We start from the raw sequence: 56,876 nt of genomic DNA, 5'->3' as shown, positions 1-56,876 counted from the left end.
CCGTCCGGCAGCTCGACGGTCGTGCGACGCACCGGGCCGAGGAAGCTCGAGGTGAGCACGACCGCAGCAGACCCGACCGTGGGCTCCGTCGCGTCGGTGAACACGACGTCCTCAGGCCGGACGAGCGCGACGACGGCACCATCCCCCGGCTGCTCGCCGATCACCGGGAGCACCTGCCCGAGCACCTCGACCCCACCGGGCACGAGCACACCCGGGATCCGGTTGCTCAGGCCGATGAACTCCGCGACGAACGGCGACGACGGCCGCGAGTAGAGCTCCTCCGGCGTCCCGATCTGCTCGATGACGCCGGCACGCATGACGGCGACCCGGTCGGCGACGGCGAGCGCCTCCTCCTGGTCGTGCGTGACGAAGAGGGTCGTGATCTGCAGCTCCGACTGGATCCGACGGATCTCGTCACGCAACTGGACGCGCACCTTGGCGTCGAGGGCGCTGAGCGGCTCGTCGAGGAGGAGGACCCGAGGACGCGTGACCAACGCCCGGGCGAGAGCGACGCGCTGCTGCTGCCCGCCCGACAGCTGGTGGGCGTAGCGGGCGGCGAGGTGGCCGAGGCCGACGAGGTCGAGACTCTCGGCGGCACGCGTCCGTCGCTCGGCCGCCGGCACCTTCCGCATGCGCAGGCCGAACTCGACGTTCTCGATCACCGTGAGGTGTGGGAACAGCGAGTACGACTGGAACACCATGCCGAGGTCGCGCTTGTTCGTCGGCACGGACACGACGTCGACCCCGTCGATGAGCACGCTCCCCGAGGTGATGTCCTCGAGCCCCGCCAGGCTGCGGAGCGCGGTCGTCTTCCCGCACCCCGACGGCCCCAGCAGCGCGACGAACTCACCGGGCGCGAGGTCGAGGCTCACGCCGTCGAGGGCACGGGCACCCGAGCCGTAGTCCTTCACGACGCGATCGAACCGCACCGCCGCGCCGGCCGGGCGTCCGTCTCCGGGCGTCGCTGCCGGTGCCGACTGGTCGATGGTGGTCATGGTGTCTCCCTGATGCGGCGGATCGATCCGACGCGGCCGATGATGAACAGCAGGACGAAGGCGAAGGCGAGCGCCAGCAGGGCGAAGGCCACCGCGACGAAGGGATCGCTCTTCGACACCTGCACGAGCGAGGTCTGCAGCGTGTTGCGTCCGAGGAGCGAGGCGATCGTGTACTCACCGAGGACGACGGCGACCGAGATGACCGACGCCGTCAGCACGCCGCGACGCAGGTTGGGCAGCAGGACGCGGACGAGGACGGTCCCCCAGCCGGCGCCGAGCGTGCGCGCGGCCTCGGCGAGGGTGCCGACGTCGACCGACTGCAGGTTCGCGGCGATCGCCCGGTAGGCGTACGGCAGCACCGTGATCCCGTACGCGAACGCGAGCGTCCACGGCGCACTGCCGAGCAGCCTGGCCACGACCGAGTAGACCGGCGCGAGTCCGACGACGAGCACGATGGCCGGCACGGTGATCGGGATGATGCAGACGAACTCGAGGACCCGCTGCAGCTTCGGGAAGCGGAGCTTGACGAGGATCATCGTCGGCAGCAGGAGCACCACGACGATCAGCACGGTCACCGCGGCGAGCACGACGGAGTTGCCGATGCCCTGGAAGAGCACCCGGTACTTCCGCGAGTTCTCCGGGTCGAGGATCGCAGCCCAGTGGCCGAGGTCGTGGCCGCCGTCGATCCCGGCGCGCAGGGTGAACTCGACCATCGACAGGATCGGGACGGCGAACACCACCGCGACGACGACGAGGATGACCCGGCTCGTGAGCTTCGACGGCGTGGCCGAGTCGCGGACGGCGCTCATCGCTGCCACCGTTCCGTCCGCGCCTGGAGGGCGGAGTAGGCCGTCATCATGACGACCATCACGACGATCATCCCGATCGCGAGCGAACCGGCGAGGTTCTCCCGGCCGAGGACGGTCTCGCTGATGAGGGCACCGCGGATCTGGAGTGGCACGATCTGCGCCCCCTGGCTGATGAGCGCGGCGGCGGTCGCATAGCTCGAGAACGCGTTCGCGAACAACAGCAGGAGCGACCCGAGGAAGGAGGGGGCGAGGATCGGCATCGCGATCCGGGTCCAGTAGGTGAAGCGGGTGCCGCCGAGGGTCGCGTTCGCCTCGGACCAGGTCCGCTTCAACCCCTCCATCGCCGGCATGAAGGTGATGACCATGAGCGGCACCTGGAAGTACAGGTACGGCAGGAGGAGGCCCGGGACCTGGTAGAGCCACACGCCGTCGGCGAAGAGGTCGACCCCGAGGCGGTCCTTGAGGAACACGGTGACGAGGCCCTGGATGCCGATGGTCGCGATGAAGGCGAAGGCGAGCATGACGCCACCGAACTGGGCGAGGACGCTCGAAGCCGCATCGACGAAGGTGCGGATGAGTCCGTCGGGCCGGACCGCGAGGAGCGCGTAGCAGACGAGGGCTCCGACGACGGCTCCGGCGACCGCAGTGACGGCGGAGACCCAGAAGGAGCTGGCGAAGGCCCCGAGGACCGCCGGTTCGGCGAGCGCCGTGAGGTTGTCGAGCGTGAACGCGCCGTCGCCGTCGAAGAAGCCGGTGGCGAGGGCGAGGAACGTCGGGACCGCGAGGAAGAGCAGGGCGTACAGCGCGAACGGCGTCAGGCCGAGGAGCGTCCAGCGCGGACGGCGGCGGGGGCGCGCCGCAGCGGGTTCGGCCGAAGCGTCCGATGCGTCGGTCGGCGGGAGCGAGACGGCGGGGCCGGCGTGTGCCGACCCCGCCTCACTCCGCCGGGTGGCGGAGGTGGTCATCAGGAGATCGCTGCCGCCCACTTCTCGGCGAGCAGCGAGGTGGCCTGCTCGGTCTGCTCGGGCGTGAACTGCACGAGGTCCGCGGGCATCTCGCCCACGGCGTCGAGCGCCTTCTGGTCGACGGTGTCGGCCTCGACCATCGCGGCGAGGGTCGACGGGTACGCGCCGGCGGCGAGGTACAGGTTCTGCGCCTCGGGGCTGAAGATGAACTCCTGCCAGAGTCGCGCGGCCGCGGGGTGCGGGGCGTCCACGTTGATGGCCTGGTTGTAGTAGCTGCCGACGGCCGAACCCGGGAGGACGGTGGTCTTCCAGTTGCGCTGGCCCTCGTTCTCGGTCGCGGCGGCGAGGTTGTTGTAGCTCCAGTCGATCACGACGGGGGTCTCACCCGAGGCGATCGTCGCCGGGGTCGGGTCGAGGGGCAGGAAGTTGCCCGCCTGGTTGAGCTTCTGGAAGAAGTCGACACCGGGCTGGATGTCGTCGGCCGAACCACCGGACTGCAGGGCGGCGAGGTAGACGCCGGCTGCGGCGGCACCGGCCTGGGTCGGGTCGCCGTTCAGCGCGACCTTGCCCGCGAACTCAGAGCCGAGGAGGTCGTCGAGCGACTTCGGTGCCGGGACGGCGTCCGCGTCATAGCCGATGGAGACGAGGCCGGTGTAGTCGTAGACCCACAGGCCGGTCTTCTCCTTCGAGCCCTCCGGGATGTCGTCCCAGTTGGCGACCTGGTACGGCGCGAACTGCTTGAGGTTGTCGAGGGCGACGGCGGAGCCGAGGTCGAAGACGTCGGGAGCGGTGTCCTGGCCCTGCTGGTTCTTCGCGGCCGTGATCTCCTCGGCGCTCGAGACGTCGGGGTCGGCCGAGTTGACCGTGATGTCGTACTTGTCCTCGAACGCGGAGATGATCTTCCCGTAGTTCGCCCAGGTGTCGGGGAGGGCGATGACGTTCAGCTGGCCCTCGGCCTTCGCCGCCTCGACGAGCGCGTCCATCCCGCCGAAGTCCTCGGCGGAGGTCGCCGTCTTGGCGTCGACGTCGGAGCCGGCTCCGGTGTCCGCTCCGGCGGAGCATGCGGTGAGCGCGGTCGCTGCGAGCGCGACGATGGCGAGGGCGGTCATACGCCTGGTGTTCACGGTTCCTCCAGTGACGTCGGCGGCCGCCCGTGCTGTCGGGCCGTCGGATACCGCGTCCGTCGTCTGGAGGACAAGCTAGGGTCGCGACGTAGCGCGATCGGGGCCTGCCGGTGTCGCGCAGGTGAACAGTGCCCTTCGACAAGCTCAGGGACCGGGCGGGGGGGCTCCGGGGCCGCGTCAGCCGCGGAGGGCCACTGGGCCGGGGCTCCTGGCGAGGCGCTCCTCGAGACCGGACCGGACCTCCGGCCACTCCTCGGCGATCACGGAGAACAGCGCGGTGGTCCGCCACGTGCCGTCGGCCCGCTGCTTGTCGCGGCGGATGAGCCCCTCGAATGTGGCCCCGAGGCGCAGGATCGCCGTGCGCGAGCGCTCGTTGCGCTCGTCGGCCTGGATCTTGACCCGGCCGAAGCCCGCGTCGAACGCGAGCCCGAGGAGCAGCAGCTTCGTCTCGGCGTTGACAGCGGTGCCCCAGACGCGCGGGTCGTACGCCGTCCAACCGAGGTGGGCGGCCTCCCCCGGCTCGTCGAAGTCGCCGAGCGTGGACGTGCCGACGAGGAGCCCGTCGTGCTCGCCGCCGACGAGACGGATGACGTAGGTGTTGCGCACGCCGGTCGTGAAGTAGCCGTCCGCGAAGGCGTCGAACTCGGCCTGCGTCGTCGGCAACCCCGCAGGCCCGCCGCCGTAGCCGCCGGCGAAGACCTCCGGGTGCGCGATCGCCGTGAACAGCTCCGGATAGTGCGCGCGTTCAAGCGGTTCGAGGCGGATGGTCCGGCCGTCGATGGGGCGGGGCTCAGGGCGTCGTGCGGTCACCGTTCCACCGTATCCGGTGACGGGCGTCGCGCGCGGACCGGTCTCGCGGTCAGGCGAGGATGAGGCAGGTGGGCGAACCGGCGTCGAGCGTCCCGAGGAGCGTCGTCGGGACCCCCGTGCGCTCGTCGAGCCGGAAGCTCGCAATGGAGTTCGACAGCTGGTTCGCGACGTGCAGGAAGCGACCCGACTCCCGGTGGTGGCGCGGCATCGTCCCACCGCACTCGACGTCGGCCACGGCCTCGACCCGCGAACCGTCGCCGGTGACCCGCAGGGTGGCGATGCGGTCGCTCCCGCGGACGCCGACGTGCAGCTGCTCCCGCGAGGCGGCGAGGCTGATCTCGGCACCCGTGTCGCCCTCGGACACGCCCTCCGAGGTGGCGACGGTCGCCGCGAGGATGTGCCAGTGCCCGTCGGTGCCGTCGACACCGAGCGTGAAGACCTCGACCGAGTACTCGGTGATGACGTGGAGGTGCCCGCTCGGGTGGACGACGAGGTGTCGCGGACCCGTGCCGCGCGGGAACACGACGGTGTGGTCGAGCACCAACCGCGGCCCACGGAGCTGCCAGATGCGGACCGTGTCGTGGCCGAGGTCGGTGGTCGCGATGCGGCCGTCCGGGAGGAGCGCCGAGGCGTGCGCGCGCGACGGTCGGGACGGCAGAGCCTCGCCGACAGCGGCCTCCAGCGCGAGCAGCGTGAGCGCGTCCTCGCCAGCGTCCGCGGACTCCGCAGCGAGCGCGGTGGGCGACGCCCAGGGGTCGACGGACGCCTCGCCGAGACGCGGGTCGCCGGCGAACGCCGCGTTCTCCGCGAGCGGGACGGTCACGACCCGACCGTCGCCGTAGCAACTCGCGACGAGGACGTCGGCACCGGGGACCGTCGCGACGTGGCACACCGAGTCGCCGGCTTCGATGGGCTTGCCGAACGGCGCGAGCCCGAACTCGCCGGAGCGCTTGAACGCTTCGACGGCCCCGGTCGACTCGCTCGCGGCGTAGACGATCGGCAGCGTCGGGTGCAGGGTGATGAAGGACGGCGACTGCGCCTCCGACGACTGCACGAGGCGGAGGGTGCCCGCCTCGTCCTGGCGCAGCAGGCTGATGCCGGCACCGGTGCCGTCGGCCTCCGAGGTGTAGGAACCGAGCAGGAGGTAGGGGTTGTCGTCGCTCACCCCCACAGTCTCCCACCTGCGCCGTCTGACATCGGCGCCCGCTCAGGAGGCGCGGCGGGCACGGACGCCTGCCGCGTACTCCTTCGGGGTCATGCCGATCGCCTCACGCACGATCCGGATGAGCGTCGCACGGGTGATCCCGAGCGCGTTCGCGAGGGTGACGAGCGAGAGGTCGGGATCGTCGTCGAGCGTCGCCAGGGCGCGCCGGACCCGTGGGTCGAGCGCTCCGGTGTCGCGCTGGGCACGCACCGCCGGGCGAGGCCTGACCTCACCGCTCGTGAGCTCCTCGACCGGTGGCAGCCCGGGCAGGGACGGCTGACTGGATTCGTCCACCATGGCGCGTTCGACGCTCGTCGTTCGCTGCTCGGGTCAGTCGACGAGGTCGTGACGCACGACGATCGCGTCGCGGCCGGGACCCACACCGATCGCGGAGATGCGCGAACCGCTCATCGCCTCGAGCGCCAGCACGTAGTCCTGGGCGTTCTTCGGGAGGTCCTCGAAGCGGCGGACACCGGTGATGTCCTCCTGCCAGCCGGGGAACTCCTCGTAGATCGGGACGGCGTGGTGGAAGTCGGTCTGCGAGACCGGCACCTCGTCGACCCGGACGCCGTCGACCTCGTAGGCGACGCACACCGGGATGGTGGCGAGGTCGTCGAGGATGTCGAGCTTCGTCAGGACGAAGTCGGTGACGCCGTTGATGCGCGCCGCGTACCGGGCGATCGGGGCGTCGTACCAGCCGACGCGACGCGGGCGGCCGGTCGTCGTGCCGAACTCGAAGCCCTTCGAGCGGAGGTAGTCGCCGGACTCGTCGAACAGCTCGGTCGGGAACGGGCCGGCGCCGACGCGGGTCGTGTAGGCCTTGACGATGCCGATGACGCGGTCGAGGCGGTTCGGGGCGACACCGGAGCCGGTGGCCGCACCACCCGAGGTCGCGTTGGAGGAGGTGACGAAGGGGTAGGTGCCGTGGTCGACGTCGAGCATCGTGGCCTGCCCACCCTCGAAGAGGACGATCTTGCCGTCGTCGAGCGCCTCGTTCAGGACGAGCGCGGTGTCGGCCACCATCGGGCGGAGTCGCTCGGCGTAGGCGAGGAGGTCGGCCACGATCTCGTCGACCGTGATGGCGCGGCGGTTGAAGACCTTGACCAGCAGGTGGTTCTTCTGGTCGAGGGCGCCCTCGACCTTCTGGCGCAGGATGTTCTCGTCGAAGAGGTCCTGGATGCGGATGCCGACGCGGTTGATCTTGTCGGCGTAGGCCGGGCCGATGCCACGGCCGGTGGTGCCGATCTGACGCTTGCCGAGGAAGCGCTCCGTCACCTTGTCGATGGTGCGGTGGTACTGGGTGATGACGTGCGCGTTGGCGCTCACGAGGAGGCGCGAGACGTCGATGCCGCGGGCCTGGAGCGCCTCGAGCTCGTGGAACAGCACCTCGATGTCGATGACGACACCGTTGGAGATGACGGGGACGACGCCGCTCGTCAGGATGCCGGACGGCAGGAGGTGGAGCGCGTACTTCTCGTCACCGATGACGACCGTGTGCCCCGCGTTGTTGCCGCCGTTGAACTTCACGACGTAGTCGATGCGGTCACCGAGCAGGTCGGTGGCCTTCCCCTTGCCTTCGTCGCCCCACTGGGCGCCGACGATCACGATTGCTGGCATCTGGATGCCGCCCCTTCCGGATTCTCGTGTGCCCGGCGGATCCGCTGGGGAACCACGCCCTGACAGGCCGGACGCCCACCCTCTGCGGGCGGGCGTCTCGTGCACGCACCCCTCCATCGTACCGGAGGAGGGTCACGGGCACCGAGTCCCGGGCTGCGCTCGATACCATGAGGGGATGTTCAGGCCTCGGGCGGCCGTCCTGCCTGCCGATCGCCCTCGACGACCGTCCTCTCGACCGACCGAACGGAACCCATGACCTCCCTGCCGCGCCTCGTCGCCTTCGACCTCGACGACACCCTCGCCCCGTCGAAGTCCGCGCTCGACCCTCGCATGGCCGAACTGTTCGTCGCGCTCCTCGAACGCACCTCGGTGTGCATCATCTCGGGCGGCCAGATCGTGCAGTTCCAGAACCAGGTGCTCGACCGGCTCGGAGCCGCGTCGCCCGAGGCCCTCGGCCGACTGCACCTCATGCCCACCTGCGGCACCCGGTACGACCGCTTCGACGGCACCGCGTGGGTCACCGTCTACAAGCACGACCTCACCGACGACCAGAAGGCCCGCGCCATGGGCGCGCTCGAGACCGAGGCCAAGCGACTCGGCCTCTGGGCCGACGAGACCTGGGGACCGATCCTCGAGGACCGCGGCTCGCAGATCACCTTCTCCGCCCTCGGGCAGGCAGCGCCGGTCGCCGAGAAGACCGCCTGGGACCCCGACGGCGCGAAGAAGGAGTCGCTGCGCGCCGCCGTGCAGGCGTTGCTCCCCGACCTCGAGGTCCGCTCCGGCGGCTCGACCTCCGTCGACATCACCATGGCGGGCGTCGACAAGGCGTTCGGCATGACGCGGCTCGCCGAGCACACGGGCATCCCGCTGGAGGAGATGGTCTTCGTCGGCGACCGTCTCGACGAGGGCGGCAACGACTACCCGGTCCTCGCGCTCGGGGTGCCGTCGGTGGCCGTGCACGGCTGGCAGGACACGGCGGCGTACCTGGAGTCGCTCGGCCTGTAGGGCGCCGGTCCCTGAGCCGCGCCCCGGTCCCTGAGCCTGTCGAAGGGCTAGTCGGAGCCGAGGATGACGATCGCGGAGGTCGGCGGTGCCGCCGCCGCGACGAGGTACTCGATCTCCTCCGACGCGGTGGGGTCGGCCTCGCGCAGGAAGGCGTCGAGACGCTCGACCTCTTCGGTCTCGCCGATCGCCTTCGCGGAGCGGCGGAGCGCGTAGAGCGAGCGCAACACCCCGCGGTTCGGCGCGTGCGACCACGGGATCGGGCCCTGACCGCGCCAGCCGGCGGCACGGAGCGAGTCCAGGCCGCGGTGGTACCCGACCCGCGCGGCCGCGTAGCCGGGGATCGGCGACTGCGGGTCGTGGACGGCGTCGGCGAGGAGCGCCCAGCCGAGCGAGGAGCGGGGGTGGGCCGCGAGGAGGTCCGCCAGCGCCTCGATCGAACCGACGGCCGCGTGGAACTCGGCATCGGTGGCGCTGTCGTCCGGCAGCAGTGTCGGAGGGGTTGCCATCAGATTCTCACCGGTCATCGTTCAACCATAGCTCCGTTCCCGGAGCCCGGCGTGGGAGGAAGCTGGCAGCCCTCGCTGAGAGCTCGCCGCATCAATCGACATCGATATTGCACACCGCTGTGCAAGATAGTACGATCGCTGTCATGACCACCACCCAAGCGCCTGCTAGCGGGTCGCGCGCCCCTCGTCGCGACGCCGCGGAGAACCGCCTCGCGCTGCTCGAAGCCGCCCGCCTGGCGCTCCGCAGCGACCCCGACGCCAGCCTCGAGACCATCGCGGCCGCCGCCGGCCTCACCCGCCGTTCGGTGTACGGACACTTCGCCACGCGCGACGAGCTCGTGAACGCCGTCGTCGTGGCTGGGGCCGAGCGCGTCGCCGCGTCGATCACGGCCGTCCGAGGCGAGGACCCGCTCACCACCATCGCGCTCATCGGCGACGTCCTCTGGGCCCAGGTGGACCACGTCCGGATCATGGCGCCGCTCGCCGTCCGCGGGCCGCTCCGCGCCGTCACGGCGGCAGCCCTCGAACCCGTTCGGACCCTCCTCCTCCGCACCGTCGAGGCCGGTGTCGCGGACGGTTCCATCCGCCCCGACATCGACGCCGGCGTCCTCGCCCGACTCGTCGAGAGCACGGCCGTCGGGGTGCTCGAAGAGGCGACCCGGTCCGGCCTCTCGACGAGCGCCGGCCGCCGCCTCGTCATGCTCGCCACCCTCGGGGCTGTCGGTCTGTCGTGGCAGGACGCCACGGCGGTCGCCGACCGCGCCGACACCGGACACGCAGACACCCACCGGCACACCGCCGGCACCGGTACGAACGAGGAGTCCTCCCATGCGCGTTGAACTCGACGGCGTCTCCAAGGGCAAGGGCGGCATCGTCCTCGAGCCGACCTCCCTCTCCTTCCGGACGGGCGAGGCGACCTTCGCCCGCGCCGAGACCGAGCAGCGGCCGACCGTCCTCGGCCTCATCGCCTCCGGCCGGATGAAGCCCGACACCGGGACCGTCCTCATCGACGGAGCGACCGACCGCAAGACGATGCGCCGCGTGATCGCCCTCATCGACGCGCCCGACGTCTCCGAACCGGCCAGCGGCGTCGCGGTCTCCGGCGTCGTCGCCGAGGAGCTCATGTTCGCCGGCCGGGCGAGCCACCCCTTCGCCGTCGCGCGGTTCCTCGAGTCGCTCGACCTCGCACACCTCGCGAAGCAGCCGATCTCGACCGTCGCGCCGACCGACCGCGTGCGGCTCCTCACCGAGCTCGCGGTCCTCCGGGAGGACGTCACCGCACTCGTCCTCGTCTCCCCCGACCGCCACGGCGGCGACCCGCTCGAGTGGTGGAACCTCGCCCGCAAGCTCGCCGCCCGCGGCTACGGCGTCCTCGTGATCGCCGGCGACGCTTCGGCGACAGCCATCAACGCCACCGCGGACGCCCCGGTGTCCGAGAACGCCACGGACGAACTCGTCCCCCTCTTCCAGCAGGACTGGTCGTGACGCACACCGTGCACCACCACCGTCCAGCCACCACCTCATCCCGCACCACCCGTCCCCAGAAGGACCTCCTGTGAAGATCTTCGCGATGATCCGCGCCGAACTGTCCCGCCTGTGGGCCACGCCCATGTCGCGGCTCGCCCTCGTCGCCCTCATGTGCGTCCCGCTGCTCTACGGCGGCCTGTACCTCTGGGCGAACCAGGACCCGTACGCCAAGCTCGACCAGGTGCCCGTGGCGCTCGTCGTCGAGGACACCGGTGCGCCGGCGACCGACGACACCACCGGCGACGCGACCGGCGAGACGGAGAACTACGGCGACGACATCGCCGACCAGCTCATCGAGGACGGCTCGTTCGCCTGGCACGAGGTCAGCGCGGCCGACGCCGCCCGGGGGGTGAACGACGGGACCTTCGACTTCAGCGTCACGATCCCCGCCGACTTCTCGACCTCGCTCACCTCCGCGTCGGGCGACGCCCCGCAGCAGGCGACGGTGCAGCTCACGACCAACGACGCCAACAGCTATCTGGCGACGACGATCGGCGAGCAGGCCGTCAAGCAGATCAAAGCGACCATCGTGCAGACGGTCAACCGTCAGGCCGCCGGCCGGTTCCTCATCGCGCTCGACACGATCAAGACGAAGCTCGTCGACGCCACCTCTGGCGCCACGCAGTTGGCCGACGGCGCACAGCAGGCCTTCGACGGCGCCGGGACCGCCCAGGCCGGCGCTGCGACCCTCGCGTCCGGCACGGCCCAGATCGCCGCGGGGACGGCCAGTCTGCCCTCGCAGACCGATCAACTGGCCTCGGGTGCCGAGCAGGTGGCGTCCGGGACGTCGACGCTCGCCGGCAAGGGTGACGAGGTCGGAGCAGCCGCCCAGCGACTCGTCGACTCGATCCCCACGGCCCGCGCCCAGATCTCACAGACGCTCGCGGAGAACGGCTTCACCCCCGAGCAGATCGCCCAGGTGCTGGCGCTCCTCGACCCGGTGGCAGCCGACGCCACGACGGCGAACGAGCGCGTCCAGACCGTCGTCTCGCAGGTCGACCAGCTCAACAGCGGCGCCCAGCAGGTCGCCGGAGGCGCCCGGACGCTGAGTGACGCGATGCCAGCGCTCGCTTCGGGGACGCAGCAGGCCGCCGACGGTGCGGCGTCGCTGCAGACCGGCCTCGCGACCCTGCAGACGGGCCTCGGCACCCTCCGTGACGGCATCGTCACCCTCCGCGACGGTCTGCAGTCCGGCGCGGACGCCATCCCAGCGACCACCGCGGACTCCCGCGAACTCCAGGCCAAGACGATCGCCGACCCGGTCAAGCTGACCAACTCCTCCGTGACGAGCGCGGGCACCTACGGAGCCGGACTCGCGCCGTTCTTCGTCAGCCTCGCCGCCTGGATCGGCATCTACGCGCTCTTCCTCATCGTCAAGCCGGTGTCGCGGCGGGCGATCACGGCGCTCCACAGCCCCATCAAGGTGACGGTAGCCGGCTGGCTCACGCCCGGCCTCCTCGGCACGATCCAGATGGTCGCGCTGTTCGGGATCCTCGCCGGCGCCCTGCACTTCGAGGTCCACAACCCGCTCGCGACCTACGGGATGATGGCGCTCGCGTCCCTCACCTTCGCGGCGATCATCCTGACGCTCAACGTGTGGTTCGGCAGCGTCGGACAGTTCCTCGGCCTCGTGCTCATGGTCGCCCAGCTCGTCACGGCCGGAGGCACGTTCCCGTGGCAGACACTCCCGGCGCCGCTGGCCGCACTGCACCACGTGCTCCCGATGTCCTACGCCGTCGACGGCATGCGCCAGTTGATGTACGGGGGACGGATGGACGCCGCCCTGCAGGACGCCGGGGTCCTGCTGGCCTGGCTGGCGATCGCACTGAGCCTCTCGGCGATCGGCGTGACGCGGATGACGCACGCCAGGACGCTCCGCGACCTCCGGCCGAGCCTCATCGGCTAGGCAGCCATCGAGCGCGCAGGAGCCCGCGCCGGAGCGTCGTCCTCGGGTCGGACGACGCTCCGGCGCGTGTGGTCGGCCTGCTGCGTGCGACGCCCATTCGGGTCGGGCATCGTTCGACGTCGGCGTCTGAGCGCCGCGTCGATCCGGGTTCGGGTCCGCCCGACAGCGTTGCACTCCCTTGAGTGATCGACCGGAGGCGCGATCATGACGCGGAACGCGCCAGATTCTCGGCACGGTCGTCGAGCCACCGGAAGGACCGCGTTCGTCCGGGGCGAAGACCCCGCCGACACATCCCGGAAACACCGGAGGCCGCCGGGAGTGGGGGGACTCCCGGCGGCCACCGGTGCGACGGAACGGGCGCGTTCCGTCTGGAGCAGCTGAGCGTCGCGGTTCGGGCCACGGCGATCAGCTGCGGGTGCAGCGCGCTGCTCAGCGGGAGAGCAGCGACGCCTCCTCGCGCTGTTCGGCGAGCATCCGACGACGCGTCGCGAAGGCGGCTCCGGCCCCCCAGATGAGGAGCGATGCGAACAACGCGCCGGCCGGAGCGATGAGCTCGCTCGAGCCGGGCTGCGTCGCACTGATCGAGCTCGACGCCTCGTCGACCCGGGCGTCGGCCTGAGCCGGCGCGGCGACGCCGACGATGAGGGCGACCGCGAGGGCGGCGGGGACGGCGAGCGCGGCGACGCCACGGACCTTGGACGGGTGGGTTCCTCGTTCGGGCGAGACTCCCAGGGCAGAGCGGTGCTTCATCTTCGATTCATCCTTCGGGTGACCGCCGATTCGCACCGCACGGATTCGGGTCCGTGCGGTGGCCCTCGGTGGCTTCGGGTGCCGGAGGGATTCGGGTTCGGCGGTGGAGTGTTGCTCCGCTAGACAGTATGCCGGGGGGTGTCGGCACTTTGGGGGACCTCGGGGGCAATTGAGGGAATCTTGAGGTGTTCCTGAGGTACGCACACGGGTGCCGTTCGAAACCACCCGCGGACGGGGGCCAACCCGATCAGGACGCGTCGAAGGAGACGTGCTGCATGACCCAGGCGTGCATCGCGACGGCTGCCGCCGCGGAGGCGTTGATCGATCTCGTCGACCCGAACTGGGTGATCTCGAGCACCGCGTCGGCAGCGGCGAGCGCCTCCGGTGAGAGCCCAGGCCCCTCCTGCCCGAAGAGCAGGAGGCACCGCTCGGGAAGGCGGAACGTCTCGATCGGGACCGACCCCGGCACGTTGTCGATCGCGATGATCGGCAGCTCGGCCGCCGACGCCCAGGCGACGAGCGCCGCGACGTCGACGTGGTGCTCGACGTGCTGGTAGCGATCGGTCACCATGGCTCCGCGCTTGTTCCACCGTCGGCGCCCGACGATGTGCACGGTGTCGGCGGCGAACGCGTTGGCGGTGCGCACGATCGACCCGATGTTCATGTCGTGCTGCCAGTTCTCGATGGCGACGTGGAACGGATGGCGGCGGTCGTCGATGTCGGCGACGATGGCCTCCATCGACCAGTAGCGGTAGCGGTCGACGACGTTCCGGGTGTCGCCCTCGCGCAGCAGCTCGGGGTCGTACCAGGGGTCGTCCGGCCACTCCCCCTGCCATGGACCGACGCCGGCCGTCGGGCTCTCGGCCTGATCGGGGCCGGCGACCGGGTCGTCCGGGTGGAGCGGGGTCTCTGGCACCAGCCAACCCTACCCGCGCCGTGCCACACTGGAGGTCCGGGCCCGACGCCGCGCCACCCCCGCGGCGCAGCGCTCGCGCAGCCCGCACGGAGCACCTGGAGGAACGCATGTCACGACGCGACGAGGTCGAATGCTGGCTCACCGACATGGACGGCGTGCTGGTCCATGAGAACCACGCCCTCCCGGGTGCCGCCGCGCTCCTGCAGCAGTGGCAGGATCAGCGGACGCCCTTCCTGGTGCTCACCAACAACTCGATCTTCACCCCGCGCGACCTGAGCGCCCGGCTGCGCGCGTCCGGGCTCGACGTGCCCGAGGAGTTCATCTGGACCTCCGCGCTCGCGACGGCCGCCTTCCTGGCCGAGCAGGAGCCGGGCGGCTCGGCGTTCGTCATCGGGGAGGCCGGGATCACCACGGCCATCCACGAGGCCGGCTTCACCATGACGGAGACGAACCCCGACTACGTGGTCGTCGGCGAGACCCGCAACTACTCGTTCGAGGCCATCACCAAGGCGATCCGCCTCATCGCCGGAGGCGCGCGCTTCATCGTGACGAACCCGGACGCGACCGGACCGAGCAAGGACGGTCCGCTTCCGGCGACCGGTGCCATCGCGGCGCTCATCACGAAGGCCACCGGCATGGAGCCTTACGTCGTCGGAAAGCCGAACCCGATGATGTTCCGATCGGCGCTCAACAAGATCGGCGCGCACTCGGAGAACACCGGAATGATCGGCGACCGCATGGACACCGACATCGTCGCGGGCATCGAGGCCGGTCTCCACACGATCCTCGTGCTCACGGGCATCAGTGACGAGGCCGAGATCAACCGCTACCCGTTCCGTCCGAACGAGATCCTGAGCGGCGTCATCGACCTCGTGACGGAGCCCGTCGAGGTCGAGATCTAGGCCGTTCGGCCACCACCAGCCCACCGTTCCGTTCCCGCCCCGCCACGCACCGAGGACTTCCATGCGCGCCGTCGTCTACGACCAGTTCACCGCCGAGCCCGAGGTCCGCGACGTGCCGGATCCGGTGCCGTCCGACGCCGGCGTCGTCGTGCGCGTGGAGACCACGGGTCTCTGCCGGAGCGATGCGCACGGCTGGCTCGGGCACGACGACGGCATCGCCCTCCCCCACGTGCCCGGCCACGAACTCGTCGGGCGCATCCATGCGGTCGGCCCCGCCGTCGAGCGGTTCCGCGTGGGCGACCGCGTCACGGTGCCCTTCGTGTGCGCGTGCGGACGCTGCGCCCAGTGCCTCGCGGGGAACGGGCAAGTCTGCCCGAACCAGACGCAGCCGGGCTTCACCCACTGGGGTTCCTACGCCGAGCTCGTCGCCCTGCACGACGCGGACGTGAACCTCATCCCGGTGCCGGAGTCCCTCGACGCCGGTGCCGCCGCCCTCCTCGGGTGCCGGTTCGCGACGGCCTTCCGCGGGCTCGTCCACCGTGCCGGGCTCCGCAGCGGGGAGCGCCTGCTCGTCGTCGGCTGCGGCGGCGTGGGGCTGAGTGCGGCCATGATCGGCGTCGCGCTCGGTGCCGAGGTCATCGCCGTCGACATCGACGCCTCGGCCCTGGCGCGCGCGGCGTCGATCGGCGTCACGCACACGATCGACTCGAGCGGTCTCGACGAGGCCGCCGTCCTCGCGCGCATCGCCGAAGCCGCACCCATGGGCGTGCAGGTGTCGGTCGAAGCCCTCGGGCGTGAGTCCACGATGCGCCTCAGCCTCCTCGCGCTGGCACCGATGGGCCGTCAGGTGCAGATCGGGCTGTTCTCGAGCGAACCGACCCTCCCGCTGCCGCGCATCATCTCGCAGGAGCTGTCACTGCACGGCAGTCACGGCATGCCGGCTTCCGACTACTCGGAACTGCTCGACCTCGTCTCGAGCGGTGCGCTGCGTCCGCAGGATCTCATCGAACACCGCATCGGTCTCGACGAGGCGCCGGCGGCACTCGTCGCCCTGGCATCCGGAGACCGCTCGACGGGTGTGACCGTCATCGACGTCGTCTGACCCGCGACGACGTCGGGTGCGTCGTCAAAGGGTGTCCGGGGCTCCGGCCGTCGACCATCCTGCGGACACGCTCGGCATAGTGGCGTCCGCAGCCGCTCCGGCCGCGTTCGCGGCACCGACGAGCGTTCCGAAGTAGAACGCGAGCAGGAGCAGCACGGCGGCCCCCAGGCCGACGACCGCCCAGAGCAGCGCCTTCGGGATGCCCTGATCCGCGTGCTCTCCGCGGTATTCGGGGAGATCGCGGTCGGGCGCGGACTGCGTGGCCTGCGGTGGCAAGGTGGCGCCGACGATACCCGCAGCCGCGGCCGGGGTCGTGAGCGCGCTCGCGCCGTCGAGTTCCGGGAACGCGACCGTCTCGCCCGGGAGCGCGGCCGGCGCCGTCTGCGGCACGTTCGCGATCGGTCCCTGCGAGGGGACGGCGGCGGCGTGTGCGCCGAAGACGGACACCGAGGCGGGGGTCACTGGTGTGGGCGCGGTGTTCGAGGCGACGTCGGGCTCGGCCTCCGAGGAGGTGTGCGCAGCGCTGTCGTCGTCTCCGGCAGCGGGGGCCCCGGTTCGTCGTGACCCGCCGGTGTCGTCGTCGGGATCCGTGCCGTCGACATCGGTGCCGTCGGCGGCGACGAGGCCCGGGACGGGGGCGAGCGGGAGATCGGGGTCGGCGATCGCGTCGGCCTGGAGCGACCAGCCACCCTCGGCGGCGAAGGCGTCGGCGAGCGACCGTGCCGAGGCCGCCTTCGCAGTGGCGGTGGTGGTGGCGTCGGGCTGATCGGACGGATCGGCAGGGGCGACCGTGGCAGAGTCCTCGGCCTGCTCGGTGTCGGCGAGCGGCGTGGCAGCCGGCTCACCGTCGGTCTCGGCGCCTTCGACCGAGGCGACCTGGACCGCATCCGTCTCCGGTCCGAGGTCGAACAGCGACTCGAGCCGCAGCTCCTCGCTGACCGGCTCGGGCTCGCCGACCGGCTCAGGGTCGATCGAGTCCGGGTCAGCGACCGGGGGATCCGCCGCGGCGGCATCCGTGGTGGGATCGGTCGCACCGTCGGCGACGGCCCCGTCCGGCACGAACGACGGAAGCGGCGTGACGCCCGCCGCAGCGAGTGGGACGGCGTCGAACTCGACGATCTCCTCGTCGAACTCGTCGTCGAGCTCCTCCGGGTCGACGGCGAACGCCGGGGTCTCGGACGCTGAGGTCCCGCTGACCGGGGTCGGTGCCGTCTCGGGAGCGGAATCGGCGGCGCGGTCGGCCGAGGTCTCCGTGACGTCGGTGTCGTCGCCCGAGCCGAGGCCGGAAGCGGCACCGGCAGCGGTTGCGGCCCCTGCGGCGGCGAGGCCACCGGCCGCCACGGCTGCGTCGAACCCACCGAGCGACAGCGTCGGGAAGAGGTCGACCGTGTCGTTCGCGGCGGGGACGATCGGTGCGGCGTCCGGCGCGGAGCCGTCGGTCTCGGTCGCGTCGTCGGTCCAGCTGGCGAACTCGTCACCGGGTCCGTCGACGAGCGGGCGACCGAGCGTGACGGCGGCGAGGCCCGGAGCGAAGGGTTGGACGTCGCCGGCGATGAACGCGGCATCGGGCACCTCGCCCTCGAGCGCGAGCTCCGACGGGGACTCCGCACTCACGGCTGACGACTCGGCGCCCTCCCACTCCACCGGCGGGACCGGGATGGGTTGGGTCGTGGGAGCCGCGTGCACGAGCGGGTCGAGGGCGTCGTTCGGCGCGAGGTCCCACACGAACGGTGCGGTGCCGAAGGGGCTGACCGTGGGCTCGGGTTGCACGCCGTCGAGGGAGATGAGCTCCGTGATGGAACGCTCGGCCTTCGGGGTCGGCGGGCCGAAGGCCGGGGGGACGTCGGCGGTGTCGGTCGCGTCGTCGTCGGCCGGCGCATCGTCACGGCCGGACTCGGCATCGGGGTCGGGTGTCGGCGCCGGAGGAACGGCTGCTGCTGCGGCTGCGGCACCCGCGAGGGCCGAGAAGCCCGGGCCGCCGAGGCTGTCGAACGGCCGCGTCTCATCGAGCGGTTCGGCGTCGACGTCGGGGACCGTCTCGGGCCACGGGACGTCGGCTGGTGAGGTCGGCTCCGCTGCACTCGCGGGCGACGCCGCTGCGACCGTGTCCCAGCGGAACGGTGCCGCGGGGGTGATCGGCTCGGAAGCGACGATGCCGTCGGATGCGGGCTCGGGGTCCGAGTCGGCGGTCGGCTCGACCGGCTCGCTTGCGGACGGGGACGTCGCCTCCTCGGTGGCGGCGACGGCGACGGACTCGGTGTCGAGCTGCTGGGGCGACTCGTCGACCGGCTCCGCCTGCGGTTCCTCGGACGGCTGCTCGTCCGGTGCCGCCGGCACGGCGCCGAACGTCTCACCGAACGGTTCCGTCAACCAGGCCAGCGGATCCGTCCGCGGTGTTGCGGACTCGGCAGGCGCCGGCTCGGCTGTCCAGACGTCGTCGGTAGCTGGCTCGTCGGCAGCCGGTTCATCGGCCGTGGCCTCGTCGGGGCGTGCGGCGACGGGCGTCGAAGCGTCGATCGTCGTGTCACGGACCTCGACGGTCTCTCCGCCGAGGACGTCGTCGCCGAACGTCTCGGAGAGGCTCCAGGAGCCCTCCGGCAGATCGTCGTCCTGCACCTCGGCGTCGGGTGTCGACGCGGAGCCGGACGGCACATCGCGGTCCGCGGCGGTGGGCGACGGCGTCACCAGCGGAGCGGCGGGCGGCAGCGGTGCGGCGGGAGTGCCACCGTCGGGCGACGAGGTGGCGGTGGTCGCGCCGATCTCCTCTGCCTCGACCGCGGCCCAGGCCGCCGGGTCGTCGGCCGCGAGAGCTCGGGCCGTGGGCAGGACGGCCGTCGAGACGTCCTCGGGGGCTGCTGGGTCGGCGTCGATGTCGTCGCTGCCGCCGAGGCTCCAGGGCTCGTCGGCGACGGGTGGCAGGACGACCGGGTTCGTCGGTGCGGGCCGGAAGGTGCCGGCGGGCGCGTGCTGGAGGACGGAGTCGGTGTCGACCGTCAGCTCGTTGCGAGCGGGCGGCACCGGCGATGCCGGGGCAGGGGTCGGCGGGACGACCGGGAGCTCGAGGGCGTTCGGGTGACGCAGACCCTCCGACCGGACGGGAGCTTCCTCGGGCATCGGGTCGGCCGGGGCTGCAGGCGTGGCGGGTGCGGCGGGCTGCGCGCTGGGTGCATCCGGCGCCGGCGGTGCGGAGGCCGGTGTCGCGTCGTCGGCCGGGTTCGGCACCTGGTTCTGCCACCAGGCGAGGAGTTCGGCCTCGCTCGCGAATTCACCGGGAGCAGTGGCCGGGGCGGCGGGGGTCGGCGCGGCGGCAGCGGTCGTCTGCTCGACGGGAGCGGGCAGCGGTTCGACCGGAGCAGGCGTCGGTTCAGCGTGCGTCTGAGCCGCCGGCGCATCCGGCACGGAGGGCACGGAGGGCGCGGACCACTGGGTCTCGGCCGGGACCGGCGCAGCCACCGACGAAGCAGCGGCCTGGGCATCGGTGTCGCCGACGACCGGCAGGACTCGCGTCCGGTCGTCGTCAGCGGGCGCCGGAGCGACGGCTGCCGAGGGGTGCTCGTCGACCGCGTCGGTGTCGGGCTGCGTCTCGATCGCCTCCGTGTCGTCGGCGTCGAGCTGCGAGAGCAGCCAGTCGGTTCCGTCCGCGGGTTCCTCCGGCAGCCCGGCCCCGCCGCGTCCGGTTCCGTCGCCGGACATCAGACGAGTCCCAGGTCTTCCAGGCCGATCGCGGCCAGGTACTGGTAGCCCGCGGCCTCGATGATCTCGCGGGCGCCGGTCGCGCGGTCGACGACGACGGCGACGGCGACCACCTCGGCTCCGACCTTCTCGAGCGCTTCGGCCGCCTTGAGCGGTGATCCACCGGTGGTCGAGGTGTCCTCGAGCACGATCACGCGCTTGCCCTGGAGGTCGGGGCCCTCGACCTGCTTGCCGCGGCCGTGGTCCTTCGGCTCCTTACGGACGACGAAGGCGTCGTAGGTGAGTCCGCGCGCGGCACCCTGGTGCAGGATCGCGGCTGCGACGGGGTCGGCACCCATGGTGAGGCCACCGACCGCGAAGACGTCGGGGACGTCGGCGATGAGGTCGATCATGACCTGCCCGATGAGGGGCGCGACGCGGTGATCGAGGCTCACCTTGCGGAGGTCGACGTAGTACGTCGCTTTCTTGCCGCTCGTCAGGGTGAAGTCACCGTGGAACACGGCTTCCGCCGAGATGTGGTCAATGAGCTGAGCTCGTGCGTCCGTCACGTCGGAGAGTCTACAAGCTGTGACCCCCATCGCCGCAGTCGCCCGGATGGGGGCGGTCCGCATCCCCGACGCGCGAGAGCCCCGGCGTGTCGGTACGACTCGCCGGGGCTCGAGGACGCCACGCCGCCACCGTCCTGCGTCGGGGCGGCTGCGTCCGGGGGTCAACGCGCCGTGCCGGAACCCGGGTCCTCGGGGCGGTCGACTGCGAGCAGTTCCGCCTCGGTCGCTCCGCCGTAGCCCTCGGTCTCCGGGTCGCCGTGCAGGCCGCCCGAGACCGCGTACTCCTCCTCCGGTGACATGACGAGCCGGTGGCGACCCCAGACCGCGAAGGCGACCAGCATGACGACATAGACGACGACGATCGCGATGATCGCCGGGAGGAACGTCGGGTTGAGCAGGAAGCCCACGAAGATGAGCGCGGCGATGACGGCCGCGATGACCGCCCCCGGGACACCCCACGGGCTCAGGTAGGGCCGCTTGGCGTTCGGGAACTTCTTCCGCAGCAGCAGGAACGCGATCATCTGCATGAGGTACGCGAGCACCGCGCCCCAGACCGCGATGTTGAGCACGATCGCACCGGCGACACCGCCCGATCCGCCGGCCGCGTCGACGATGAGCAACGCGACGAACCCGATGATCGCCCCGGCCACAAGGGCCACCCACGGCGTCTGCCGCTTGCCGGTGAGGGAGAGGAACCGCGGGTAGTACCCGGCGCGGGACAGCGAGTACATGTTGCGACCGTAGGCGAACATGATGCCCTGCAGCGAGGCGAGGAGCCCGATGAGGGCGAAGAGCGCGAGGACCGCCGCCGCACCGTCACCGACGATGGCTCGGAAGCCGTCGAGCAAGGGCTCCCCTGCCGTCCCGGTCGCCTCGGCACCGATGACGCCGGTGTTGAGGAAGAGGACGAGCAGGCCGGTCACGATGAGCGTGCCACGAGCCCAGAACCCGGCCTTCGGGATGTCGCGCACCGGGTTGTGGGACTCCTCCGCCGCGAGCGGCAGCTCCTCGATGCCGAGGAAGAACCACATCGCGAAGGGCAGGGCGAACAGGATCGGGAGGACACCGTGCGGCAGGAACTCCGTCTGGCCCGCGTCGGGGGCGATGTCGAACAGGTTGGCCCAGGCGAACTGGCCGGAGAAGATCGCCATCGCGGAGAAGACGAGCAGGATGCCGATGGAGATGATCGAGACGACGATGGCGAAGCGGAAGGAGATGCTCGCGCCGGCGGAGTTCAGCGCGATGAACGCGACGTAGAGGATCGCCCACCACACGGGCGACGGCATGGAGAACCCGAGCAGCTCGCTCGTGATGGCGTCGGCGTAGGAGGCCGAGAAGTACACGATCACGGCCGTGGTGGCGACGTACTCGATGGTCTCCGCGAGGCCGGTCACGAACCCGCCGAGCGGTCCCATCGCCGCTCTCGCGAAGGAGTAGGCCCCGCCGGTGTGCGGCATCGCCGCGGCCATCTCCCCGATCGAGAAGATCATCCCGTAGTACATCGCGACGAGGATGACGAAGGCGATGAGCATGCCGCCGAACCCGGCGAAGTCGATGCCGAAGTTCCAGCCGGAGAAGTCGCCGGAGATGACCGCGGCGACGGCGAGGCCCCAGAGGCCCCACACCCCGGCCGACCGCTTCAGGCTGCGTTTCTCGAAGTACCCCTCGCCGGCCGCGGTGTAGGTCACCCCGGAGATCTTGCGCGTGTCGTCAGCCATCGATGCGTCCTGTCGCTCGGGTTGCGCGCTCGTCGGGCTCGCACAACGTCCTCAGATTCGGTTGGCCCGACTCTAGGGCCCGCAATGGTCGCATGTACATACCTTTGTGAGGAAATCCCTCTCGCAAATGCATCGATCCGCTGGAGGCGTTGTGATGTAATGGTCGGGTTCGCGACCTTTCAGTTCTCCATCGAGGTAGAACGCCGACGACGGGTCCCCCCGATCAACGAGGAGCTGCCATGCACCCACGCTCAGGAAACCTGACGCTCGAGGAGCTCACGACGGCCGTCGCCGCGCGCGAGATCGACACCGTGATCCTCGCGTTCACCGACATGCAGGGCCGACTCGTCGGCAAGCGCGTCTCGGCCCAACTCTTCGTCGAGGACGTCGCCGAGCACGGGGCGGAGTGTTGCAACTACCTGCTCGCGGTCGACGTCGAGATGAACACGGTCGACGGCTACGCGATGTCGAGTTGGGAACGCGGCTACGGCGACATGGCGATGATCCCCGACTTCTCGACCCTCCGCCGCGCGCCCTGGCTGCCGGGCACGGCCCTCGTCACCGCCGACCTCCAGTGGCTCGACGACGCCCCGGTGGTCGCTTCACCCCGTCAGATCCTCATCGCCCAGCTCGAACGGCTCGCGGAACGCGGCCTCGTCCCGTTCGTCGGCACGGAGCTCGAGTTCCTCGTCTTCGACGACACCTTCCGGGAGGCCTGGGCGAAGGACTACACGAAGCTGACCCCCGCCACCGACTACAACATCGACTACGCGATCCTCGCCTCGACCCGCATGGAGCCGTTGCTGCGCGACATCCGCAACGCCATGGACGGCGCCGGCATGTACTGCGAGGGCGTGAAGGGCGAGTGCAACCTCGGGCAGCAGGAGATCGCGTTCCGCTACGACCACGCCCTCGTCACCTGCGACAACCACTCGATCTACAAGAACGGGGCGAAGGAGATCGCCGACGCCCACGGCAAGAGCCTCACGTTCATGGCGAAGTTCGACGAGCGCGAAGGCAACAGCTGCCACATCCACATCAGCCTCCGCGGCGAAGACGGTTCGGCCGTGTTCGCGGACCCCGACGCGCCCGACGGCATGTCGAAGCTCTTCCGGCACTTCCTGGCCGGGCAGCTCGCCGCGATGCGCGAGCTGACGATGTTCTTCGCGCCGAACATCAACTCCTACAAGCGCTACGTCGACGGCAGCTTCGCCCCGACGGCCGTCGCCTGGGGACACGACAACCGCACCTGCTCGCTCCGGGTCGTCGGCCGGGGGCTCGGCATGCGCGTCGAGAACCGGGTGCCGGGTGGCGACGTGAACCAGTATCTCGCCGTCGCCGCCCTCATCGCCGCCGGACTGCACGGCATCGAGAACGAACTGGAACTGGAGGACCCGACCGGCGGCAACGCCTACACGGGCGGTGCGCCCCGCGTCCCGACCTCGCTCCGGGAGGCGGCCGAGCTCTTCTCGCGGTCGACGATCGCCCGCGAGGCCTTCGGCGACGAGGTCGTCGACCACTACCTGAACTTCGCGAAGGTGGAACTCGCCGCCTTCGACGCCGCCGTGACGGACTGGGAGCGGGTGCGCGGCTTTGAACGCCTCTGACCCGGACGTCCCAGCGACCGACCCGCCCGTCTCGAGCGCTCCGCTCATCGGTGTCACGACCTACCTCGAACAGGCCCAGACCGGTGTGTGGGACGTCCCGGCGTCCTTCCTGCCGAAGGTGTACCTCGACGCCGTGACGGATGCGGGTGGGATCGCGGTCCTCCTCCCACCCCAGCCGGTCACCCGTGCCGTGGCCGCGTCCGTGCTGGCGCGGCTCGACGGCCTCATCGTCTCGGGTGGCGCCGACGTCGACCCCGGCCTGTACGGGCAGGCCGCCCACCCGCGCACGGGTCGACCACGGACCGACCGGGACGCCTGGGAGGAGGCGCTGCTCACGGCGGCGATCGACGCCGAGCTGCCGTTCCTCGGCATCTGTCGTGGCGCACAACTGTTGAACGTCGCGCTCGGCGGGACGCTGATCCAACACCTCCCCGACCTCGTCGGCGACGACTCCTTCCAGCCCGGCGAGGGCGTCTTCGGGCCGAAGACCGTCGCGATCGAAGCCGACTCGCGGCTGGCCGCGCTGCTCCGGCAGGACGACGACGAGCTCGACGTGCACGTCTACCACCACCAGTCGATCGACCGCGTCGCCGACGGACTCGTCGTCACCGCCCGCACCGAGGAGGGCGTCATCGAGGCGGTCGAGCTGCCGACGGTCCCCTTCGGTCTCGCCGTGCAGTGGCACCCCGAGGAGGAGACGGCCGACCGGCGTCTCTTCGCCGGGCTCGTGGACGCCGCGCGTCGACACCGCGACGCCGGGACCACCGCAGGACTCAGCACCAGCACCACACCCGGCACCGAGAGCAGGAGCACCACACCGTGAGCTACACGATCCTCAATCCGGCGAACGAGCACGTCGTCACGACGGTCGAGCACCTCGACCTCGCCGAGACGGACGCCGCCATCGCCCGCGCCGCCGTCGCCCAGCGGTCCTGGGCGGCCGTCAGCCCCGCCGACCGCGCCCAGGCGCTCCGCCGGTTCGCCGCATCGGTCGACGCCGACCGCGAGCACCTCGCGAGCCTCGAGGTCGTCAACTCCGGCCACCCCATCACCCAGGCGCGGTGGGAGGCCGGTCACGTCCGCGACGTGCTCGAGTACTACTCGGCGTCACCCGAACGGCTCTTCGGTCAGCAGATCCCCGTCGCCGGCGGCATCGACCTCACCTTCCACGAACCGCTCGGCGTCGTCGGCATCATCACCCCGTGGAACTTCCCGATGACGATCGCCGCCTGGGGGTTCGCACCGGCGCTCGCGGCGGGGAACGCGGTGGTCCTGAAGCCCGCGGAATGGACGCCACTGACGAGCATCCGCCTCGGTGAACTCGCCCTCGAGTCCGGTCTGCCCGAGGGCTTGTTCCAGGTGTTGCCGGGCCGCGGGTCGGTCGTCGGCGAGCGCTTCGTCACGAACGAGACCGTCCGGAAGGTCGTCTTCACCGGGTCGACCGCCGTCGGCAAGCGCATCATGGCCGGCGCGGCGGAGCAGGTGAAGCGCGTCACCCTCGAACTCGGCGGCAAGAGCGCCAACATCGTGTTCGCGGACGCCGACCTCGAACGCGCGGCCGCCGCCGCCCCCTGCGGCGTCTTCGAGAACGCGGGCCAAGACTGCTGCGCCCGGAGCCGGATCCTCGTCCAACGGAGCGTCTACGAGCGGTTCATGGAGCTGTTGGAGCCGGCCGTGCAGGGTGTGGTCGTCGGCGATCCGAACGACGAGGCAACCGAAATGGGACCGCTCGTCTCCGCTCCGCATCTGGCCGCCGTGCGCTCGTACGTGCCCGAGGGTGCGCCGGTCGCCTTCACCGGGAGCGCCCCTGACGGCCCGGGGTACTGGTTCGCGCCGACCGTCCTGACGCCAGGCCGCGACGACCGCACCGTCCGGGAGGAGATCTTCGGTCCCGTCGTCGCCGTCCTGCCCTTCGAGGACGAGGCCGACGCTCTCACCCTCGCGAACGACACGGAGTACGGCCTCTCCGGCTCGATCTGGACCCGCGACGTCGGTCGCGCGATACGGGCCGCTCGAGCGGTGGAGTCGGGCAACCTGTCCGTCAACTCCCACTCCTCCGTCCGCTATTCCACCCCCTTCGGCGGGTTCAAGCAGTCGGGTCTCGGGCGCGAGCTCGGTCCCGACGCCCCGCTCGCCTTCACGGAGACGAAGAACGTCTTCCTCGCCGTCGACTGAACGACCCGCACCACCCGCCCCCTGAGCACCAGCCCCGGTCCCTGAGCCTGTCGAAGGGCGGGGCAGAGAGAAAGAGCACCACATGACCATCACCCCCATCGACCTCACCCAGCGGCTCGCCGGAAAGGTCGCCGTGATCACCGGCGGCGCGAGCGGCATCGGCCTCGCCACGGCGAAGCGCTTCGCCGCGGAGGGCGCGACCGTCGTCATCGGCGACCTCGACCCGACGACCGGCCAGGCGGCGGCCGAGCTCGTCGGTGGGCTCTTCGTCCAGGTGGACGTGACCGACCAGGCGCAGGTCGACCATCTGTTCGACACGGCGGCCGAGACCTACGGCTCGGTGGACATCGCCTTCAACAACGCCGGCATCTCCCCGCCCGACGACGACTCGATCGAGACGACCGAACTCCCGGCCTGGGAGCGCGTGCAGGACGTGAACCTCAAGTCGGTCTACCTGTGCTCGCGCGCCGCCATCCGTCACATGGTGCGGCAGGGGAAGGGCTCGATCATCAACACGGCGTCGTTCGTCGCCGTCCTGGGTTCGGCCACCTCGCAGATCTCGTACACGGCGTCCAAGGGCGGAGTGCTCGCGATGAGCCGCGAGCTGGGCGTGCAGTTCGCCCGGCAGGGTATCCGCGTCAACGCCCTGTGTCCCGGTCCCGTCAACACCGCGCTGCTGCAGGAGCTCTTCGCGAAGGACCCGGTGCGCGCGCAGCGGCGACTCGTGCACATCCCGCTCGGACGATTCGCCGAGCCCGAGGAGTTGGCCGCGTCCGTCGCCTTCCTCGCGAGCGACGACTCCTCTTTCATCACCGGGTCGACGTTCCTCGTCGACGGCGGAATCTCCTCCGCCTACGTGACGCCGGAATGAGCTGACGACATGCCCGGGCGGGGGACGCGACCCCGGGGAAATAGACTGATCCGATGAGCGAGACGCGGAAGGGCGACGAGGCGACCGAGGTGCTCAGCGCCGAGCTCCTCCTGCGTCCGGGCCGCGCCGGGAACGCGTTCGAGGAGACCGTCCAGCGGCTCCTGCAGTCCATCCGTCTCGGGCTCATCGAGCCGGGCGGTCGCCTGCCGGCCGAGCGCGAACTCGCGACGATGCAGGGGGTCAGCCGAGACACCGTGCGGGATGCCATCGCCGCGCTCACCGAGGCCGGTTACCTGACCTCGCGGCGAGGACGCTACGGCGGGACGTTCGTCATGGACGAGCTGCCCGACGACGAGGCGATCACCGGGGCCCACTCCCCCGAGGCCGGCCGGGTCTCGATCTCGGCGGCGGAGATCGAGGACACGCTCACGCTCCGCAGCATCCTCGAGGTCGGTGCTGCGCGCGAGGCGGCGCAGTGCAAGCTGTCCGGCGCCGACCGCGAACGCCTGTGGCAGGCGCTCGGAGACTGCCGGGATGCGGCGCCCGCCGACTACCGCCGCCACGACTCCCGCCTCCACCTGCTCATCGCGGAGCTCGTGGGAGCGCCCAGCCTGCTGCCGCTCGTCGCCGAGTCGCGCATGCGGGTCAACGAACTCCTCAACGGCATCCCACTGCTGGCGGTGAACATCGCCCACTCCGACGAGCAGCACGAGCGCATCGTCAAGGCGATCCTGCGCGGTCACCCCGAGGAGGCGGCGCAGGCGATGGCCGAGCACGTCGCCGGCTCCGAGGCGCTCCTGCGAGGCTTCCTCGCCTGAGCGCCCGTCGCGGCGCGGACATGGAACGACCTCCCGGCGATGAGTCGCGAGGAGGTCGGATGCGCCGGTCGTGCCGGCGGGTGCGAGGTCCTAGAAGGACTTCGGGTAGGTGCGGGCCGGGATGGCACGGTAGCCGTCGCGCTTGACGACGACGACCGATCCGACGGCCGCACTCGCAGCGAGGAGGGCGATGATGCCGAGATAGATGGTCATGCTTCTATGAAACGTCCGATCGGGATGAAGGACAAGCGCACAATACTGACGCTATTCGGTAGCATTGCTACATGGACGTCCGCCGACTCGACCTGCTGCGGGAACTGGCCGAGCGCGGTTCCGTGCACGCCGTCGCCGAGGCCACACACCGCACCCCGTCCGCGGTCTCCCAACAGCTCAAGGTCCTCGAGCGCGAGGCGGGCCTGCCGCTCACCGAACGGCGTGGTCGCGGCCTCGTCCTCACCGACGCCGGCCGGGCACTCGCGGCCAGCGCCACAGACGTCGCCGTCGCGATCGAGCGGGCGACGAGCGTGTGGGACGAGTACCGCAACCGTCCGATCGGCACCGTCACGGTCGCGACCTTCCCCACCTTCGGGCAGATGGTCGTCCCCGCCGTGCTCCGCAGCCTCGAGGCGGTACCCGGCCTGCGGGTCGTCGTGAGCGACCGCGACCCCGACCTCGAGGACTTCCCCGATCTGGCGGCCGACTTCGACATCGTCATCGCGCAGGCGATCAGCGGCGAGCGCAACTGGGTCCGTCGCGGTCTCCGCATCACGCAGCTACTCTCCGAGCCGCTCGACGTCGTGCTGCCGGTCGGGCATCGCCTCAGCGGCCAGACCGTCCTGACCCCGGCGGACCTCGCGGACGAGTCCTGGATCGGCGTGCCGGTCGGCTATCCGCTCGACCGCCTGCTCCGCAGCATCGAGGCCGAATCGGGCGGCGAGCTCCGAGTGGTGCAGCGGGTGAGCGACAACCGCATCGCGGAGGCGATGGTCGCGGCGGGCCTCGGCATCGGGCTCCTCCCGCGGTACACGGCGAGCGGCCCGGAGCGCGGCATCGTCCTCCGTCCGCTCGCGGGGCTCGACGCGACCCGTCGGATCGTCGCACTGTCGCGTCCCGACCGCGCCGAACGCCTGGCGGTGCGGACCGTCCTCGACGCGATCCGTGTGGAGGCACAGTCGGTCGCCGCCTCGCACACCGCGCCGGAGCCCGAGGAACTCACCACGCCCCGCTGGGTGTGAGCTGGACCGTTCTCAGGAGTCCGTCGGTGCGCCGGTGGCGGCGACCGCGGATACCCCGCTCGAGTCCTGAGAACGGTCCCGGCGGGACGGTCAGCCCTCGGCCCGACCGACGCCGCTGCGCTCCCGGCGGTACCGATGCACGCCGCGCCAGACCGCGACGCCGACGGCGATCACGACGCCCGCGATGACCACCTTCTGAAGGATGCCCGCGTACTCCTCGACGATGTGCCACTGCTCGCCCAGGAAGAAGCCGGCGAGGACGAAGATGGTGTTCCAGATGGCGCTGCCCGCGAAGGTGAGCAGGGTGAACCGCAGGACCGGCATCCGTTCCACGCCGGCGGGGACGGAGATGAGACTCCGGAAGATCGGGAGCATCCGACCGAAGAACACCGCCTTCGAGCCGTGCTTCTGGAACCACGCCTCCACGCGGTCGACGTCCTCGACGTGCACGAGCGGCACGCGCTCGGCGAGTCGGCGCATCCGGTCGCGTCCGAGCACCGCCCCGATCGCGTAGAGGGCCAGCGCACCGATCACGGAACCGGCCGTCGTCCAGATGAGGACCTCGACGAGACCGAGCTTGCCCTGACTGGCGGCGAATCCGGCGAGCGGCAGGATGATCTCGCTCGGCAACGGCGGGAAGAGGTTCTCGAGGGCGATGGCGAGCCCGGCTCCCGGACCGCCCAACGTCTCCATGAGGTCGACCGCCCAGTCGGCGACCCCTCCGAGGGCGCTGTCCCCTCCGGTCGAGGCGGCGGACAGGCTGGACGTGGCGGCGGTGGACGTCGTCATACCCTCGACGCTACGCGACACCCGCTCGCCATCCCTGGGAACCTCCGCTCAATCCCCCACCCGTCGGTTCCACCGAACCGGCCCGTTCTCAGGACCGCTCCGGCGTGGCGAGCCTCACCCGGCGCGACACGCCGGAGGTCTCCTGAGAACGGAAACCGATAGCGTTGGGGCATGCGCATCGCCACCTGGAACGTCAACTCGATCCGTACCCGCGTCGGCCGCGTGGTCGACTGGCTCGTCCGTGAGGACGTCGACGTCCTCGCCATGCAGGAGCTCAAGTGTAAGCCCGAGCAGTTCCCCATGGAGGCCTTCACGAAGGCCGGCTACCAGGTGGAGCTCCACGGTCTCAGCCAGTGGAACGGCGTCGGCATCGCCAGCCGCCTCCCGATGGAGGACGTGCAGATCGGCTTCCCCGACATGCCGGGCTTCGGCAAGCCGCCGGCGAGCCTCGCGCTGGACGGTCCCGGATTCGACGCCGACGGCCTGCCGCTCGAAGCACGAGCCATCGGCGCGACGGTCGACGGCGTCCGCCTCTGGAGCCTGTACGTCCCGAACGGCCGCGCGGTCGGCGACCCGCACTACGACTACAAGCTCCGCTGGCTCGCCGCGCTCGAGGCCGACACCCGCTCCTGGCTCGCCGAGAACCCCGAACTGCCGCTCGCGCTCATGGGCGACTGGAACGTCGCCCCGCTCGACTCCGACGTCGGCGACCCGAGCTTCGGCCCTGGCTCGACCCACATCTCCGCGCCGGAGCGCGCCGCCCTCGCCGCCTTCGTCGACGCGGGACTGCAGGACACCGTCCGCCCGTTCGTCCCCGAGGGCTACACCTTCTGGGACTACAAGCAGCTCCGGTTCCCCCGCAACGAGGGCCTCCGCATCGACTTCATCTACGGCTCGCAGGCGTTCGCGGACCACGTCGTCGAGGCGTCGATCCACCGCAACGAGCGCAAGGGCGACAGTCCGAGCGACCACGTTCCCGTCGTCGTCGACCTCGACTTCACCCTGTCGGACGAAGAGGACGACGACTCGCCGATGATCTTCGGCTGACACCGCTCCGCACCGCCCACAACTCCTGCTGTCGGAGCACGCCAGCGCTCGACTGGGACCCCAGGCGCCGAGAACGAGCACTCAGCAGGAGTTGTGAACGTCCCCCGATCAGGACGCGGGCGAGGAGGCCTGACGACGCCGGCGGGCGAGCAGGAGCGCGAGGGCTCCGAGCGCCACCACGCCACCGCCGAGGACCGCGGGAGCGATAGACGAGACGCCCGTGTCGGGCAGCCTGGCCGCAGCACCGGCCACCGGTTCGGCCATGACGACGCCGTCGGCACCGACGGTCACCTGACGCTGCAGGCTGTTCACGCCGGTCGCCGGGTCCCAGGTGCCGAGGTTCGCCGTCTGGACGGCGTACAGCGGGTTCGCCGCGACCGAGTCGTGCGTGGCCGGCAGCGACAGCGCGGTGTCGTAACGACCGGCCGGGACGTCGGCGAGTGACGCCTGGAGCGTGACGGTCTCCCCCGCGCCCCAGGTGCGGGCGTCCGAACCGAACGGGACGCGCACCGTGCGCTCGGCGTTCGACAGGACCAGGTAGGCGGGCCGGCTGTTGTACGGAGCCGCCCACCCGTCGTTCCGGACCGTGAGCGAGAGCGTGCCGTCCACGACCGAACTCTCGGTCATCACGAAGCGGTAGCCGAGTCGCTTCGCGGTGGTGTCGAGGTTCTCCTGGCCCCAGGACTGCAGGACGTCCTGCAGGTAGTCCCAGTTGAGGTAGCTGAAGTTGTAGCGTTCCATCTCGGCCGAGGCCGTCGCCCACTCCGACCGCGGCGGGTTCACGTTGCAGGTCTCACCGCCCACCGGCACCCAGTCGCCCTCCTGTGCGAGGTAGTCCTGATCGAGCGAGATCGGGTCGGACAGGTACGTGCCCCAGTCGTCGGGCGCCGCGAGGAAGCAGTCGTTGTGGTGGCCGATGCGCGAGATGGCGCTGCCGTCGAACGCCTGCGCCTCGGTGATGGCGCCGGCGGTCCCGGACGGCACCCCGAGGATGTTCTGCTTCATGTTCATGGTCCGCACCTGGATGGAGCGGTCGTCGGGAACCGCCTCGAGGAGCGCCTCGACGACCGCGCGACGCTTCGCCCAGTCCTCGTCCGTGAGCACACCGGGGTTCGCCGGGTCGGCGGCGAAGTGGTCCGTGTAGTAGCCCTCACCCCAGAGGCCGACGAAGCCGGCCTGCACGACGGAGATGACGTCCGCGTTGTCCTGGAAGATCGGCGTGAGCTGCTCGATGTGGGTGAGCACGATGTCGAGCGGCGCGTCGCCGTAGGGCGGCGTGTAGGGCCAGTCACCGCCCGCGAGGTACGCGAAGCGCGGGATGATCGAGATGCCGGCGGCGCGAGCCGCGTCGAAGTCCGCCTGGACGAGCGCGAGCCAGGCGGGGTCGAGGGTCGGCTCGGCCACGAAGCGTTCCATGTAGAAGACGCGGACGAGTTCGGTGATGCCCTCCTCGCGGTAGGCCGCCAGGGTGGCGACGTCGAGCGGCGTGTACCCCGGTCCGCCCTCGGTCCCCTCGGGGTAGTAGTGCGTGTTGTTCGTGTGGTCGAAGCCGCGCTCGGGATTCGCGATGATCGCGTCGCTCGGCTCGTAGGCGACCGTGTCGGCCGGTGTCGGGGCAGGTGCCTGCGCCGCGGCGCTCAGCGGGGTGGCGACGACGATGCCGCACGCGGCGAGCACGGCGACGAGACGGAGACGACGGTTCACGGGAACTCCAACGGGGTCCGGTGGTGCACGGAAGAGGTTGCCCACATCCTGCTGAACCGACACCCGAGGTGCAAGGGAATGCTCGAAACCGGGTCGAAGTGATCACTATCGCTTAGCGGTTCACCTCGGAACGCCGATCAGGTCGCCGCCCCCGCTCCCGCCTAGGACTTCGGTGCGCCCCCGCGCTTCCGCTTGTTCGCATCGATGGCGGGACGCTCCGCGACCACAGGCCAGGTGCCCGTGTGCCCCTCTCGTGCGGCCGCGGCGGCCAGGATTCGAGGCTTCGCCGCGAACCATCCGACGATGAGCAGCGGGATGAGGACGATGAGCGAGGCGAGGACCCAGCGGCCCGTCTCGGAGAAGCCCATGGTCACGAGGACGAACAGGAGGAACGCGAGCGTCAGATACGACGTGAACGGTGCCCCGAACAGGCGGAACGACGGCCGCTCGACCTTGCCCTGCTTCGCCCAGCGCTGCAGCTGGATCTGGCAGAGGATGATCGTCGCCCACCCGCCGATGATGCCGATCGCCGAGATCTCGAGCACGATCTCGAACGCCTTCGACGGGACGAGCGCGTTGAGGCCGACACCCAGCAGGGTGAGTGCCGCCGTGAGCAGGATGCCGCCGAAGGGGACGCCGTTCTTGCTCATCTTGCCGGTGAAGGCGGGAGCCGAGCCGTTGACGGCCATCGAGCGGAGGATGCGGCCCGTCGAGTACAGGCCGGCGTTGAGGCTCGACAGCGCTGCCGTCAGGACCACGAAGTTCATGACCGACGCCGAGATCGCACCGGCCTGCTCCGACCCGATGTGCGAGAAGAAGGTGACGAACGGGCTCTCGCCGGCCTCGTAGGCCGTGTACGGCAGCAGGAGCGAGAGGAGCAGCACCGAGCCGACGTAGAAGATCGCGATGCGGAAGATGACCGTGTTGACGGCCTTCGGCATGATCTTCTTCGGCTCCGCCGTCTCACCGGCAGCGGTTCCGACGAGTTCGATCGCCGCGTAGGCGAAGACCACGCCGGAGATCGCGATCATCGGTGCGAACGCCCCGACGGGGAACAGGCCACCGTTGTCGCCGATGACCGAGAACCCGACCGCGCCGATGTCGGTACGTCCGCCGAAGACGATGAAGCAGACGCCGACGATGAGGAAGATCACGAGCGCCGACACCTTGATGAGCGCGAACCAGAACTCCATCTCGCCGAACAGCTTCACCGACACGAGGTTGAGCGCGAGCACGATGACGAGGGCACCGAGTGCGAAGACCCACTGCGGGAAGTCCTCGAGTTCCTTCCAACCGAACAGCTTGCCGAAGGTCTTGATGTAGAGCGCGGCCGCGGTGACGTCGACGATCGAGGTCATCGCCCAGTTGAGGAAGTACAACCACCCCGCGCCGAACGCCATCTTCTCGCCGTAGAACTCACGCGCGTAAGAGATGAACGAGCCCGAAGACGGACGGTGGAGGACGAGTTCGCCGAGGGCGCGAAGGATGAGGAAGGCGAAGAACCCGCAGAGCGCGTACACGAGGATGAGCGCCGGGCCGGAGCTGTTCAGGCGACCACCCGCGCCGAGGAAGAGTCCGGTGCCGATCGCGCCGCCGATCGCGATCATCTGGATCTGCCGCGGCTTGAGGGTCTTGTGGTACCCCTCCTCCTCGCCGGAGAAGTCCTGCACGGCGAGCATCTCGTCGCCGACGGTCTCGCGGGATGCGGCCCAGTCTCCGGAACGTTCGTGTCGTGGGGTCGTGGCTTCGGTCATGTCGTCCCATCGGGTCGGGTCCGACGGGGCTCCGCCGGACTGGACGGTGGTATATCTCAGTCGCGCCCGCCCAAGAGTAGTCGCGATCGTTCGGCTTTTCCGGCCATCGCTGTCCATGCTTCGGAGGACAGGGGAGCTCCGGACGGACCGGTTCGGGGGATCAGGCGAGCAGGGCGGCGACGACGACGAGGACCGGCACGGAGAGGATCGTCGTCAGCAGGACGGTGTCGCGGGCGAGCGTGACACCCTGCTCGTACCGGCTGGCGAAGTTGTAGACGTTCTGGGCCGCCGGGAGGGCGGCGAGGACGACCGAGGCGAACAACGGCGTGCCACTCAGCCCGAACCCGAAGTGGGCGATGAGGTAGGCGAACCCGGGCATCACGACCGATTTGATCGCGGTCGCCACGAAGATCTCCCGACGTCCGCTGCCGGCCTGCAACGGCCGCATGCCGTGCAGTGACATGCCGAACGCCATCAGGATGAGCGGCACCGCCGCGCCCCCGAGGAGTTCGAACGGGGCCATGACCGGCTCGGGCAGTCGGACGCCGAACAGGTTGAGCACGACGCCGACGATCGACGCGACGATCATCGGATTGCGGAAGGGTTGCGTCACGACACCGAGGAAGGAGACGGAGCCGCGCTGTCTGACATCGAGGATGGTGAGGGCGATCGGAGCGAAGACGAGCAGCTGCAGCAGGATGACCGGGGCGACGTAGCCGGCCTCACCGAGGACGTAGACCGCCACCGGGATGCCGATGTTGTTGGCGTTGACGTAACCCGAGCCGAGTGCGCCGATCGTCGCGACGGAGAGGTCCTTGCGCAGCCACACGGCGTTCAGCAGCACGAAGAGTGCAGCGGCCGACAGGGCACTCGCGAGGGCGACCCAGATGAAACTGCTGAACACCTCGTGCAGGTCGGCCGTGGCGAGCACGGTGAACAGCAGCGCCGGGTTGGTGACGAAGAACGCCACCCGGTTGAGCACATGCCCGGTCGTCGGGCCCCCGACCTCGAGACGCCCGGCGAGGTAGCCGACGAGGATGACGGTGCCGATGATCGCGAACCCCGTCAGCACTCCACCCATGCCGTCCAGCCTAGGTGCAGCCCGCCCACCGGCCCGGTCGAGCCGACGGTTGTGGAGCGGGCGGCCGGCGTGGAGAATCTGGGGAGGAGAGCCGGGCACCACCATCGCCCCGCGATCCGCTCCCACCAGGAGCCCGCACCAATCACCCACGAGGAGATCCGACGATGACGTCATTCGACCCGGTCGCGTCCAGCGACGCGATGCACAGCACCACCCTCCCCCACGAACGCCTCTCCATCACCCGCGGACCGCGCTCCGGGCTGACCATCAGCGTCGCCCTGCACTCCACCGCCCTGGGGCCGGCCCTCGGCGGCGCGCGACTCTGGCGCTACGGGTCCTGGCTCGACGCCGTCGACGACTCCCTCCGCCTCGCCGCGGGGATGACGATGAAGAACGCGGCCGCCGGTCTCGCACACGGGGGCGGCAAGTCCGTCATCCACCTGCCCGTCGGCACGACCCTCGACCCCGCGGAGCGCCACGACGCGATGCTCGACCTCGGCGACGCGGTCGAAGCACTCGGCGGCGCGTACCGCACCGCGGAGGACGTCGGCACGACCGCCGACGACATGGCCGTCGTCGCCGAGCGGACCGACCACGTCAGCGGGCTGCCGGCCGACCGCGGAGGTGTCGGCGAACCGAGCGAGGCGACGGCGGCCGGCGTGTACGCGGCCATCACCGCAACGCTCGAGACGGTCTTCGGCACCCCGCTCGTCGCGGGCCACCGGGCGACGGTCTCCGGACTCGGCCAGGTCGGCGGCCGACTCGCCCGGCGCCTCGCGGCCGAGGGGGCACGCCTCATCGTCACCGACGTCGACCCACGCAAGCGCGCCCTCGCCGAGGAGATCGGCGCCAGCTGGATCGAACCGGGCGACGAGCACCTCGTCGAGACGGACCTCTTCGTGCCGTGCGGCGTCGGCGGCGCCCTGAACGCCCGGGTGATCGGCCAGCTGCGGTGTCGCGCCGTGGTCGGGGCGGCGAACAACCAGCTCGCCACCCGCGCCGACGCAGTGACCCTCGAGGAGCGCGGCATCCTGTGGGCGCCGGACTTCGTCGCGAACGCCGGCGGCGTGATCTACCTCGCCATGGCGTCCGAACCGGGCGCCGATGCCGCGGCCATCGAGCAGCGGGTGTCGGCGATCGGGCGGACCGTGCAGTCGATCTACCGGGACGCCGCTGCGGAGGGCGTCACGACGCTCGTCGCCGCCGAACGCCTCGCGATGGCCCGCATCGATGCGGCGAGCGGGGTCCTCACAGCGGTCTGACGACGGCGAACGGCCCGTCCACCCGGAGCGGGTGGACGGGCCGTCGGTCGCCAGTGTCAGGCGACGTCGAGGGATCGCGTCAGAGCTTGACGACCATCTTCCCGGTGTTGGCGCCCCGCATGAGGGCGAGGAACGCGTCGAGCGTGTGGTCGAGGCCCTCGTAGACGGTCTCGTCGAAGACGACGTCGCCGTTCTGCAACCAGGCACCCATCTCACCGGAGAACGCCGGGAAGTGCTGCGTGTAGTTGCCGACGGTGAAGCCCGTGAGGGTGAGCCCCCGGGTCACGATGTTCGACAGGTTGCGCGGGCCCTCGGCACGCTCGGTGTCGTTGATCTGCGAGATGACGCCGCAGAGCGCAGCGCGTCCACCGTCGTTGAAGGCGTCGATCGCCGCTTCGAGGTGCTCGCCCCCGACGTTGTCGAAGTACACGTCGATGCCGTCGGGTGCCGCGGCCGCGAGCTGCTCGGTGACGGGGCCGTCCTTGTAGTTGAACGCGGCGTCGTAGCCGTACTTCTCCGTCAGCAGGGCGACCTTCTCGGCCGATCCGGCCGAACCGATGACGCGCTTCGCGCCCTTGAGACGGGCGATCTGGCCGACCATCGTGCCGACGGCACCTGCCGCACCGGAGACGAACACCGTGTCGCCCTCTCGGAACTTGGCGACCTCGAGCAGACCGACGTACGCGGTGAGGGCCGTCATGCCGAGGACGCCGAGGTAGGCGGACAGCGGGACGCCGGGGAGCTCGGGGACGACGCGGAACCCGCCGGCGTCCTCCTGGACGAGGTCACGCCAGCCGAACTGGTGCAGGACGACGTCGCCGACGGAGAAGCCCTCGGCGGCCGACTCGACGACCCGGCCGATGGCTCCGCCGGTCATCGTCTCTCCGAGCTGGTACGGCGCGACGTAGGAGCGCGCGTCGTTCATGCGACCGCGCATGTAGGGGTCGACCGAGAGGAAGAGGTTCTGGACCCGGAGCTGGCCGGGCGCGAGCCCCGGGAGCTCGACGGAGACGGTCCGGAAGTCGGACTCGGTCGGCCACCCGACCGGTCGCGAGACGAGCTGGATCTGGGTGCTGAGCGCGGGGGTGTTCATGTGGTGCCTTTCCTTGGTGCGGTGATTCGATGCATCGGTGGGTGGGCGCAGCACGTCGTCGGGTTGCGGACGGGGTGACGCCGGGGCGTCGGGATGGGAGGTGTCAGACGACCAGCGCGATGATGAGCGCGATGAGTCCGAGCAGCGGGGTGGTCCCCTGGACGATCGCGGCGCGTGCCTTCGTGCGGTCCGAGGTGATGAGGACGAGCGAGGCCAGGAGCATGGAGCCGGCCGAGGCGAAGACGAGGGCCGCGCCGATACCGGTCGAGTCGGTGATCAGGAAGACGATGCCGACGATCGTGCCGATGGCGAGGAACAGGTTGTAGAAGCCCTGGTTGTACGCCATCCCTCGGGTGGTCTCGGCCTCGAGCTCCGAGGTGCCGAAGGTCTTGCGGGTGGCCGGCTCGGTCCAGCGCAGCGACTCGAGCACGAAGATGTAGACGTGCAGGAGGGCGGCGATGCCGACGAGGACGAGACTGACGACGAGCATGGAACGGCCTTCCGGGAGGTCGGGGTGGAGTCACTCGGGCTGAGCGACATTCTGTACCGATGGGTCTACTATAATAGTGGAACGCTCGGTACACAACCCACCCGTCCGGAGGACCGGCCGAGCCAGGAGGAGGCACCCATGGGACGCACGCAGGAGTTCGACACCGTCGCCGTCGTCCAGGCGGCGCGGGACGTCTTCTGGGACCGCGGGTACGAGGCGACCTCGCTCGCCGACCTCGAAGCGGCCACCGGTCTGCGGCGGTCGAGCCTGTACCACGCCTTCGACAGCAAGCGCGGACTGTTCGACGCCGCCGTGCAGGACTACCTCGACACCGTCATCCGACCGCGCCTCTCGGTGCTCGCGCGGGCGACGGACGGCAGAGCCGGGCTCACCACCTACTTCTCGGGCGTGCAGACCGTCATCGCGACGCTGCCCGACGACTCCCCCCGCCGCGGTTGCCTCCTCCTCAACAGCGCGGCCGGCCTCGCGGCCCACGACGATGCACTGCGCGAGGTCGTCGACGGCTACCGGGCCGAGCTCACCACCGCGGTCTCGGACGCCCTCGCCATCGCCCGTCCCGAGGCGGACGCGGACGAACTCGCCGCGGCCGCCCGGCAGCTCACCTCGTTGTCGGTCAGCGCGCTGCTGCTCGCCCGGGTCAACCGGGAGGAGGCCGTCGCCATCCTCGACGTCGCCGTCACGCAGGTCGGCAGCTGGTAGTGGACGCATAACACCGGAACCCTCCGGATGTCACCGGCGGACGCCAATGTGACGCTCTGTTTCGGCGGCCGAGAGCGGTCCGTCACCCTCGCGTAGCATGGCGGGCACCCCACCCCTGGAGCCCGAGACCCATGACGAACGCCGCCCCAAGCCCGCTCGCCGCGAGCTCGCCGGTCACCCGCGACGCCGTCCCCGTCGGCTCGGCGGATCGTGCCTCCACGGTCGCGTTCGCCGGGGTCGGCCGCACCTTCGCGAGCGGCGTCGGCAAACGCGCCGACGCCCCACGGCCCGTGCTGCGCGATGTCACGATCACCGCCGAGGCCGGTGAGGTCGTGGCGATCCTCGGCACGAGCGGCTGCGGCAAGTCCACCCTGCTGCGGATCGCGGCCGGTCTCGACCACCCGACCGCCGGCTCCGTGCTCATCGACGGCACGCCCGTCGACGGCATCGACCCGCGCACGGCCTTCGGTTTCCAAGAGCCTCGACTCCTCCCCTGGCGCACCATCGCGGCGAACGTCGCGCTCGGTCTTCCCAAGCGGACACCCGCAGCCGAAGGACGCGCCCGCGTCGCCGAGCTGCTCGAACTCGTCGGGCTCGCGGACTTCGCCGAGCACCGCCCACGGGAGGTCTCCGGCGGCATGGCGCAACGCGCCTCACTCGCCAGGGCCCTCGCCCGCCGGCCGGGCGTCCTGCTCCTGGACGAGCCGTTCGGCGCCCTCGACGCCCTCACCCGGCTGAAGATGCAGGACCTGCTGCTCGCCATCCACCTCGCCGCGCCCACGACCATCCTGCTCGTGACCCACGACGTCGACGAGGCCCTCCAGCTCGCCGACCGGGTCATCCTCCTGGGTCGCGAGGAGGGACAGCCCGGTTCGACCATCGCGCAGACCGTGACCGTCCCCGGCGACCGCCCGCGCGACCGCGGGTCGGCAGAGCTCGCCGAACTTCGCGGCCGTCTCCTCGACGGACTCGGCATCGACCGCCACGGTCTCGCCCGCGGCGACCAACGACTGCCGTCCATCCCGCACTTCCCGTACTGAGCCACCCACCACCTCCGCCGTCATCCCGCAACGATCCACAGCAAGGACCAACGCATGACCTCACGACGCCGCTTCACCATCTCCCGCGCCGGGCGCGCGGCCCTCGTCGCCGCGACCGCCGCCGCAGCACTCCTCCTCAGCGGCTGCGTGGCGGGCGAGAACGCTCCTGCGGCCGGCGGCGACAGCACCGCCGGCACCACCGAGGGCGGCACGCTCAACATCGACTTTGCGACCTACAACCCGCTCTCCCTCATCGTCAAGGACCAGGGCTGGCTCGAGGACGCCCTCGACGACCAGGACATCACCGTCAACTGGGTCCAGTCGGCCGGCTCCAACAAGGCCAACGAGGCGCTGCGGGCCGACGCGATCGACGTCGGGTCCACAGCCGGTTCCGCCGCGCTCCTGAACCGGGCGAACGGATCGGCCATCCAGGCGATCGACGTCTTCTCGCAGCCCGAGTGGTCGGCGATCGTCGTCGGCCAGGGCTCGACGATCACGGACGTCGCCGAACTCAAGGGCAAGAAGGTCGCCGCCACGAAGGGCACCGACCCCTACTTCTTCCTCCTGCAGGCGCTGGAGGAGGCCGGCCTGTCCGCCGCAGACGTCACGATCGAGAACCTCCAGCACGCCGACGGCTGGGCGGCCCTGCAGAACGGCTCCGTCGACGCCTGGGCCGGTCTCGACCCGATCATGGCCGGCGCCGAGGAGGCGGGCGCGAAGCTCATCTACCGCAACGTCGACTTCAACAGCTACGGCATCCTGGCCGCGACCGAGTCCTTCGTCGACGAGCGTCCGGACGTCGCGCAGACCGTCGTGAACGCCTATGAACACGCTCGTGAATGGGCCGCGTCGAACCCCGATGAGACGGCACAGATCCTCGCGGACGCCGCGGGCCTCGACCTCGCCGTGGCGACGAAGGTGATCACGGAGCGCTCGAACCTCGACGTCGACCCGGCCCCGGGCAAGGCCCAGGAGCAGGTCCTGTCGATCATCGGCCCGATCTTCGTGGAGTCCGGCGACGTGTCGTCGCAGGACAAGGTCGACGACGCCCTGGCCGACCTCTTCAACCCGAGCTTCGTGGACGACGCGGACCCGTCCGCCATCGGCGCGAAGTAGTCCGGCGCCTCAACCGTCCCGAGAGGAAACCATGACCGAGTTCGCCGGTCTCGGCACCACCGCAGCCGCGAGTGCCCAGGCGACCCAGTCCGGCCGCGACGCGCGCGCCGTCCTCGGGTCCCGCAGGATCGTCGTCGTCCTCGGCGGCTTCATCGTCCCCGTCGTCATCCTCGGAGCCTGGCAGCTCGTCACCGCGCTCGGCCTCGTGCCGGCCTCGCAACTCCCGGCACCCGCCGAGGTCTGGGCGGCCGGCGTGGACCTCGCGCAGCGCGGCTGGCTGCAGCAGGACGTCGCCATCTCGGTGCAGCGGGTCCTCATCGGCTTCCTCATCGGTGCGGTCCTCGGCCTCGTCCTCGGCGCGGTCGTGGGGCTCTCGCGCCTCGGCGACATCCTGCTGTCGACGACCTTCGCGGCGATCCGCGCCGTCCCGTCGCTCGCGTGGGTCCCGCTGCTCATCCTCTGGTTGAAGATCGGTGAGGAGTCGAAGATCACGCTCATCGCGATCGGCGCGTTCTTCCCGGTGTACACGACGGTCTCCGCCGCGCTCCGCCACGTGGACAAGCACCTGGTCGAGGCCGGCCGCGCCTTCGGCCTGAACGGTGTCGCGTTGTTCCGGACGGTGCAGCTGCCAGCCGTGACGCCCTCGGTCGTCTCCGGCCTCCGACTCGCGCTCGCGCAGTCGTGGCTGTTCCTCGTGGCGGCGGAGCTCATCGCCTCGTCCATGGGACTCGGATTCCGCCTGGTGGACTCGCAGAACAACGGCCGGGTCGACCGCATCTTCTTCGTCATCATCGTGCTCGCGCTGCTCGGCGCGATCACCGATGCGCTCGTCGGTGTACTCGACCGCTGGATCAAGCGCCGCTGGGGATAGCGGTCGGCCGTGCAGTTCCCCGGCGTGAACGGCCGAATGTTGCAGCGAAGTCGCTCCTGACGCAAGAAATCCGCACCCCCTCCGCCCCTACGCTCGAAGGAATCGTCACCCACCCCGGGCGACGCCTGCGCACGCGGAAGGAGGTTCACCATGTCGAACGTCGCCACCACCCACACGAAGAGCATCGTCGGAGAGCCGGAGGTCGTCGAAGACGCCGCCGCACTCGTCGGGCACCCGGCCTGGACGGACCTCAAGGCCGCCGCGACCGCGCTGCAGGCCGTCCAGGTGAAGGACGGCTCGATCCCTGAGTCGAGCGACCACGAGTCGGCGGCAGGGCACGTCGCCACGATCGTCGCGAGTGTCCGCGCCCTCGCTCCGAACTTCCCGCACGACGCCGAGTACCTCGACGCCCTCGTCGCCGACTTCGACCGCTGGGAGCGCGACGGCTTCGGCGTCCCGGACTTCCTCGACTCGCTCGTCGCCTTCCACCCCGAGCGGCACCGCGTGGACGGCCTGGCACACCTCGTCGTGTTCCCGATGGTCACGCAGAACGGTTCGACCGACCGCCACATCGAGGCCGTGCTCGTCGAGGTCATCTGGCCCGAGTTCATCGCCGCGCTCGAGGCCGGCGACTACACGAACGCACTCTTCGTGCCGATCCGCTTCCTCGACTTCACGCCGGGGTACGACACGAACTCCGCGGTCCTCTTCCCCGAGACGGTCGCGATGCGCGCGATCCCGGCGTTCACCTGGGGCGCGATCTTCCAGGACCGCGAGGCGGCCCGGTACCGTCGGGTCGTCCGAGCCGCGGCCGAGATCACCAAGCTCGACCTCCCCGCCGACGCCGCGTCCCTCCTGGACGACCAGCAGCTGGCCGAGGAGACCTTCGTCATGTGGGACCTCATCCACGACCGCACGCACATGCGCGGTGACCTCCCGTTCGACCCGTTCATGATCAAGCAGCGGATGCCGTTCTTCCTGTACTCGCTCGAGGAGCTGCGCTGCGACCTCACGGCGTTCCGCGAGTCGGTCCGGCTGGAGCGCACGCTGACGACCCGAGCGGAGACCGAGACGCTCGACGCGGCGGACGTGGCGATCCTCGAGCACGCGAAGCTCGTCCAGTACGCGATCATCTTCGACCGCATCTTCCGGTTCGCCATCACCGGCTCGCGCGTCCGGAACTACGACGGCGTCGGCGGCCAGCTGCTGTTCGCGTGGATGCACCAGCACGGCGTGCTGCACTGGACCGACACGAGACTCACGATCGACTGGGACGAGGTCCCCGACGTGGGCGTGCGGCTCGGCGAGAGCATCGACGAGCTGTACTGGCGATCGATCGACCGTCCGAAGACCGCGCACTGGCTCGCCGCGTACGAGCTCGTCCGGACGACGCTGACGCCGCACCCCGCGTCGCAGTGGGCGCGTGGGCTGTCGGACGAGATCCTCAGCGGACCGCCGCGTGGACTCACCGACGCGGTCCTCGACGACGAGTTCCCCCTGTCGATGTTCTACGAGGCGCTCGGCAAGAAGATGGCGGACGTCATCACGTCGACCGCCGGGATCACGGGGCGATCCGCGGCCTGACCCGACCGTGCCGCGGAGGAGCCCGGAGCAGCACTCTCCTGAGTGCCGCTCCGGGCTCTTGCTCGAGGCCGGGCCGCCGCGCTCCGTCGCTCGACGGATGTCCCCGGCGGGGCGTCGCGCTAGCGTGGACGGCATGAGCGAGCCCGCCGTCGACCAGCAGGAGGACCGCCGGGTCGACCCCTACGACGCCGAGTGGCGACGTCCGGCCGCGACGCCGTCGGAACAGCGGTCCGACGTCATCCTCGCCATCGCGCTCGGCGTCGGCACCCTCCTCAGCCTCACGCTGTACACGATCGCCGGGTTCTACCCCGAGCCCGCACCGATGTGGGCGTCCGTCCTCTGGGCGATCGGCATCACCGCGCCGCTCGCGTTCCGTCGCCGCTTCCCGTGCTCCGTCTCGATCGTCGTCGCCGTCATGTTCATCGTGGGCGGCACGGTGCTCGTACCCGAGGTCCTCTTCACGAACATCACCCTGTTCCTCGCGATCTACACGGTCGGGGCGTGGGTCCCGAACCGACGTCGCGCCGCACTCGTCCGCGTGCTCATCATCGTCGCCATGTTCGTCTGGCTGCTCGTCTCCATGTTCATCCAGGCGACCGACCCCGACGCGTTGCCGAGCCTCTCCCGGGTGGGGCTCTTCTCACCCCTCGTGGCCTTCATCCTCATCCAGATCCTGACGAACATCCTCTACTTCGGAGCCGCGTACTTCTTCGGCGAGCGTGTCTACCAGTCCTCCCGGGAACGGGCCGCGCTCGAGCAGCGCACAGCCGAGCTCGAGGCGGAGCGCGCCCGGTCCGCCCGGCAGGCGGTCGCGCTCGAGCGGGTGCGGATCGCACGCGAGCTGCACGACGTGGTCGCCCACCACGTCTCGGTCATGGGGGTGCAGGCCGGTGCCGCGCGCACCGTGCTCGATGCGAACCCGGCCGCCGCGCGGGATGCACTCACGAACGTCGAGCTCGGCGCACGGAGCGCGATCGACGAGCTGCGCAAGATGCTCGGCACCCTCCGCGCGCACGGCGAACCGACCGACGAGGAGAGCAGCCCGTCGACCGTCGGCGTCGGCCAGCTGGGCCGGCTCGCCGACGAGTCGACGGCGAACGGGCTGCCGACGAGGTTCGAACTCGTGGGCACACCGGTCCCGATCCCGGCCGTCGTCTCGTTCAACCTGTACCGGATCGCGCAGGAGGCGCTCACGAACGCCCGCAAGTACGGTGGCACCACGGCGACCGCCGAACTCAGGCTCCGCTATCTGGACGACGCGGTCGAGCTCGAGGTCACGAACACGGGGACCGTCCCGACGGTGGCCCGCCGCGGTGGGCTCGGGCTCATCGGGATGCGGGAGCGCGTGGCGTCGTCAGGCGGCGTCCTCGAGGTCGGGGCACGCGCCCGCGGCGGCTTCCTCGTGCGGGCCGCCATCCCGCTCGGCCGGCCGGGCGACCAGGCGATGGAGCCCGTCGCCGCGTCCATCGCCGACGCCCGCCTCGCCTCCTCCGCCGCAGGACGACCCCAGACCGCCACCACGAAGGACCAGGCATGACCGAGCAGCCCACCCGCATCCTCCTCGTCGACGACCAGGAGCTGCTGCGTGCGGGCTTCCGCATCATCCTGGGCTCACAGCCCGGGATCGAGATCGTCGGCGAGGCGTCGGACGGCGCCGAGGCCGTCGCGCTCGCGACGACGCTCGCGCCGGACGTGATCTGCATGGACGTCCAGATGCCGGGCATGGACGGTCTCGAGGCCACCCGTCGGATCGTCGCGGATCCTGAGGTGCACGCCGCCGTCCTCATCCTCACCACCTTCGACCGCGACGACTACCTCGCCGAGGCGCTCCGGGCCGGTGCGAGCGGGTTCCTCCTGAAGAACTCCTCGCCGGAGGAACTCGTCGCAGCGGTCTCGGTGATCGCGGGCGGGGAGGCGCTCCTCTCGCCGGCGGTCACCCGCCGGGTCATCGAGGGGTTCACCCGGCAGGCCCCCGCCGTCGAAGACGCCGTGGAGGATCACACCGCCCCGGCCGGGCCGACGACCGGCGCAGACTACGACCAGCTGACGGAGCGCGAACGCGAGGTCCTGCAACTGGTCGCCCAGGGCCTGTCCAACCAGGAGATCGCGACCACGCTCTTCGTCGGCGAGGCGACCGTGAAGTCGCACGTCTCGAAGGTGTTGCAGAAGCTCGCCCTCCGCGATCGCATCCAAGCGGTCATCTACACCTACGAGCACGGGCTGGCGTCACCGCGCAGCTGAGGGTTCGCTCCGTCTCCGCGCAACCCCGTCGGTCGGTCGGATGCGAGGAGTAGCGTGACGACCATGGAATTTCGATACCTCGGCAACAGCGGACTCAAGATCTCAGAGATCATCTTCGGCAACTGGCTGACCCACGCCTCGCAGGTGGAGAACGACGTCGCCACGGCGAGCGTTCGCGCCGCCCTCGACGCCGGCATCACCACCTTCGACACGGCCGACGCCTACGCCAACACGGCGGCGGAGCAGGTGCTCGGCGACGCCCTCAAGGACGAACGACGCGCGAGCCTGGAGATCTTCACGAAGGTCTACTGGCCCACCGGCCCGAAGGGGCACAACGACGTCGGGCTGTCGCGCAAGCACATCATGGACTCGATCGACGGTTCGCTCACGCGTCTCGGCACCGACTACGTCGACCTCTACCAGGCCCACCGCTACGACAGCGAGACGCCGCTCGAGGAGACGATGCAGGCCTTCGCCGACGTCGTCCGGGCGGGCAAGGCGCTCTACATCGGTGTGAGCGAGTGGAACGCCGAGCAGCTGCGCGCCGGCCACGCCCTGTCCAAGGAGCTGGGCTTCCAGCTCATCTCGAACCAGCCGCAGTACTCGATGCTGTGGCGGGTCATCGAGGAGGAGGTCGTCCCCACCTCGCGCGAACTCGGCATCTCCCAGATCGTCTGGTCGCCGGTGGCGCAGGGCGTCCTCAGCGGCAAGTACCTGCCGGGTGCAGAGCTCCCGCAGGGCAGCCGGGCCACCGACGAGAAGGGCGGCGCCGACACCATCAAGCGCTTCCTCGACGACGAGGTGCTCACGGCCGTCCAGCAGCTGAAGCCCATCGCCGACGAGCTCGACCTCACCATGGCGCAGCTGGCGCTCGCCTGGGTGCTGCACAACGACAACATCGCCGGTGCGATCGTCGGGGCCTCGCGTCCCGAGCAGGTCACCGCGAACGCCGCCGCGGCCGGTGTGAAGCTCGACGACGCGGTCATCGCCCGCATCGACGAGGCCATCGGCTCCGTCGCCGAGACCGACCCCTCGAAGACGGTCTCCCCGGAGTCCCGCCCCGCCTGATCCAGCGCTCAGCTGGTCCACGACGCCCGGTATCCCCCACTCGACGGAGAAGGGGACCGGGCGTCGTCGCGTCAACCCGTCCTGCGGCGGATGCCGGTGGCACACTGCGCCGCGTAGCGTGATCGCCATACCGGGAGAACCCGACGCAGGACACTCGGTCCAGCACGCAGATCACAGGAGGCGGCCGATGCTCGAACTCAGCCACATCGACAAGTCGTACGGCGAGCGGAAGGTGCTCGACGACGTCAGCTTCCAGGTCGCCCCCGGCCGCATGACGGGGTTCGTCGGCGGGAACGGCGCCGGCAAGACGACGACGATGCGCATCCTGCTCGGTGTCCTCGCCGCGAACGCCGGGACCGTCACCCTCGACGGCACCCCGCTCACCCCGGAGGACCGCCGCCGGTTCGGCTACATGCCGGAGGAGCGCGGCCTGTACCCGAAGATGCGGGTCGAGGAACAGCTCGTCTACCTGGCCCGTCTCCACGGGTTCACGACCCACGCCGCCAAGCGCAACGCCGGCGAACTGCTCGAGCGCCTCGGCCTCGGCGAGCGCCGGAACGACGCCCTCGAGAGCCTGTCGCTCGGCAACCAGCAGCGGGCGCAGATCGCCGCGGCGCTCGTCCACCACCCGGACGTCCTCGTCCTCGACGAGCCGTTCTCGGGCCTCGACCCGATGGCGGTCGACGTGGTCGTCGGTGTGCTCAGCGAGTTCGCCGCAGACGGCTCCCCCGTCCTGTTCTCCAGTCACCAGCTCGACATCGTGGAGCGCCTCTGCGACGACCTCGTGATCATCGCCGGTGGCAGGATCCGCGCCTCCGGCTCGCGCGAGTCACTCCGCGAAGCCCATGCCGGCAACCGCTACGAGCTGCTCACCGCGGCCGACACCGGCTGGCTGCGCGAGCGTCCGGGGATCTCCGTCGTCGACTTCGACGGCGGCTACGCCCTCTTCGACGCCGACGACGCCCAGGCGGCGCAGGCCGTGCTCCGTGAGGCGCTGACCCAGGGCGACGTCACGAGCTTCGCCCCCCTCCGACCCACCCTCGCCCAGATCTTCAAGGAGGTCATCCAGTGACCACGGCAACCGAGTCCCCGATCCAGCCCGCCGGTCGTCGTCGCTCCGGCCCGGCCTCCCCGAGCCTCGTGCAGAGCATCGGTCTCGTCGCCGAGCGCGAGGTCAGGATGCGACTGCGGAGCAAGACGTTCCTCATCTCGACGGGCATCCTCCTCCTCGTGATCCTCGCCGGCATCGTCGTCGGTGGGTTCCTCGCGAAGAACACCGCCTCGGAGACCACGAAGATCGCGGTCGTGGGGAACGCGGGTGCGGGACTCGTCGACGGCAAGACCTTCGACGTGACCGAGGCGGCCGACGTCGCCGCCGCTGAAGCCCTCGTGAAGTCGGGCGACGTCGAGGCGGCGATCGCACCCGCCACCGACGACAACCCCACCGGGGTCCAGGTCATCTTCGACTCCGAGGCCTCCAACACGCTCATCATGCAACTGAGCGCGCAGCCGCAGGTCACCATCCTCGATCCCGACGCCGACGCCTCCGCCGGCTTCCTGCTCTACATCGTGTCGCTCGGATTCGGTCTCGTGTTCTTCGTCTCCGCCACCACCTTCGGGGCGTCGATCGCGCAGAGCGTCGTCGAGGAGAAGCAGACCCGCGTCGTCGAGATCCTCATGTCCGCCATCCCCGTGAAGGCGCTCCTCGCCGGCAAGGTGCTCGGCAACAGCATCCTGGCGTTCGGGCAGATCCTGGCGATCGCTGCGCTGTCGGTGATCGGGCTGACGGTGACGGGCCAGACGGAGCTGCTCGCAGGACTCGGGACCCCGGTCGTCTGGTTCGTGGTGTTCTTCGTGCTCGGCTTCATCCTGCTGGCGGCGCTGTTCGCCGCCGCCGGATCGCTGGTCTCGCGTCAAGAGGACATCGGTTCGACGACGACCCCGATTACGATGCTGATCATGATCCCGTACTTCGCCGTCATCTTCTTCAACGACAACCCGGTGGTGATGACGATCATGTCCTACGTGCCGTTCTCGGCAGCCGTGGGCATGCCCGTCCGTCTCTTCGTCGGCTCGGCGCAGTGGTGGGAGCCGATCCTGTCCCTGCTGATCCTCGCGATCACGGCGGCGCTCGTCATCCTCGTCGGCTCGCGGATCTACGAGAACTCGCTGCTCAAGATGGGCGGCCGGGTCAAACTGACGGAAGCGCTCAAGGCATGAGCGGGCTCGGCGGGATCGACGAGGTCTTCAACCCGGGTGCCTTCGAGGCCAAGCAGTTCCTCGACGCCGAGCAGCGCCTCCCCGCGCCGGCCCCGCTCGCGGGCGACCCGGCGGGCGACATCTACGGCGACGACCCCATCGTGCTCGACCTCGTCGACGAGGACGAAGAGGACCAGGACGCCCGGCTGACGCCCGAACAGGCCGCCGCGCTCGCGGCCGAGCAGCCGGCTCAGCCCTCCGCCGAGGACGAGCAGCAGGCCGCCGTCGCATCCTCGATCGCCGTGCACGCGCTCGCCTACGAGCACGCGCTGGCGCAGGAGACCCCGGACGCGGAGCCGGAGCCCGGTGCGCACGCCGACGTCGACGCCGCGATCGACGCCGTGCCCGAGGAGAGCGTCCCCTCCTCCGACGGCCCGCGTCACGCCGCCGACTGACCTCGCTTCTCGGTTCACCATTCAGGAGCGCCGCGGCGCGTCCCGGCCCTCGCACCTGCCGCGGTGACGCCACGCCCGAGCGCTCCTGAATCGTGAACATGCCCGACGGCGACCCGAGCACGCAGGAAGTCGGCCCGCGATGCACGGAAGCTGCGTGTGGCATGCGCGAGGATGGATCAGTGACCGATTCTCTGCATGACACCAGCATCCGCGGCTTCGCCTCCGACAACTACTCCGGCGTCCACCCCGAGATCCTCGACGCCCTCGCGGCGGCCAACGGCGGCCACCAGATCGCCTACGGTGAGGACGACTACACCCGTCGGCTGCACGAGGTCTTCGCCGATCACTTCGGCCGCGACGTCGCCGTGTTCCCCGTCTTCAACGGCACCGGCGCGAACGTCGTCGGCCTGCAGTCCATGCTCCCGCGCTGGGGTGCCGTCATCTCGGCGTCGACCGCGCACATCAACTCCGACGAGGGCGGCGCGCCGGAGCGGGTCGGTGGCATCAAGCTCCTGACGGTCGACGCCCCCGACGGCAAGCTCACGCCCGACCTCATCGACCGCGAGGCGTGGGGCTGGGGCGACGAGCACCGTGCACAGCCGCTCGTCGTCTCGATCACGCAGACCACCGAGCTCGGCACCCTGTACACGCCCGAGGAGATCCGCGCGATCGCCGACCACGCGCACGGTCATGGCATGAAGCTGCACCTCGACGGAGCCCGCATCGCCAACGCCGCAGCAGCCCTCGGCGTCCCACTGCGCGCGTTCACCGCCGATGCCGGCGTCGACGTGCTGTCCTTCGGTGGGACGAAGAACGGGCTCATGTTCGGCGAGGCCATCGTCGTGCTCGAACCGTCGGCATCGGAGGGCCTCGTCTACCTGCGGAAGCTCAACATGCAGCTGGCGTCGAAGATGCGCTTCGGTGCGGCGCAGCTCATCGCCCTGCTCGAGCCGGCGGCTGACGGTGGCGACGGGCTCTGGCTCCGCTCCGCGACCCACGCCAACGCGATGGCCGCGCGCCTCCGCACCTCCCTCGAGGCCCTCATCGCCGCCGGCGAGGCACCGGGACTCGGCTTCAGCCAGCCGACGCAGGCCAACGCCGTGTTCGCGACCCTTCCCGCGGGCGTCCCCGACCGTTTGCGGGAACGCTTCCGCTTCTACGACTGGGACGCCGCGAAGGGCGAGGTCCGCTGGATGTGCTCGTTCGACACCACCGAGGACGACATCGACGCGTTCGTCGCCGCGATCCGCGAGGAACTCGCCCGCGCGTAGCGGCCGGTCACGATGCCGGCAGGCCTCTGCGCGTCGACCCCCGATATGGCAAGGTTGGAGATCGGGCTTCCAACCGGATGAGAGAGACGGTCATGCACTATCAGTCGACGCGGGGCCACGATCTGCCCCAGCACTTCTCGGACATCCTCCTCGGCGGGCTCGCCCCGGACGGGGGCCTGTACCTCCCGGCCGAGTACCCGCAGCTGACCGCTGAGGAGCTCGAGTCGTGGCGCGAGCTGTCCTACGCCGACCTCGCGTACGCCGTGCTGTCGAAGTTCGCCGACGACATCCCCGCAGCCGACCTCCAGGACATCGCCCGTCGCACCTACACCGCCGAGGTGTACTCGAACGGCCGCGCCGGCGACGACGCCTCGCTCATCACCCCGCTGCGTATCCTCGGTGAGGAGGGCGGCACCGAGCTGCAACTCCTCGGCCTCTCGAACGGCCCGACGCTCGCCTTCAAGGACATGGCGATGCAGCTGCTCGGCAACCTCTTCGAGTACACGCTCGCGAAGAGCGGCGACGAGCTCAACATCCTCGGCGCGACCTCCGGCGACACCGGGAGCGCGGCCGAGCACGCCATGCGCGGCAAGACGGGGATCCGGGTCATCATGCTGAGCCCGCACGGCCGCATGAGCAGCTTCCAGCGCGCGCAGATGTTCAGCCTCCAGGACGACAACATCGTGAACCTCGCCGTCGAGGGCAACTTCGACGACTGCCAGGACATCGTGAAGGCCGTCTCGAAGGACGCTCCGTTCAAGGCGCTCCACGCCGTCGGTACGGTCAACTCGATCAACTGGGCCCGCGTCGTCGCGCAGGTCGTGTACTACGTACACGGCTGGCTCCTCGCGACCGACGGTCCGGGCCAGAAGGTGTCGTTCTCGGTGCCGTCCGGCAACTTCGGCAACGTCTGCGCCGGGCACATCGCCCGCTCCATGGGGCTGCCGATCGACCAGCTCGTCGTCGCGACGAACGAGAACGACGTCCTCGACGAGTTCTTCCGCACGGGCGTCTACCGCCCACGCTCGGCGGCCGAGACGCACCACACGTCGAGCCCGAGCATGGACATCTCGAAGGCGTCCAACTTCGAGCGTTTCCTCTACGACCTCGTCGGTCAGGACGCGACCCGCCTCGGTGAGCTGTTCCGGTCCCTCGACGAGGAGGGCGGGTTCGACCTCTCCGGGACGCCCGAGTTCGAGCGGATCAGCGAGTTCGGCTTCGTCTCTGGCCGCAGCACCCACGCCGACCGCGTCGCCACCATCCGCGACGTGCACGAGCGCTACGGCGTCACGATCGACCCGCACACCGCCGACGGCGTCACGGTCGCCCGTCGCCACCTGCGCGAGGGCGTCCCGATGCTCGTGCTCGAGACCGCGCTGCCGGCGAAGTTCGCCGAGATCGTCCGCGAGGCGCTCGGCGAGGAGCCGGAGCGTCCCGAGGCGTTCGAGGGCATCGAGGGTCTCGAGCAGCGATTCGAGATCGTCCCGGCCGACGTCGACCGCATCAAGGCGATCATCGCGCAGCACACCGGCCGCTGACCCGCCCCGCTCCCTGAGCCCGTCCCGGCCCCGATCCCTGAGCCGACTCGGTCCGTGAGCTCGCGCAGGTCCCTGAACCTGCGTCGGTCCCTGAGCCCGCGCCGGTCCGTGAGCCCGCGCCGGTCCCTGAGCCCGCGCAGGTCCCTGAGCCTGTCGAAGGGCATCCGACCGCGCCGTCGACACCGCGTCCGGTCCGGCGGGGAACACGGAGGATAGGCGTCCGGCGTCCCGGAGCCAAGCCCCAGCGACGACCCGGCGTCCGCTCTACGCTGCCCTCATGAGCAATCCCATGGATCCAGCAGCAGCAGACGCCCAGCGCGACGCCCTCGCCCACGGCGGTCCGGGCGCCCAGGCACACGTGCCCGGTGAGGACCAGACCGACAGCTCGGTCGGCGGTGTCGTTCCCGACGGCGGTGCGGTCGACCGCTCGGCCGACGACGCGGCCCCCGGCGACGGCGGTCTGAGCAACGCCGGTGACGGCGTCGGTGGTGACGACGTCGTCGGCGACGCCGGACTCGACGACGCGGACACCGAGGATGCCGTCGAAGACCTCGACGACCAGGACGACCTCGCCGACCGCGCGCCCGTCGGCGACAGCTTCGGCGAGGGCCCGGAGTAGCTCCGCGGTCCCTGAGCCTGTCGAAGGGCACTCCCGCTCAAGTCACTCCGGTCCCTGAGCCTGTCGAAGGGCACCCCCGCCCGAATCCCCCCGGTCCCTGAGCCTGTCGAAGGGCGCTCAGGGGACCAGGATGAGCTTCCCGCTCGGGTGACCCGACTCGCTCTCGCGGTGCGCCTCGGCGGCCTCGGCGAGGGGCCGGACGGTGCCGAGTTCGAAGTGGAACCGTCCCTGCTCGACGAGGGACGCGACCGCCGGGATCGCCTCCGCCCGCCAGGCCTGCTCCTGCTCCGTGAGCGGGAGCGGGTTTCCGCCGGACCACGCCTGGATCCCGAGGTCGGCCGCCTTCGCGCCGACGACGATCGTGCCGATGTGCTGACGGTCCTCGACCAGCTCGAACGAGGCCTCGAGCGCCTCGTCGGTGCCGACGGCGTCGAGCACACGGTCGACACCCTGCGGAGCGGCCTCGCGCACGCGCTCCACGAGCCCGGGACCGTAGGTGACGGGGATCGCCCCCAGCTCCCGCAGACGTGCGTGGTTCCCTTCGCTCGCGGTGGCGACGACGGTCGCTCCCCAAGCCACGGCGAACTGCACGGCGGCGTGCCCCACCGAGCCCGACCCACCGTGGATCAGGAGGGTCGTCCCCTCGGTCACGCCGAGCGAGCGCAGTGCTTGATAGGCCGTGCTCACGGGGATGCCGATCGCCGCCGCCTCCTCGAAGGAGATGGCAGCCGGTTTGCGGATGATCTGGTCGGGTGTGACGACGACGTGGGTCGCATACGTCCCGGAGGCGTTGACGACGACGACCTCGTCGCCGATCGACCAGCCGTCGACCCCGTCGCCGACCTCGACGACGACGCCGGCGCCGTCGCTCCCGACGCGTCGGGTGCCCTGCAGCTCACCGCCGCGGAGGCCGCTGCGGAGCTTCCAGTCGATCGGGTTCACGCCCGCGGCTCGCACCTCGACGACGAGTTCGCCGGGGCCCGCCTGAGGCGTCGGCACCTCGACGAGTTCGAGGACGTCGGCCGAGCCGAGCTGCTGGTACTGGATGACGGTCGCCATGTCGTTCCCTTCCCGAGATGCGCCTGCGCACCCCTGATCGGCGTCCGCCACGCTTCGCGGCGGCCCTCCGAGGCTACTCCCGACGCTCCTCCACAGCCCCTCGGAACCTCCGGACCGTGACGCCGCATGACCCGCGGATGGCACCGGCACCGGACTCCCGCGTAGCGTTGCAGCATGCCTCCCACTGATGGATCGACGTCCGCGGCGCCCGCCGCCACCATCGCGAACCTCCTCGCCGAGACCCGCAGCTACGCACCGCCGACCGACCTCGCCCGGACGGCGAACGTCGGCCCGGAGGAGTGGGCCCGCGCGGCCGCCGACCCCGTGGCGTTCTGGGAGGAGCAGGCCCGACGCCTCGACTGGGTCACTCCGTGGGACACGGCGCACACGTGGGACCCGGCCCGACCGGTCGACGGGTCCGACCCGACGGACCCCGAGCCCGAGCTCACGGTCCCCGCCGCCACCTGGTTCGCCGGGGGAACGCTCAACGTGGCGGTCAACTGCGTCGACCGCCACGTCGATGCCGGACGAGGCGACAAGGTCGCCCTCCACTTCGAGGGCGAGCCGGGCGACCGCCGCTCCATCACCTACGCCGAGTTGCAGCGCGAGGTCGCGAAGGCCGCCAACGCCCTGACGGCACTCGGCATCGGGCAGGGCGACCGCGTCGTCATCTACCTGCCGGTCATCCCCGAGACGGTCATCGCCACCCTCGCCGTCGCGCGCATCGGCGCCATCCACTCCCTCGTGTTCGGTGGGTTCTCCGCCGAGGCGCTGCGCTTCCGGGTGGAGGACACCGAGGCGAAACTGCTCATCACCACCGACGGCCAGTACCGCCGGGGTACCGCTGTGCCCGTCAAGCAGAACGCCGACGCCGCCGTCGACGGTGTGCCGTCCGTCGAGCACGTGCTCGTCGTCGCACGCACGGGCGACGAGACGCCGAACGTGCCTTGGACCCCCGGTCGCGACGTCTGGTGGCACGACACCGTGGGTGTCGCCGCCGACACCCACGAGGCCGAGGCGTTCGATGCGGAGAACCCGCTCTTCATCATCTACACGAGCGGCACCACCGGGAAGCCCAAGGGACTCGTCCACACCTCGGGTGGCTATCTCACACAGGCGTCCTGGACCCACTGGGCGATCTTCGACGCCAAGGAGGACGACGTCCACTGGTGCACCGCCGATCTCGCCTGGGTCACCGCACACACCTATGAGATCTACGGTCCGCTCTCGAACGGGCTCACCCAGGTGATCTACGAGGGCACGCCGAACACCCCGCACCAGGCACGGCACTTCGAGATCATCGAGCGCTACGGCGTGACGACGTACTACACGGCACCCACGCTCATCCGGACCCTCATGACGTGGTTCCCCGAGGGGCCGCCCGCCGAGTACGACCTCTCGACCCTCCGGCTCCTCGGCACCGTCGGTGAGGCGATCAACCCCGAGGCCTGGATGTGGTTCCGCGAGCGCATCGGGCGCGGCGAGACCCCGGTCGTCGACACCTGGTGGCAGTCGGAGACGGGGTCGGCCGTCATCGCACCGCTCCCCGGCGCGACCACGATCAAGCCGGGTTCCGGCAGTCGCGCACTCCCCGGCCTGGAGGCGTTGGTCGTCGACGAGGACGGCGAGACGGTGCCGTATGGATCCGGCGGGTACCTGGTCGTCAGCCGCTTCGGGCCCTCGCTCGCACGCACGGTCTGGGGCAACCCGGAGCGCTACCGCGACTCGTACTGGGCGAAGTACTGGAGGCAGGGCTACTTCTTCTCCGGCGACGGCGCGAAGTGGGACGAGGACGGCGACATCTGGGTCCTCGGGCGCGTCGACGACGTCATCAACGTCTCGGGCCACCGCCTGTCGACCATCGAGATCGAATCGGCCCTCGTGTCGCATCCCCACGTGGGCGAGGCCGGCGTCGTCGGCGTGCACGACCCGATCACGGGGAGCGCGATCGCCGCGTTCGTCATCCCCTCCTCGCGGACTCACGGGCCCGAGGCCGACGGCGAGGCGTACTGGTTGGATCGCTCTGCGGCACTCCGCGAGGCACTGCGCTCCCACGTGGCGAACGAGATCGGCCCGATCGCGAAGCCTCGCGACGTCTTCGTGGTCCCAGACCTGCCGAAGACCCGCTCGGGGAAGATCATGCGGCGTCTGCTCGGCGACATCGTCGACCAGCGGCCCCTCGGCGACTCGACGTCGCTGCAGGACGAAGCGGCCCCGCACCGGATCGCCGAGATCGTCACTGCTGCACGGACCCCTCGAACCCGGGAATAGCGCCTCGATCGATGCAGTTGCATCCATCGTCAATGGCGACGCAGCCTCTGTCCACTTCCCTTGTTCCGCTTGGAGACCGCATGTCCATCGTCACCCGTACCGCCCAGACCGACGCCCCCATCCTCGACGTCCTCGCCGACCGGTGGAGCCCCCGCTCCTTCGTGAGCGAGCCCGTCGCCGCCGCGAAGATGGCCTCGGCCCTGGAAGCCGCGCGTTGGTCGCCGAGCGCCAACAACGTGCAGCCCTGGCGGTTCATCGTCGGCACCAAGGGGACCGCCACGTTCGACGCGATCGCTGAGCAGCTGGTGGCGTTCAACCGAGGGTGGGCCGCTCAGGCGGGCGCGCTCATCGTCGCCGTCGCCGAGACGGTCGACGACGAGGGGAACGAGCGTCCCTGGGCCATCTACGACCTCGGCCAGGCGATGGCGCACTTGAGCGTCCAGGCCCACAGCGACGGCCTCTTCGCACACCAGATGGCCGGTTTCTCCGCCGACGGCATCCGCGAGGCGTTCTCGCTGCCGGACGGCCTCCTTCCGTTCACCGTCACCGCGCTCGGCGAGCTCGGCGACCCGGAGCTCCTGCCCGAGGGCATGCTCCGCGACCGCGAGACCGCTCCGCGCGAGCGTCGTCCGCTCGCCGACCTCGTGATCGTCCAGGAGTAGTCCGCTCGGTTCCTGCACCACCACGCTGCGCAGTCCGGTCCGCCGGGCTGCGCAGTCGTCGTTCGCGGGGACCTAGGGCGCCGTTACAGCCCCGCGACGAGGTTGATGACGGTCGCGAGGATCACGGAGCCGAAGAGGT

The 56,876-nt window shown here is 70.6% G+C and carries 52 protein-coding genes (1 of these 52 running past the window's edge); 30 read left to right on the top strand and 22 right to left on the bottom strand.

Annotated features, from left to right (window positions below):
• The 8 genes from RWN05_RS14795 to RWN05_RS14760 form a co-directional block, all read right to left on the bottom strand.
• Positions 1-995, bottom strand: the 5' portion of a protein-coding gene (locus RWN05_RS14795; RefSeq protein ID WP_314140102.1) for an ABC transporter ATP-binding protein. It extends 103 nt beyond the left edge of the window; the window shows 995 of its 1,098 coding nt (coding positions 1-995); the start codon lies at positions 993-995; its stop codon lies off the left edge, out of view.
• Complete coding sequence (locus RWN05_RS14790; protein ID WP_071262275.1) at positions 992-1,804, bottom strand: ABC transporter permease; 813 nt, start codon at positions 1,802-1,804, stop codon at positions 992-994. Before RWN05_RS14790 ends, RWN05_RS14795 begins: the two co-directional genes overlap by 4 nt.
• Positions 1,801-2,769, bottom strand: a complete 969-nt coding sequence (locus tag RWN05_RS14785) for an ABC transporter permease (protein WP_314140100.1) — start codon at positions 2,767-2,769, stop codon at positions 1,801-1,803. The genes RWN05_RS14790 and RWN05_RS14785 overlap by 4 nt, the downstream gene beginning before the upstream one ends.
• Positions 2,769-3,878: an ABC transporter substrate-binding protein gene (locus RWN05_RS14780; RefSeq protein ID WP_064296115.1), complete on the bottom strand. Its 1,110-nt coding sequence runs from the start codon at positions 3,876-3,878 to the stop codon at positions 2,769-2,771. The genes RWN05_RS14785 and RWN05_RS14780 overlap by 1 nt, the downstream gene beginning before the upstream one ends.
• Before the next feature lie 192 nt (positions 3,879-4,070).
• Entirely contained in the window at positions 4,071-4,703 is a 633-nt protein-coding gene (locus RWN05_RS14775; protein ID WP_079001349.1) for a GNAT family N-acetyltransferase, read from the bottom strand.
• A gap of 49 nt (positions 4,704-4,752) precedes the next feature.
• Complete coding sequence (locus RWN05_RS14770) at positions 4,753-5,868, bottom strand: beta-propeller fold lactonase family protein (RefSeq protein ID WP_314140099.1); 1,116 nt, start codon at positions 5,866-5,868, stop codon at positions 4,753-4,755.
• A gap of 42 nt (positions 5,869-5,910) precedes the next feature.
• Entirely contained in the window at positions 5,911-6,204 is a 294-nt protein-coding gene (locus tag RWN05_RS14765) for a winged helix-turn-helix transcriptional regulator (protein ID WP_064295555.1), read from the bottom strand.
• A 33-nt stretch (positions 6,205-6,237) separates the two neighbouring features.
• Positions 6,238-7,524 (bottom strand): adenylosuccinate synthase, encoded by a 1,287-nt coding sequence (locus RWN05_RS14760; RefSeq protein WP_064295554.1) that lies wholly within the window; start codon positions 7,522-7,524, stop codon positions 6,238-6,240.
• A 252-nt stretch (positions 7,525-7,776) separates the two neighbouring features.
• Here RWN05_RS14760 and RWN05_RS14755 point away from each other — a divergent pair, with 252 nt between their 5' ends.
• Entirely contained in the window at positions 7,777-8,529 is a 753-nt protein-coding gene (locus RWN05_RS14755; protein ID WP_064295553.1) for an HAD-IIB family hydrolase, read from the top strand.
• Between the two features lie 47 nt (positions 8,530-8,576).
• Here RWN05_RS14755 and RWN05_RS14750 read toward each other — a convergent pair whose 3' ends face one another.
• Positions 8,577-9,035: a DUF3151 domain-containing protein gene (locus tag RWN05_RS14750; RefSeq protein WP_314140096.1), complete on the bottom strand. Its 459-nt coding sequence runs from the start codon at positions 9,033-9,035 to the stop codon at positions 8,577-8,579.
• A gap of 143 nt (positions 9,036-9,178) precedes the next feature.
• Here RWN05_RS14750 and RWN05_RS14745 point away from each other — a divergent pair, with 143 nt between their 5' ends.
• The 3 genes from RWN05_RS14745 (at position 9,179) to RWN05_RS14735 (ending at position 12,468) form a co-directional block, all read left to right on the top strand.
• A complete protein-coding gene (locus RWN05_RS14745) occupies positions 9,179-9,874 on the top strand; it encodes a TetR/AcrR family transcriptional regulator (protein WP_064295551.1) in 696 nt (231 codons plus the stop codon).
• Complete coding sequence (locus RWN05_RS14740; protein WP_314140094.1) at positions 9,864-10,520, top strand: hypothetical protein; 657 nt, start codon at positions 9,864-9,866, stop codon at positions 10,518-10,520. The genes RWN05_RS14745 and RWN05_RS14740 overlap by 11 nt, the downstream gene beginning before the upstream one ends.
• A 70-nt stretch (positions 10,521-10,590) precedes the next feature.
• Positions 10,591-12,468 carry a YhgE/Pip family protein gene (locus RWN05_RS14735; RefSeq protein WP_121291556.1) on the top strand — a complete coding sequence of 626 codons (1,878 nt, stop codon included), beginning with the start codon at positions 10,591-10,593 and terminating at the stop codon, positions 12,466-12,468.
• Positions 12,469-12,897: 429 nt separating this feature from the next.
• On the opposite strand, the gene RWN05_RS14730 is transcribed toward RWN05_RS14735, so the two are convergent.
• On the bottom strand, positions 12,898-13,218 hold the full coding sequence (locus RWN05_RS14730; protein WP_079001341.1) for a hypothetical protein: 321 nt from the start codon (positions 13,216-13,218) through the stop codon (positions 12,898-12,900).
• A gap of 247 nt (positions 13,219-13,465) precedes the next feature.
• Entirely contained in the window at positions 13,466-14,134 is a 669-nt protein-coding gene (locus RWN05_RS14725) for a TrmH family RNA methyltransferase (protein WP_314140092.1), read from the bottom strand.
• 107 nt (positions 14,135-14,241) lie between these two features.
• Between RWN05_RS14725 and RWN05_RS14720 the strand changes: the two genes are divergently transcribed.
• Positions 14,242-15,036, top strand: a complete 795-nt coding sequence (locus RWN05_RS14720) for an HAD-IIA family hydrolase (RefSeq protein WP_071262240.1) — start codon at positions 14,242-14,244, stop codon at positions 15,034-15,036.
• Between the two features lie 61 nt (positions 15,037-15,097).
• On the top strand, positions 15,098-16,138 hold the full coding sequence (locus tag RWN05_RS14715; protein ID WP_314140090.1) for a zinc-dependent alcohol dehydrogenase family protein: 1,041 nt from the start codon (positions 15,098-15,100) through the stop codon (positions 16,136-16,138).
• A 24-nt stretch (positions 16,139-16,162) separates the two neighbouring features.
• Here the strand turns inward: RWN05_RS14715 and RWN05_RS14710 are convergent, their stop codons facing one another.
• From RWN05_RS14710 to RWN05_RS14700, 3 genes are all read right to left on the bottom strand, one after another.
• Positions 16,163-19,831, bottom strand: coding sequence for a hypothetical protein (locus tag RWN05_RS14710; RefSeq protein ID WP_314140088.1), 3,669 nt, complete (start codon positions 19,829-19,831; stop codon positions 16,163-16,165).
• Positions 19,831-20,379: an orotate phosphoribosyltransferase gene (gene pyrE / locus RWN05_RS14705; protein ID WP_175116436.1), complete on the bottom strand. Its 549-nt coding sequence runs from the start codon at positions 20,377-20,379 to the stop codon at positions 19,831-19,833. Before pyrE ends, RWN05_RS14710 begins: the two co-directional genes overlap by 1 nt.
• A 161-nt stretch (positions 20,380-20,540) precedes the next feature.
• Positions 20,541-22,097 (bottom strand): amino acid permease, encoded by a 1,557-nt coding sequence (locus tag RWN05_RS14700; protein WP_314140086.1) that lies wholly within the window; start codon positions 22,095-22,097, stop codon positions 20,541-20,543.
• Positions 22,098-22,336: 239 nt separating this feature from the next.
• Here RWN05_RS14700 and RWN05_RS14695 point away from each other — a divergent pair, with 239 nt between their 5' ends.
• The 5 genes from RWN05_RS14695 to RWN05_RS14675 all read left to right on the top strand — a co-directional run bounded on the left by RWN05_RS14695 (position 22,337) and on the right by RWN05_RS14675 (position 27,568).
• A complete protein-coding gene (locus RWN05_RS14695) occupies positions 22,337-23,704 on the top strand; it encodes a glutamine synthetase family protein (RefSeq protein ID WP_314140085.1) in 1,368 nt (455 codons plus the stop codon).
• Positions 23,691-24,527, top strand: coding sequence for a gamma-glutamyl-gamma-aminobutyrate hydrolase family protein (locus tag RWN05_RS14690; RefSeq protein ID WP_064295537.1), 837 nt, complete (start codon positions 23,691-23,693; stop codon positions 24,525-24,527). Before RWN05_RS14695 ends, RWN05_RS14690 begins: the two co-directional genes overlap by 14 nt.
• Positions 24,524-25,879, top strand: coding sequence for an aldehyde dehydrogenase family protein (locus RWN05_RS14685; RefSeq protein ID WP_314140083.1), 1,356 nt, complete (start codon positions 24,524-24,526; stop codon positions 25,877-25,879). The genes RWN05_RS14690 and RWN05_RS14685 overlap by 4 nt, the downstream gene beginning before the upstream one ends.
• 82 nt (positions 25,880-25,961) lie before the next feature.
• Positions 25,962-26,750: a 3-oxoacyl-ACP reductase gene (locus RWN05_RS14680; RefSeq protein ID WP_194718745.1), complete on the top strand. Its 789-nt coding sequence runs from the start codon at positions 25,962-25,964 to the stop codon at positions 26,748-26,750.
• A 53-nt stretch (positions 26,751-26,803) separates the two neighbouring features.
• A complete protein-coding gene (locus RWN05_RS14675; RefSeq protein ID WP_064295535.1) occupies positions 26,804-27,568 on the top strand; it encodes a FadR/GntR family transcriptional regulator in 765 nt (254 codons plus the stop codon).
• A gap of 90 nt (positions 27,569-27,658) precedes the next feature.
• Here RWN05_RS14675 and RWN05_RS14670 read toward each other — a convergent pair whose 3' ends face one another.
• Positions 27,659-27,781 carry a hypothetical protein gene (locus RWN05_RS14670; RefSeq protein WP_255376692.1) on the bottom strand — a complete coding sequence of 41 codons (123 nt, stop codon included), beginning with the start codon at positions 27,779-27,781 and terminating at the stop codon, positions 27,659-27,661.
• 71 nt (positions 27,782-27,852) lie between these two features.
• On the opposite strand from RWN05_RS14670, the gene RWN05_RS14665 reads away from it, so the two are divergent.
• Entirely contained in the window at positions 27,853-28,803 is a 951-nt protein-coding gene (locus tag RWN05_RS14665) for a LysR family transcriptional regulator (RefSeq protein WP_079001333.1), read from the top strand.
• A 90-nt stretch (positions 28,804-28,893) separates the two neighbouring features.
• On the opposite strand, the gene RWN05_RS14660 is transcribed toward RWN05_RS14665, so the two are convergent.
• Positions 28,894-29,592: a DedA family protein gene (locus tag RWN05_RS14660; RefSeq protein ID WP_314140080.1), complete on the bottom strand. Its 699-nt coding sequence runs from the start codon at positions 29,590-29,592 to the stop codon at positions 28,894-28,896.
• Between the two features lie 171 nt (positions 29,593-29,763).
• On the opposite strand from RWN05_RS14660, the gene RWN05_RS14655 reads away from it, so the two are divergent.
• Entirely contained in the window at positions 29,764-30,639 is an 876-nt protein-coding gene (locus RWN05_RS14655) for an exodeoxyribonuclease III (protein ID WP_079001329.1), read from the top strand.
• A gap of 108 nt (positions 30,640-30,747) precedes the next feature.
• Here RWN05_RS14655 and RWN05_RS14650 read toward each other — a convergent pair whose 3' ends face one another.
• From RWN05_RS14650 to RWN05_RS14640, 3 genes are all read right to left on the bottom strand, one after another.
• Entirely contained in the window at positions 30,748-32,343 is a 1,596-nt protein-coding gene (locus RWN05_RS14650) for a DUF4832 domain-containing protein (protein WP_314140079.1), read from the bottom strand.
• A 161-nt stretch (positions 32,344-32,504) separates the two neighbouring features.
• A complete protein-coding gene (locus tag RWN05_RS14645; RefSeq protein ID WP_399543066.1) occupies positions 32,505-34,097 on the bottom strand; it encodes an amino acid permease in 1,593 nt (530 codons plus the stop codon).
• A gap of 160 nt (positions 34,098-34,257) precedes the next feature.
• Positions 34,258-35,178, bottom strand: coding sequence for an AEC family transporter (locus tag RWN05_RS14640; protein WP_071262228.1), 921 nt, complete (start codon positions 35,176-35,178; stop codon positions 34,258-34,260).
• A gap of 164 nt (positions 35,179-35,342) precedes the next feature.
• Here RWN05_RS14640 and RWN05_RS14635 point away from each other — a divergent pair, with 164 nt between their 5' ends.
• Positions 35,343-36,440 carry a Glu/Leu/Phe/Val dehydrogenase dimerization domain-containing protein gene (locus RWN05_RS14635; protein WP_314140077.1) on the top strand — a complete coding sequence of 366 codons (1,098 nt, stop codon included), beginning with the start codon at positions 35,343-35,345 and terminating at the stop codon, positions 36,438-36,440.
• A 79-nt stretch (positions 36,441-36,519) separates the two neighbouring features.
• Here RWN05_RS14635 and RWN05_RS14630 read toward each other — a convergent pair whose 3' ends face one another.
• Positions 36,520-37,533: an NADP-dependent oxidoreductase gene (locus RWN05_RS14630; protein ID WP_314140076.1), complete on the bottom strand. Its 1,014-nt coding sequence runs from the start codon at positions 37,531-37,533 to the stop codon at positions 36,520-36,522.
• A gap of 103 nt (positions 37,534-37,636) precedes the next feature.
• Positions 37,637-38,023 carry a DUF1304 domain-containing protein gene (locus RWN05_RS14625; RefSeq protein WP_314140075.1) on the bottom strand — a complete coding sequence of 129 codons (387 nt, stop codon included), beginning with the start codon at positions 38,021-38,023 and terminating at the stop codon, positions 37,637-37,639.
• Between the two features lie 138 nt (positions 38,024-38,161).
• Between RWN05_RS14625 and RWN05_RS14620 the strand changes: the two genes are divergently transcribed.
• From RWN05_RS14620 to RWN05_RS14555, 14 genes are all read left to right on the top strand, one after another.
• Entirely contained in the window at positions 38,162-38,743 is a 582-nt protein-coding gene (locus RWN05_RS14620; RefSeq protein ID WP_314140074.1) for a helix-turn-helix domain-containing protein, read from the top strand.
• Between the two features lie 131 nt (positions 38,744-38,874).
• Positions 38,875-39,783, top strand: a complete 909-nt coding sequence (locus tag RWN05_RS14615) for an ABC transporter ATP-binding protein (RefSeq protein ID WP_121291539.1) — start codon at positions 38,875-38,877, stop codon at positions 39,781-39,783.
• A 54-nt stretch (positions 39,784-39,837) separates the two neighbouring features.
• Complete coding sequence (locus RWN05_RS14610; protein ID WP_314140072.1) at positions 39,838-40,899, top strand: aliphatic sulfonate ABC transporter substrate-binding protein; 1,062 nt, start codon at positions 39,838-39,840, stop codon at positions 40,897-40,899.
• A 31-nt stretch (positions 40,900-40,930) separates the two neighbouring features.
• The gene (locus tag RWN05_RS14605; protein ID WP_314140071.1) at positions 40,931-41,770 is read left to right on the top strand and encodes an ABC transporter permease; all 840 of its coding nucleotides are present in this window, start codon (positions 40,931-40,933) and stop codon (positions 41,768-41,770) included.
• 150 nt (positions 41,771-41,920) lie between these two features.
• Positions 41,921-43,354, top strand: coding sequence for a DUF6421 family protein (locus RWN05_RS14600; protein WP_314140070.1), 1,434 nt, complete (start codon positions 41,921-41,923; stop codon positions 43,352-43,354).
• Between the two features lie 133 nt (positions 43,355-43,487).
• Complete coding sequence (locus RWN05_RS14595) at positions 43,488-44,891, top strand: sensor histidine kinase (RefSeq protein ID WP_314140068.1); 1,404 nt, start codon at positions 43,488-43,490, stop codon at positions 44,889-44,891.
• On the top strand, positions 44,888-45,595 hold the full coding sequence (locus tag RWN05_RS14590) for a response regulator transcription factor (protein ID WP_079001312.1): 708 nt from the start codon (positions 44,888-44,890) through the stop codon (positions 45,593-45,595). The genes RWN05_RS14595 and RWN05_RS14590 overlap by 4 nt, the downstream gene beginning before the upstream one ends.
• A 63-nt stretch (positions 45,596-45,658) precedes the next feature.
• On the top strand, positions 45,659-46,663 hold the full coding sequence (locus RWN05_RS14585) for an aldo/keto reductase family protein (protein ID WP_175116453.1): 1,005 nt from the start codon (positions 45,659-45,661) through the stop codon (positions 46,661-46,663).
• A gap of 187 nt (positions 46,664-46,850) precedes the next feature.
• On the top strand, positions 46,851-47,735 hold the full coding sequence (locus tag RWN05_RS14580) for an ABC transporter ATP-binding protein (RefSeq protein WP_064295522.1): 885 nt from the start codon (positions 46,851-46,853) through the stop codon (positions 47,733-47,735).
• A complete protein-coding gene (locus tag RWN05_RS14575) occupies positions 47,732-48,883 on the top strand; it encodes an ABC transporter permease (RefSeq protein WP_314140066.1) in 1,152 nt (383 codons plus the stop codon). The genes RWN05_RS14580 and RWN05_RS14575 overlap by 4 nt, the downstream gene beginning before the upstream one ends.
• Positions 48,880-49,317, top strand: coding sequence for a hypothetical protein (locus RWN05_RS14570; protein ID WP_175116454.1), 438 nt, complete (start codon positions 48,880-48,882; stop codon positions 49,315-49,317). The genes RWN05_RS14575 and RWN05_RS14570 overlap by 4 nt, the downstream gene beginning before the upstream one ends.
• A gap of 161 nt (positions 49,318-49,478) precedes the next feature.
• Positions 49,479-50,588, top strand: coding sequence for a low specificity L-threonine aldolase (locus tag RWN05_RS14565; RefSeq protein ID WP_175116455.1), 1,110 nt, complete (start codon positions 49,479-49,481; stop codon positions 50,586-50,588).
• A 92-nt stretch (positions 50,589-50,680) separates the two neighbouring features.
• A complete protein-coding gene (gene thrC, locus RWN05_RS14560) occupies positions 50,681-52,126 on the top strand; it encodes a threonine synthase (protein WP_175116456.1) in 1,446 nt (481 codons plus the stop codon).
• A 277-nt stretch (positions 52,127-52,403) separates the two neighbouring features.
• Positions 52,404-52,745 (top strand): hypothetical protein, encoded by a 342-nt coding sequence (locus RWN05_RS14555; RefSeq protein WP_147427131.1) that lies wholly within the window; start codon positions 52,404-52,406, stop codon positions 52,743-52,745.
• Positions 52,746-52,862: 117 nt separating this feature from the next.
• Here RWN05_RS14555 and RWN05_RS14550 read toward each other — a convergent pair whose 3' ends face one another.
• Positions 52,863-53,804, bottom strand: a complete 942-nt coding sequence (locus tag RWN05_RS14550; RefSeq protein WP_121291532.1) for an NADP-dependent oxidoreductase — start codon at positions 53,802-53,804, stop codon at positions 52,863-52,865.
• A gap of 174 nt (positions 53,805-53,978) precedes the next feature.
• Here RWN05_RS14550 and acs point away from each other — a divergent pair, with 174 nt between their 5' ends.
• Positions 53,979-56,075 carry an acetate--CoA ligase gene (gene acs / locus RWN05_RS14545; protein ID WP_314140061.1) on the top strand — a complete coding sequence of 699 codons (2,097 nt, stop codon included), beginning with the start codon at positions 53,979-53,981 and terminating at the stop codon, positions 56,073-56,075.
• Between the two features lie 80 nt (positions 56,076-56,155).
• The gene (locus RWN05_RS14540; RefSeq protein ID WP_064295515.1) at positions 56,156-56,737 is read left to right on the top strand and encodes a nitroreductase family protein; all 582 of its coding nucleotides are present in this window, start codon (positions 56,156-56,158) and stop codon (positions 56,735-56,737) included.
• Positions 56,738-56,876 lie beyond the last annotated feature (139 nt).

The organism is uncultured Plantibacter sp. (genome assembly GCF_963518075.1).
In the GTDB taxonomy this organism is placed as follows: Bacteria; Actinomycetota; Actinomycetes; order Actinomycetales; family Microbacteriaceae; genus Plantibacter; species Plantibacter flavus_A.
This window is presented reverse-complemented; position numbering and strand designations above follow the sequence as displayed.

Coding starts and splice junctions, on each gene's coding strand:
- RWN05_RS14790 (WP_071262275.1), bottom strand. CDS start 1,804: ATGAGCGCCGTCCGCGACTCGGCCACGCCGTCGAAGCTCACGAGCCGG.
- RWN05_RS14785 (WP_314140100.1), bottom strand. CDS start 2,769: ATGACCACCTCCGCCACCCGGCGGAGTGAGGCGGGGTCGGCACACGCC.
- RWN05_RS14780 (WP_064296115.1), bottom strand. CDS start 3,878: ATGACCGCCCTCGCCATCGTCGCGCTCGCAGCGACCGCGCTCACCGCA.
- RWN05_RS14765 (WP_064295555.1), bottom strand. CDS start 6,204: ATGGTGGACGAATCCAGTCAGCCGTCCCTGCCCGGGCTGCCACCGGTC.
- RWN05_RS14760 (WP_064295554.1), bottom strand. CDS start 7,524: ATGCCAGCAATCGTGATCGTCGGCGCCCAGTGGGGCGACGAAGGCAAG.
- RWN05_RS14755 (WP_064295553.1), top strand. CDS start 7,777: ATGACCTCCCTGCCGCGCCTCGTCGCCTTCGACCTCGACGACACCCTC.
- RWN05_RS14750 (WP_314140096.1), bottom strand. CDS start 9,035: ATGGCAACCCCTCCGACACTGCTGCCGGACGACAGCGCCACCGATGCC.
- RWN05_RS14745 (WP_064295551.1), top strand. CDS start 9,179: ATGACCACCACCCAAGCGCCTGCTAGCGGGTCGCGCGCCCCTCGTCGC.
- RWN05_RS14740 (WP_314140094.1), top strand. CDS start 9,864: ATGCGCGTTGAACTCGACGGCGTCTCCAAGGGCAAGGGCGGCATCGTC.
- RWN05_RS14730 (WP_079001341.1), bottom strand. CDS start 13,218: ATGAAGCACCGCTCTGCCCTGGGAGTCTCGCCCGAACGAGGAACCCAC.
- RWN05_RS14720 (WP_071262240.1), top strand. CDS start 14,242: ATGTCACGACGCGACGAGGTCGAATGCTGGCTCACCGACATGGACGGC.
- RWN05_RS14715 (WP_314140090.1), top strand. CDS start 15,098: ATGCGCGCCGTCGTCTACGACCAGTTCACCGCCGAGCCCGAGGTCCGC.
- RWN05_RS14710 (WP_314140088.1), bottom strand. CDS start 19,831: ATGTCCGGCGACGGAACCGGACGCGGCGGGGCCGGGCTGCCGGAGGAA.
- RWN05_RS14700 (WP_314140086.1), bottom strand. CDS start 22,097: ATGGCTGACGACACGCGCAAGATCTCCGGGGTGACCTACACCGCGGCC.
- RWN05_RS14695 (WP_314140085.1), top strand. CDS start 22,337: ATGCACCCACGCTCAGGAAACCTGACGCTCGAGGAGCTCACGACGGCC.
- RWN05_RS14680 (WP_194718745.1), top strand. CDS start 25,962: ATGACCATCACCCCCATCGACCTCACCCAGCGGCTCGCCGGAAAGGTC.
- RWN05_RS14675 (WP_064295535.1), top strand. CDS start 26,804: ATGAGCGAGACGCGGAAGGGCGACGAGGCGACCGAGGTGCTCAGCGCC.
- RWN05_RS14670 (WP_255376692.1), bottom strand. CDS start 27,781: ATGACCATCTATCTCGGCATCATCGCCCTCCTCGCTGCGAGTGCGGCC.
- RWN05_RS14665 (WP_079001333.1), top strand. CDS start 27,853: ATGGACGTCCGCCGACTCGACCTGCTGCGGGAACTGGCCGAGCGCGGT.
- RWN05_RS14660 (WP_314140080.1), bottom strand. CDS start 29,592: ATGACGACGTCCACCGCCGCCACGTCCAGCCTGTCCGCCGCCTCGACC.
- RWN05_RS14655 (WP_079001329.1), top strand. CDS start 29,764: ATGCGCATCGCCACCTGGAACGTCAACTCGATCCGTACCCGCGTCGGC.
- RWN05_RS14645 (WP_399543066.1), bottom strand. CDS start 34,097: ATGACCGAAGCCACGACCCCACGACACGAACGTTCCGGAGACTGGGCC.
- RWN05_RS14640 (WP_071262228.1), bottom strand. CDS start 35,178: ATGGGTGGAGTGCTGACGGGGTTCGCGATCATCGGCACCGTCATCCTC.
- RWN05_RS14635 (WP_314140077.1), top strand. CDS start 35,343: ATGACGTCATTCGACCCGGTCGCGTCCAGCGACGCGATGCACAGCACC.
- RWN05_RS14630 (WP_314140076.1), bottom strand. CDS start 37,533: ATGAACACCCCCGCGCTCAGCACCCAGATCCAGCTCGTCTCGCGACCG.
- RWN05_RS14625 (WP_314140075.1), bottom strand. CDS start 38,023: ATGCTCGTCGTCAGTCTCGTCCTCGTCGGCATCGCCGCCCTCCTGCAC.
- RWN05_RS14620 (WP_314140074.1), top strand. CDS start 38,162: ATGGGACGCACGCAGGAGTTCGACACCGTCGCCGTCGTCCAGGCGGCG.
- RWN05_RS14615 (WP_121291539.1), top strand. CDS start 38,875: ATGACGAACGCCGCCCCAAGCCCGCTCGCCGCGAGCTCGCCGGTCACC.
- RWN05_RS14610 (WP_314140072.1), top strand. CDS start 39,838: ATGACCTCACGACGCCGCTTCACCATCTCCCGCGCCGGGCGCGCGGCC.
- RWN05_RS14605 (WP_314140071.1), top strand. CDS start 40,931: ATGACCGAGTTCGCCGGTCTCGGCACCACCGCAGCCGCGAGTGCCCAG.
- RWN05_RS14600 (WP_314140070.1), top strand. CDS start 41,921: ATGTCGAACGTCGCCACCACCCACACGAAGAGCATCGTCGGAGAGCCG.
- RWN05_RS14595 (WP_314140068.1), top strand. CDS start 43,488: ATGAGCGAGCCCGCCGTCGACCAGCAGGAGGACCGCCGGGTCGACCCC.
- RWN05_RS14590 (WP_079001312.1), top strand. CDS start 44,888: ATGACCGAGCAGCCCACCCGCATCCTCCTCGTCGACGACCAGGAGCTG.
- RWN05_RS14585 (WP_175116453.1), top strand. CDS start 45,659: ATGGAATTTCGATACCTCGGCAACAGCGGACTCAAGATCTCAGAGATC.
- RWN05_RS14580 (WP_064295522.1), top strand. CDS start 46,851: ATGCTCGAACTCAGCCACATCGACAAGTCGTACGGCGAGCGGAAGGTG.
- RWN05_RS14570 (WP_175116454.1), top strand. CDS start 48,880: ATGAGCGGGCTCGGCGGGATCGACGAGGTCTTCAACCCGGGTGCCTTC.
- RWN05_RS14565 (WP_175116455.1), top strand. CDS start 49,479: ATGCGCGAGGATGGATCAGTGACCGATTCTCTGCATGACACCAGCATC.
- thrC (WP_175116456.1), top strand. CDS start 50,681: ATGCACTATCAGTCGACGCGGGGCCACGATCTGCCCCAGCACTTCTCG.
- RWN05_RS14555 (WP_147427131.1), top strand. CDS start 52,404: ATGAGCAATCCCATGGATCCAGCAGCAGCAGACGCCCAGCGCGACGCC.
- RWN05_RS14550 (WP_121291532.1), bottom strand. CDS start 53,804: ATGGCGACCGTCATCCAGTACCAGCAGCTCGGCTCGGCCGACGTCCTC.
- acs (WP_314140061.1), top strand. CDS start 53,979: ATGCCTCCCACTGATGGATCGACGTCCGCGGCGCCCGCCGCCACCATC.
- RWN05_RS14540 (WP_064295515.1), top strand. CDS start 56,156: ATGTCCATCGTCACCCGTACCGCCCAGACCGACGCCCCCATCCTCGAC.